This window comes from Brucella sp. TWI559, assembly GCF_039674265.1.
GTDB classification, from domain to species: Bacteria; Pseudomonadota; Alphaproteobacteria; order Rhizobiales; family Rhizobiaceae; genus Brucella; species Brucella chromiisoli.
Window position 1 is genome coordinate 1 of record NZ_JBDJNE010000002.1, and the last position, 57442, is coordinate 57442.

Sequence of the window (57442 nt, forward strand, 5' to 3'; positions counted from 1 at the left end):
GGGGAACGGGTTTCTGTCTCATCTTTGCGTCCTTTGATAAAGCTATGATGAGCCGAAAATCCTCTCTTCTTAATTAAACCAGTTTTGTCTCAAAGGCGCTGAGGTCGGACAGGCAAATCCCAGCCTTGGACTGACACCGACGCTGGATTATCTCCGTACCGAGTTCAGGAAAGCCAAAGGGCATCCAGCACAAGAGGCGGTTTTCCAGTGTTATCATCTTAATCGGTGGGTTGATCAGATTGCCGGTTGGTTGCCGCGTTCAAAATGGGCGCTTTGTACGGAAGATAAGGACGCTTGGCCGCAACTCTGGCGGCAACATAAGGGCCGCAAGGCATTTCTTGCTTGCGATGTTTCCGCGACGAGAGACATTACCGCGCTTGTGGCGGTGTTGCTGCCTGACGACGATCATGAGCGATGGGTAGTTATCCCGCGTTTCTGGGTGCCAGCTGCAACGCTTGATGAGCGGGCCGAACAGGACAAGCGCGTAGATTGGCATCGCTGGGTGAAAATAGGTGCGCTGGAAGCAACCCCCGGTGATGCTGTCGATCAGAACTTCGTCAAGCATGCCATTCTGGAAGCGTTTGCGAATTTCGATGTGCAGCAATTCGGCTTTGACCGATGGAATGCTGCGAAGCTTGTCACTGACTTGCAGGAAGATATTGACGCGGAAGTTATGGTTGAGATGCGTCAAGGCCATCAAACGCTGGGCTTGCCGACGAAAGAGCTGGAACGTTTAGTGTTCGCAGCCAAAATTGAGCATGGCGGACATCCTGTTCTTGCTTGGATGGCTGGCCATTGCAGTGTGCGCTTTGATGCCAATCTCAATTACGTGCCGGACAAGAAAAACTCACTCGATAAGATCGACGGGATTGCTGCAACAGTCATGGCTCTGGGGCTTGCAATCAACGGCGACGAAGATGAAGCCGCTCCGACATCGCCTTACGATGACCCGGAATACAGCGTGGGTAAATCCTGATGAAACTGATTGATAAGTTGATGGGGCGCGAAACCAGATCTCGCGCTCCAATCGAAAATCCGACTGTGGCAGTCAGTTCTGGCGATTTCATGCAGTTCTTCGGTTTGAAGGATGGAAACTTACCGCCTGTCACGATCAAAAGTGCGCTGAAACTGCCTGCTGTATCGGCTGCGGTCACTTTCCTTTCATCGTCTTTGGCAAATCTGCCGCTGCATGTTTATCGCAATCGCGGAAAGGGTGCAGAAAAGGCAGGCGGGCCGTTACAGTCGTTGCTCAATGAAAGCCCGCATGATGAATGGACGAGCTTTGGCTGGCGCAAATATATGTGGCAGCAGGTGTTCACCTCTGGGCGCGGTCTGACATGGATTGAGCGCGATCTGTCTGGAAACCCGATAGCATTTTGGCCGCTCAACAATGCGCACGTCACGATCAAAAGGCAGGCTGGCCGAAAGGTTTATGAGTTTGATGCCGGAGGTGGGCGAAAGGAATATCCAGCCTCTGACGTGATCGACATTCCTTGGATGTTGGATCCTGATCAGCTTAATTCATACAGCCCGATCATTAGCGGTTCCAAGGCTATTGCGCTTGGTCTGGCGATGGATGAGTACGGCAGCAATTTCTTTGCCGGTGGCGGTGTGCCTCCATTGGCGCTCACGGGTCCGTTGCCTGCTGGCAAGGATGGTATGAAGCGGGCTGCGGAAGACATCAAGCGTTCCATTGAACATGCGAGGGAAAGCAATACACCGATTGCGCAGATCCCCGGTGGTTACGATCTTAAGCAGATTGGTTTTGATCCGGCTAAGGGGCAGATGACGGAAGCCCGGCGCTTTCAGATTGAGGAAATCGCCCGGATTTATAACCTGCCGCCTGTATTCTTGCAGGATATGACGCAGGCAAAGTTCTCGAATGTCGAGCAACAGGATTTGCATCTCGTCAAGCATCTGATTTCGCAGTGGGCGAAGGCGTTTGAGGAGGAAGCCAGTCTGAAAATATTCAGACGGCGCGGCAATCGTCATATCGAGCATAATCTTGATGCTCTGATGCGCGGTGATTTCAAGAGCCGCATTGAGGGTATGGCGCGGGGCATCCAGTCAGCCATCCTTACGCCGAATGAGGCGCGGGCCTTGGAAAATCGGCCTGAGAAAGAAAACGGCGATCAGCTTCTTATTCAGGGTGCAACGGTGCCGCTTGGCTCCCAGCCTCTGTTGACGCCTCCAAAGGAAATTCCAGAAAACGGCGAGGATAGGCAATGACCGTAAAAAAGGAGATCCGGGGCGGCATTGCTGCCGAAATCCGGTCTGATGAAAGTGGTGTGGCAGTTTCTGGATATGCTGCTGTGTTTAATCAGCGTTCCGACATCGGCGGATATTTCGTTGAAGTCATCAAACCGGGAGCATTTCAGGCTGCGATTGGCCGGGATGATGTTTCGTTTCTGATTGAGCATGGTGGCTTGCCTCTTGCTCGTACCCGATCCGGCACGTTGAAGCTGACGGAAGATAGCCACGGCCTGAAAATCGATACCACGTTAGATCCTGCGGATCCTGATGTGGCGCGGATCATTCCTAAAATGAAGCGCGGCGATTTGGATAAGATGTCGTTTGGTTTCTATGCCACGCGACAAGAATGGGACGAGAGCCGCGATATTCCGATCCGTTACATTCACGAAGTTAGCCTTTTCGACGTGTCGATTGTTTCAGATCCTGCCTATCTAGGCACTGAAATTGCACTGCGGTCATTGCAGAGCGTTCGCAATGATCTGACCAGCTGCAATATCCGATCCGCTACAAAGCGGCTCGGTATGAAAATCTCTCTCGATCTGGCTCAGCGCCACCTTTGAACAAGTCTTAGCGCAGGCATTTGCCGCGCATTAATCAATCACAGCATTCCAATCGGAGAATATGCGATGTCTGCTCGCCTTAAAGAACTGCGTCAAAAGCAGGAAAAAATCGTTGTTGAAGCCCGTTCGCGGCTTGAAGAAATCACGGCCTGCACCGATGAAACGCGTGCCAAAGAACTTGAAGCCCAGCATGACGCGGCAATGGCTGAGCATGACAAGCTGGAAAAAGAGATCAAGCAGATCGAACAGGTCATTGCGCTTGAAACGCATGCGGAAGAACAGCGCTCGCGTCAGCGTCCGCTTGGCCCGGATCTTCGCAGTGATGACCGTGCACCCACTGCGAATACAGAATATCGTTCTGCTTTCTATAAAATGCTGGCAAATGGCGGTGATATTTCTGCCCTGTCTGGTGAAGAGCGAAACGCATTGAAAGCTGGTATTGTCACGCCAGATCAGGAACAGCGTTCGCAGTCCACGGTGGCCGCTGCCGGTGGCTATACCGTTCCGACAGAATTGGCGGGCTTTATCATCCAGTCGATGAAAGAATGGGGTCCGATGTATGACGAGAATGTCTGCACGGAGATGCGGACTGCTCGCGGCAATCCAATCACCATCCCAACTGTTGATGATACCGACAAAGAGGCCGTAGCGCATACGGAAGGTAACGACTTTGTTGATGATGGCTCTGCCGATGTAGAGTTCTCGCAGAAGTTGTTAAGCTCATATGTGTTCAATACCAAGTTTGTGAAGTTCTCGTTTGAACTTGTGCAGGATAGTGCTTTTGGCATGGAGCAATTGCTCGGCTCTTTGCTGGGCGAGCGCCTTGGACGCATCGCAAATTTGCAGCTGACACGTGGTACAGGCGTGAATGCGCCTAATGGGATTGTTACAGCTTCGTCACTCGGTCGCACGACTGCGACAGCAACCGGCGTGACGTGGGATGACATTATCGATCTTGAGCATTCGGTAGATCCTGCTTATCGTGCGTCGCCAAAAGCCCGTTACATGTTCAATGACAAAACATTGAATATTGTGCGCAAGCTCAAGGATGGTGATGGCAACTATCTCTGGCAAAAGGGTGATGTGCAGAAGGGTGTGCCGGGTAGCTTTAACGGTCGTCCATACAGCATCAATCAGGCCATGGATGATATTGCTGCTGCCAAGAAATTCATGCTCTTTGGCGATTTCAGCAAATATTTCGTCCGCAAGGTCAATGATCCGATGATCGGCATCATGCGTGAACGCTTCTGGCCGAACCTCGGCATTGCAGGTCTGATCCGCTTTGATGGCGAATTGGGCGATGCTGCTGCCGTTAAACACATGGCTGCTGCTGCTTAATCCAAACCACAATCATTAGCAGGGAGTTGGCGTCGTCCACTCCCTGCATTTGCATGGGGATTACCATGAAAATCAAAATGCTTATGAGCATTGCCGGTGCGGGTTTTGCGCTTTCACGCGGCGATGTAACCGAACGCTTTTCTGAGAGTGAAGCGATCAGTCTGATTAATAGCGGCTCTGCTGTTCCTTTTTTAGGTACAGACTATGAAACGACCGTTGCTGATCGACTTGGTACAGAAACTGCGGTTGCGGCGCTTAATCTTGGCGCTGCTGGTGGTGGGCCTGAGACTGGAATTGGTGCTGAGCCGGGTTCTGTTGTGATGGGTGCGCCAGATGGCGCGGGAACAGATACCAGTCAGCAGTCGAAAACGGCAGTCGTTACTGATGCGCAGGTTGGTGAGAATGGTGCAGCGGCTGGCAGTGCGGAGCCTGAAACGGGCGCGTCCAAGGCTGAGACTGCGCCTGCGCAGCCAGCATCTGGCAAGGCCAAAGGAAAGGCTGACTGATGTGGACCCATCCGGTATCTGCCTGCGATGAAATTATAGAGCCAGTCACATTGGAGGCGGCAAAGCTGCAATGCCGGGTGGATTTCGATGATGACGATAACCTGATTGCCGGTTTGGTTGCGGCTGGCCGTGACCATGTTGAGAATTATTGCAGTGTGAAATTTGCGCAGCGAGAGTTGTCAGCGTCTTGTGAAACCTTCCGGGCGATGCAGGATCTGCCATTCTCTCCGGTGCAGAAAGTCGTAAGCATCATTTATGTGGATCTGGCAGGTGAGAGCCGCACGCTTTCACCTGATGTTTATAAGCTTCAATCAGATCCATATGATGCGAGCATTAAGCTGCGTCCGGGTAAAAGCTGGCCTGCGATACAAGCCGGATCGACCGTCGATCTTATTGCGCAGGTAGGCTTTGAAAAAGTGCCGGATGCTGTCCGGCATGCAATCTTGCTTTTCATCAGTGATGCTTATGAAAACAGGGAGCCGTCACCGTCTGTGCCGTATTCCAGTTTTGATGCGTTGCTTTGCAATTATCGCAGTCACTGGTGATTTGATCTTCACATAGAAAGGTCATTGAATGCCTTGGGTTCGCTTCCTGTCAGATTTTGATTTTCGGGCAACGGCTGCGGTAACGATTGCCTATAAAGAGGGCATGGTGCGCAGCGTGACCACGCGTTGTGCAAGTGCCGCAATATCTCAGAAAAAGGCCGTAAAGGTTCCAACTCCGCGACGTGAGGTGACAAATGGCAAAGCGTGATGGTGCAGGTCGCCTTCGCTTGCGCGTCACTTTTCAAAAGAAAGAGACTATTGATGATGGTCTCGGTGGATCTCGCGGGGGTTGGGTTGATCAGTTTACTGTTCCGGCTGCCTTAGAGCCTAAGTTTGGCGGCAATGCTGAAACGATTATCGCGTCAAGACTGGATGCGCGCCAGCCTTATAACCTTATTATCAGGTCGCATAAAACGGCACGGCAGGTAACGGCTGCATGGCGGGTCTATGATGTGCGCGCAGGTGTGAAAATTGACGAAAAAGGCGTGAAACTGCCAAATCGGGTGTTTGGGATTAAAACCATAGTCAATCCAGATGGCCGAAACGCCTATCTGGAAATGTTGGTGATCGAAGGCGAGGACGGCTAGTTAGGCAGCTTGCCAGTGCGAAGGTGCTTAGCGCAGTCGTCCAATCGTTGCTTATATCTAAGTCGTTCGCTGCTCGACAATTTGTTGGGATCTATATCTTTCACTTCTTCCAGAAGCGCATCGCAACTTGCGCTGAAGGTTTGCTTACCTAATGCTCTTGAAGCCATGTAGTCGCCTCCAATCACATAGATGGCGAGTGCAATAACTGCGATGCAAGCCGCTCCAATCAGAATTTTCATGAAAAGCCTTTCAGCGTGAAAAGTATGTCTCACAGTTAGTCTGTCCAGCCTATGGCATTGGATTGGAAAAGAGTCAAAGCTTGCGATGCCTTTCCCTGTTTCCCTTAAATATTGTGAGTGATTGCTATGGGAGTGCGCTTTAAATCAAAAGGCCGTGCTGAGTTAATCAATAAGATCCGCCAGATCGCTCCAAAGGCGATTGATAAAATGGCCGATGCACAGATGGCAGTCGCGCAAGAGGCTGTTAGTGCCATGAAAGAGCGAGCGCCAAACCGTTCCGGCGATTATGCAGATAGCATCCATGCGGCAAAGCAAAGTGACAACCCCGGCAAGGTTCCTTTCGGATCACGAAAAACGACAGACCCAAATGCGGTTGGAATTTATGCGTCGTTTATTTGGCGCTTTCTTGAATTTGGCACCAAATCAAGCGGCGGCGGAAGTGAGCGCCCTGATCGGCGTTATAAGTCTGGCAAGGTGATGAGCAAGGCAAAGCGCCCGCATGCTGCAACGCCAGCCCAGCCGCATATCTTTCCAGTCTGGCGTGGCATGCGCAAAAAGGGGCTGCGTCGGATCCGTGCAGCTGTGAATAAGGGCGTCAGGGAGGCGATGAAGAAATGAGCGCATCCCTTGAGTTGCAGGCGTCAATTGTAGCTCGCCTTAAAGCGTGGCCGCCGCTGCGGGCTATTTCAGGCGATAAGGTTTTTGACCGTGTTCCAGCTGAAACCAGTGCGCCGTATGTCGAGATTGGTCACTTTGATGATCATCGCGATGATGTTGAGTGTGTCAGCGGGCGGCGAATTTATGTGACCATTCACACATGGTCAAACTATTCAACCAGTCGGAAAGAGGCTGCGGAAATGGCAGATAGTGTTGAGATCGCATTGAATGATGCGTCTCTGGCATTGCCAAGCTATCGGCTGATTTCGATTGATCACCTGCGCACGCAGGTTTTCCAAGATCTGGACGGCATTCATTATCATGGTGTTGTCGAGTTCATAGCTCGAACTGAGGCGGCTTAACGCCAATCACTTCGACATTCCCAGAAACATAGTGGCTCACCCTTCATCCGGTGGGCCTTTCATTTTCCAAGGACACTAAAATGGCTACTGGTCAGCAGAAAGGTCGCCTTCTTCTTATTCAGGTTGGCGATGGCGAAGTCACTCCCGGACCGGAGGAGTTCAGCAATCTGTGTGGATTGCTTGCCCGTTCGTTCAACATGTCGGCAAATTCAATCGACACCACGATTGGAGATTGTGGAAATCCCGGTGCTACGCCACAGAAAACCGCTGAGCCGGGCATTAAAAATCGAACTTTCACTGGATCTGGCAAGTATGTGGCCGGTGCAAAGTCTGCATACTTTGTCGGCAAGGTGAATGCTGCTGAGGTTTTCAATGCCATCGTTATCGTACCGGGCCTTGGTCAATACAAGGGGTCGTGGTTTGTTTCTGATTTCGAATTCTCTGGCGAGCTTGAAGGCAACATGGATTTCAGCGCAACATTCGAGGCGGCTGGCCCACTCGAATTTACTGCGGAGCCATAATCATGGTGCTTCCTGTAAACGGGGCGCGGGGCGAAGTTGGCATCACCATTGGTGGTGCCGACATTGTTATTGCCGCATCAATGGGCGGGCTTGCTGCGGTTTCAACGGAACTTGGCTGCAAATCCATGCACGATCTCTATGAGCGTTTGACCAACGGTGAAATCGCAGCGGTTGTTTCTGGAATACGTCACCTGACCATAGAGGGCGATGCTTCCTCGGTGATTTCAGCCTTAAAGTTGAAGCATTTTAGCGATGTGTCGCGGGCTTTCTCTGCGGCTCTTTCTGATCATTTTGACGGTGAGCCGGGAAACGGTCAGGCCGGGGGAATGACATAGAGGCGGATTTCCCCTGGCGTGATTGGCAGCGATCCGCCTTTGGTGTCTTACGATGGACACCAGCAACATTCTGGAATGCCACCTTAAGCGAATTTATGGCGGCGATTGACGGCTTTATCGAAGCGCGTGGCGGCAAGAAACACGGCGATGCGCCAACTGATGCGCAGATGGATGCTCTCTTAAAACAATATGGAAATTAGAGGCCGCAAGCGAGCGGCCTTTTCTTCGATGTGAGGATCTCATGACGGAAGTGTCCGACGATATCATTCTTTCAATTTCTGCTGACGCAGCATCGTTGCGCCGCACACAGAAACGTATCGAAACGGCTATGAAAGCAATGGCCGATGGCGTCGATAAAAGCATGAATAATGCTTCCAAGATGGCAGATAAGCACTTCAAGGAGATCGAAAAGCTCGCCCGCGACATGCAGTCAAAGCTTGAGGCGACATTTAGCAAGCCTATCGGTACCGGCGTCGGTAAAGGGCTTGCTGCGGTTGGGTCGGTGCTTGGTGCAAATGAACTGCGCAAGATGACAGATGAATGGACGGATTTAACGTCTCGCGTCAATCTTGCAGCTGGTTCGATCGAAGGCGGTACGCAGGTAATGGGTCGCCTTGGTGATATGGCCCGCCGTACCTATTCCGATCTGTCGCAAACAACAGAGAGTTATCTTCTAAGCTCAACAGCCTTGAGGGAGTTGGGTTACAGCACCAATCAGTCGCTTGATTATACTGAGGCGTTGAATAATGCGCTTGTGGTGTCTGGCGCTAAGGGTGAGCGGGCCGCGCGCGTCATTGACGCGCTTGGTAAGTCTATGGCGACCGGCAAGCTTTCGGGCGACAATCTCAATACGGTGATTGAGTCGGGCGGTCGTGTTGCTGAGGCGCTGGCTGCTGGACTTGGCACAACGACAAACGGTTTGCGTGCGCTAGGCGCCCAAGGCAAAATTACTGGCGATGCGATAGTTAAAGCGTTAACCAGTCAAATGCAGATCCTGCGCAAGGAAGCGGCAGATATGCCCGCAACCATTGGCGACGGTTTTTCCCTTTTGAACAATGCGCTGTTGCAGTATGTCGGCAACGCCGATCATGCCACTGGGATCTCGGCTAAGATGGCCGAGGCGCTCATACTCATTGCAGATAATTTTGATCAGGTTGCAGATGCTGGTTTGCAGGTTGCGGCGGTTTTCGCTGGCGTTCTGGTCGGGCGATCTCTTGCAAACATGACGCGGGCGCTTGGCACGACAACTGCGTCGGTCATCAAATTCACGCAGGCGCTGAAAGCTGCCAAGGGTGCAGGTGAAATGGTTTCTGCGTTTGGTGGCCTGAGCGTTGCTGCTGGTCCGCTTGGTGCCATCATCGGCGGGGCGCTTGTTTTAGCTGTTGGGAAATATGCAGCTGGCGCGATTGAAGCGAGCCGTAACAGCGATGAACTTCGTGCTGAGATGGAAAAGTTGGGGCTACTTGCGCCAAAGGTAGCTGATGCACTTGATCAGGCGGCTGAGTCTTTGGACAAGCTTACGGCCGCGGATCGCGCACGAAAACTCAAACAAATCAATGATGAAATCGGCCGCCTGCGAAACGGTGGCGGTGCCTTCTCTAATTGGGTTGGTAATGGTGATGAGTTAAACTCTATCGCCAATCGTGCAATGGTTGCTTTTGCGAGCAAGGAAGATGGCGCGGCGCGTCAGCAGATCGCGCAGATGGCTCGTGATTTTGGTGACTTTAAAATCACAGCTGATGAGGTCCGTGCGAAGCTGGTCGAGATTAACGGCACAAGGGTTAGTGGCAGTGTCATCCAGCTAGGTAAGGATCTTGACGAAGCCGTTACGCGTCTCGCCGCTGTGGAGGCTTATTCAACTCGGTTCGGCGATACGCTTGAGCAGAACGTGGCAAAAGCAGGGTCTGCAATTCAAGATCTCAAGACGAATGTTGAAAACTTTAACAGGGCTGAGCCTATCGGCCAAAAACACATTGATGAGCTTAACAGACTTATCGATGAGTTCACCAATACGGGTCGTGGCGCAGAACAATTAAAAAACAAGTTGCAAGACATTGAAAACGCGCATCCAAATTTCAAAATCATCAAGAATGGTTTTTTCAACCTGATCGATGTGATGAATGTCGTGATTAAGACTGCGCAGGATGCAGGCCGTGCAATGAGCATGGCTTATCCGAAAGGGCAGGATAGCGATAAAAAAGAGCGTGCCACCGCAGATCCTTACATCGTGCAGCGTCGGGCTGAAAACGCAGTCGCTGAGGAATACGAGCGCAATGCTCTCAAGCGCGCTCAGCTTAGCAAAGAACAGTTTGCCCTTGAAAACAAGATTGCAGAAGTGCGCAAGCGCTCTGAAACTGACAATCAAAAGCTGACCGATGCGCAGATTAAGCGCATTGCAGAGGCTGAGCTTGCTGGTGATAAGTCCAGATCGGCAGAGGGTAAAAAGCCTGCGAAAGAAAAGGCGCATCAAAAAACTGCTGATCAAAAGCTTGATAGCGATGTGCAGGCTTTAAGAGATCGGACGGAAGCGCTGCGGGCCGAAACTGCGATGGTGGGCTTGTCCTATCAGGAACAGGAAAAGCGCCGCGCTTCGCTGGATCTGGAGCAGGCAGCACTTGCTAAACTTCGGGATGAAGCCATCAGAAAGGGTCAAACTGACCTTTCCAGCATCAAGCTTTCTCCTGAACAAAAAGCAGCTATTGATGAAGTTTCTGAGGCTTATGCTCGGCAAGCTGAGGCTTTGCGCCGCGTGCAAGAAAGTCAGGAGCGGGCAGATCAAGCCGCGATGGACTTCTATCAGTCGTTCAAATCAGGAATGATTGGTGCAATTACGGGGGCTGATAGCCTTAGCGATGCGCTTTCCGGTTTGCTGCGAAAACTGGCTGAACTGGCGCTCAATTCCGCGTTTGATTCTCTGTTCAAGCCATCTTCGGGCGGTTCCGGGGGTGGAATGCTTAGCGGTGCGTTTAGCTGGCTGGGTGGTTTGCTCGGTCGTAAAGATGGTGGGCCGATCCAAGCTTTGGCGAATGGTGGCCGTGTCAGGGGTCAGGGTGGTCCGCGTGATGACAAAGTTCTCATGTGGGGTAGCAATGGCGAGTTCATGATGAACGCGGCTGCCACGCAAAAGTGGTTGCCGATCTTGGAAGCTATGAATGCGGACCGTTTGCCTAAGCGCGCAAATGGCGGGCCTATCGGCTTTTCAATGCCAACGATGCCAAAGATGAATGTGCCTTTGCCGAATGTTCCGTCAATTTCAGAAATGGGCGGAGCGGGCGGCAGCATGTCATTTGCTCCGGTGTATCATATTGATGCGCGTGGGGCTGATGCTGCTGCGGTTTCCCGTCTGGAGGCGGGACTTGCGAAGACCAATCGCGAGATGGGATCAAGGATTATTGAGGCGGTTCGCAAAATACCAAAACATAACGTTAAGGTATAGATTGATCTTTATTAAGACTCGGATAATGTCCCGTCATTGTTGGAAAGGGGATAGTCTATGTCAGGGTATGATGAAGTATTATCTAGTTTTGAACTACGTGAAGAAACCAGTTTTAAGTTAGTTTCTCTAAAGCGGTTTGAAGAAGATGGGTTGGCAGCATATCACGCCAATTTTTTGTTCCAATACTGGGATGAAACTCTAGAAGCTTATGACAATTTTGATTTGTCGATCCAAGTGAGCGGCGCTGATCTCGATACATTGTCTGTTAATGAAATTAAAAAAATTGCCTTAAAGCGGGCAGCAATAGCGGCTCAATCACTTTGTGAGCATATTACAAGCCATGCCTGATGACTTTAGTGTCTCAAGCTTTGGCCGCTGGAGACACTAATGCCGATTACATATCCATATGACATTCTTGCCAGCTTTCCGGGTTGGTCAACAGAGTTTGATTTACTCTATCGGCAGGAGCAAAGTCGCACGGCGGGCGGGAAAACCTACGTGAAGGATCTTGGCTCTCCTTTGTGGCAGGCAACTTACATGTCGCGCAGTTTGCCAGCCAACGTTCTCGACGCTTGGCGCGCTCGCCTGAAACTGCTTGAGGGCGGGCTGCAAGAGTTTCTTGGCCGTCCGATCAGCCGATGTTTTCCTATCGCTCACCCGAATGGATTGGGCGTAGGGGATGCATCCAGCTTGACGCTTGGCGCCATTGGCGAGGATCGCAAGACTTTGCGATTGAGCAACCGGCCTGCGGGCTATTCGCCAAGCATCGGTGATTATCTACAGCTTGGCCCGCGCAATCTTCATCAGATTGGCAATATCAATGGTCTGGACATTGAAGTCAGGCCGCATTTCTGGCCGGAAACAGTCGTCGGCAATTCAGTCACAATCGTGCGGCCGTCTTGCCGCATGACTATCGTTCCCGGATCCATTTCCACAACGGCTGAGTTGCAGACAGGGCGTGGCAGTGTGTCGTTTCAGGCCATTGAAAGTAGATGAGAGCAGTCTATAGGGACAATTTCACCCAATAGAACTTCTGTTCAATTGACCTGTCTTCATCGCTAGTAAGACGAGCACGCTTTAAATATTGGTGTATATGCACTGATGCTTTTCGTGCTGCATCTTTTAGGTGAAATGGTGAGGACCTGCTGTTTGCTATTTCTTGGCATAAGTCCCACTTTGACTTCAGAGTAGAGGCATTCTTTGCCCGAAAACGCCACTCCTCTAATATGGGGTCCGGTTTAGTTTCTTGATCGAAAGGTATGTCCTTGATCTCATCAAGAATTGGCCAGATTTTGGCTGTGATATTTTTGTAAAAATGTGCAGTCTCGTCCTCAGACCATCCCATATGCTGACCACGTGTATACACGTTAAGGGTCTTTAGATGCATCGGATGGTTCTTTGGAAGTAATTCAACTGCCGTTATGAAGCTGACCAGCCAATCATCAAATAATACCCCAGCTATACGCCAATCTTCAGAATTGCGCATTGTAAGTAGATGAATTTGATCGAGAGCGTTGTCTACTGTCTCGTTGCCCGTGTGGTATTTGCGAAATTCACGCATTTGACCTCTGCTAAATATAGAGAGCGCAGGAATTAAAATTTCCTACAATCTTTGTAGTGAAAACCAGATAATCGCTCAAGGAGTTTTCCTGTGAGAAACATATCCGCTGAAAACCATGCGGCCTTGCAAGGCCGTGTGCTGGTGGCGCGTGACTTCCTTTGGCTGGTTGCGCGCAATCGTCAGACAAATGCGCCTGAGACAGAGGGGCTTTGGTCTGACGTTGGCAATATTACTGCTCCAATCACGCATCCTGATAGTGGTTTGCCTGTCACACGTGAATGGTATGGCACTGGCAGTCTGGTTGCGATTGACGATATTCCGCTTGTTGCAAATCTGGCCGTGCAGGAAGTCAACATTCGCATGTCGCAGGTACTTGAGGAAGTTGAGCGCATTGTGCGCGATTACGATTGCCAGCAAGCGCGTGTCGAAATCTATCGCGGGCTGTTCGATCCTAATTCACGCCAGTTGGTAGCGCCTGCGGAATGCCGGTTTATTGGTTTCGTTGATCGTATTGAGATAAGCACCCCAAGCGAAAATGAGGAAGGCGCGGTCACGATGACCTGCGTCAGCCATACGCAGGAATTTACCCGCTCTAATCCAGATACCCGATCAGACGCCACTCAGCGGCTGCGACTTTCGACTGATGGTTTTTATCAGGATGCTGACACGGCAACCGAATGGGAAGTCTGGTGGGGATCGGAAAAGGGCAAGGTGCCGACGCAAAAGAAGAAAAAGAAGTTTCTGGGGCTGTTCTGATGGTTGTTCGCTTAGCACTGCCATCAGATCGCGCTGCATGTGTCCAGCTTCTGAGATCCAGCCATAGCGCTGCGGGCTTCGCTTTCCCGTTTCAGGCGGCTTATGCCGCAAATCTGTTTGATCAGCATCTTACATCGCCACAAGCGGTTGCGCTTGTGCTGGGTGATAAGCCGCAAGGCATTCTGTTGGCTGCATGGTTTGAGCATCCGTTTGGCGCTGGCCGGTATGCCAAGGAAACAGTCTGGTTTATCGATCCATCCGCGCGTGGTCGCTCGGCGCTTCTAATGCTTGATGCTTATGAGCACTGGGCGCGTGAACAGTCCTGCACCGCAATTGGCATGGCGTCACTCGCAAGCAATGATGTGTCACGGATCTATGAGCGGCGCGGCTACAAGCCTGCGGAAACGCATTTCCTTAAGTCTCTCTGACAGAGATTAATCTCAAGGTTACAACATGGCTATTTTTTCAGCTATTGCGGCGGTAGGCGCTGCAATCGGTTCGTTTATTGGTGGCCTTGGCGTTATCGGGTCATTTCTTCTCAAGACTGCTGTAGGCATTGGCGCAAATCTCATTGCGCAGGCAATTTCTGGCAAGCCCAAAGAGCCGGCATTCTCAATCAATGGTACCTTGCAAGGCGGCGGCGATCTTCCGCGCTCTTTCATCATTGGTAGAACTGCAACGGCTGGCTCTCTTGTCTGGGCAAATACATGGGGCAAAGATGGTGACAGCCCGAATGCCTATCTGACGCAGGTTATTGCGCTCTCCGATCTGCCGGTCAAAGGGCTGCTTAACGTCTGGGTGAATAATGAGAAAGTAACTCTTGATTTGAATACGCCCGACATGTCGTGGGGCTGGCAGGTCAAGGAATATCGCAACAACGGTGATAATCTCTGGGTCAAGTTTCATGATGGAACGCAGACGGCAGCGGATAGCTTTCTCGTCAATACCTGTTCAAACGGCAACCGCGCTTGGGGCGCAAATCGTGTCGGGCATGGTGTCGCCTATGTGATCGTGACGGCGCGCGTTTCCAAGAATATGTTTTCGGGCATTCCATCCTTCAAATTCGAAGTTGATGGCTATCCAATGTATGACCCGACACGTGATAGTAGTGTTGGCGGCATCGGCGCGCAGCGTTTGAGTGATCCCAGCACATGGGGCGGCGATGGGGATCATCTTTCAGCCGTGCAGAACTATAACCTGCTGCGCGGTATTTATCTGGATGGCAAGTGGTTCTATGGCGTACAGGGCATGTCGTCAGCACGATTGCCGACTGCTAACTGGATTGCAGTGATTAATAAATGCCGGCAGATTGCTGGTTCTGAACCGCAATATCGCTCAGGTGGAGAAATTACGATTGATGCACCGCTGTCGGCGGCAATTGAGGCAATCAATACCACTTGTCAGGGCCGTATTGCTGAGATTGGCGGCGTCTACCATATGTATCTCGGCGCTCCTGATGCGCCTGTAGTCCATTTCACAGATGACGATATCCTTTCGACTGATGAGCAGTCGTTTTCTCCATTCTTTGGGTTGGCGGATACGATCAACGGCATTTCTGTTACTTATCCGTCGCCTGCTGATGGCTGGGTGATAAAGACCGCACCGCCGCTCTATCGTACTGATCTTGAGGCACGGCACGGCAATCGCCGTCTAATGGCGTCAATCGAACTGTCATTCGTCTGTTATCCTGAGCAAGTGCAGCGTCTGCAAAAGTCGGCCTTGGAAGAGGGGCAGCGGGCGCGACGTCATACGCATGTGCTGCCGCCTAAATTCTGGGCTTATGCGGTTCCCGGTGTTATCTTTGCCTGGACTTCAAAACGCAACGGCTATGTCAATAAGCTGATGCGGGTTGATGGCGCTGCGGATCGGGCCAATCTTGATATTATGGTTGATCTGACGGAAGTCGATCCAACCGATTATGACTGGAATAGCTCAACTGATTACAAGCCCCCAATCGACGGCGCCGTCGGGCCTATGCGTCCGCTGCCCCAGCCGATTGTTGATTTCTCTGCTGAGGCTGATGTCGCGCAGGACGCGGACGGCAATAGTCGCCGCTGCGCAATCCGGCTTGGTTGGGATGGCGCGAAAGAGGACATTGATTTCGTCCGCTTTGAAGTGCGTTTCGCTGCTGATTTGGGCGTTGTCTATTCCGGTCGGGCTGATGATGTTGCGCGTGGTAGCATCAAGATTGCGCCCGGCATCCTGCTGCCGAATGCCGATTACGACATTCGGGCAGTTTACGCAACTTTTGCGGGCAATCGCCTGTTTGAGTGGTCCGACTGGATCCGTGTGCGCACGCGTGACATTCTCCTAGGGCCACTGGATATTTACCCGTTCAGTGTTGAAAACTTTAACACAGGGCTTCAAGAGTTCTGGCGCAATCAGAATGATAATCTCCGGCGCGTCGATAATGAGGTGTCGCGCTTAACTACCGCGCTATTAGATCTTGAAGCGGACAGCGAATTTGAACGTGCAGGTATTCGTGAGGAAATCGGCGTTCAAGGTGCAAACTTTCGTCGCCTTGTTTTGGTTGAGGCTAATGAACGTAAAGCTCAGGTTACGCGCCTTGAAGAGCTTGACGCGCAATTGGCAGGCAACATCGCCAATGTTCAAGAGTTCGCGCAGGCAACAGCAACAGAGCTTGGCGCTGTCGCACAAACCCTCATTCAAACGCAGACGCAGGTCGGCAATATATCGGCAAATGGTTATTTGCAGATCTATTCTGAAGCTGCACCGTCAGGCTCTCTTTCGCGTGTAGTTTTTGCTGCCATCGCGGAGGTGGGGGGCGATAGAACGCAAGGTGCTTTAGCGATTGAGGCCATTGGTGGCGGAAAATCACGTGTCATTGTTGATGCTGATGAATTTTACGTTTCAAGCCGTGGTCATAGGGGCGCGCCGCTAGCCTACGTCAATGGTGAATTGACATTGCGCGTCATCAATTTTGGTTCTGGCTTCTTTGATGAATTTCAGTCTCGAAACGGCGCTCTGCGGTTTCGTGGCCATGGTGACTATGCGGATATTAGGCTCTTTACCGCAAGCAGATGAGGTAATTTAATGAGTTATCTGGCGATTGGACACAAACCCGGCGTAGGCCCGGTTGTGAAGGTTATGCGCAATGATACCGATGATTTCCGGGAATTACCCAGCACGGATTATGGCGCCTTCCTGTTTGATTCTGAAAACCAGAATGTTTCCTACATGAAAGAGCCGGGTGTTTTATCGATCAATCCGAACGCTTTCCCTTTTGAAAGTGGTAAATATCGATTTTACACGATAGGCGGCGGTAATAGCGATGCTAAGCAGATCGTAATTACCCAGCATACTGTGGGGGGCGGGACTGTTCCTTATTTCCTATTAGATAGGATGTTCCCCGGCGATGCGCCGCCTATTTTCGAAGCAAAAGTAAAGAGGGCCGATGGCAGGTTTCTTGGCCCATCATTTAGCATAAATAGTCAGTATCAAATTGGAATGCAGTATCGCACCGTTATTGCAAGAATGACTGATCAGAATGACGGTCCTTTCGAGAGTGGCAAGTCGCAGCCACCACAAAGCCAATCGGTAACTAATCGAATACCTTCTTTTTATGGGTATTATGGATGGTGTGGAAGAATAACAGACCGATTATCGCAGCGTCCTGAGTATGACAATGCATATTGGAGCACGGGTAGCGCCGATATTTATTACACCTTTTGGGATCTTCCTGCGAATGAGACTCCTATTCCCAAACCTTCTGCCCCTGTCGTTGCTGGGCAGGAGGTTGTTCGACTGGATAGTAATGGGTTGATCATCACGCGTCCGGGTTTCACTGTTGATAATTCGTCGGGACGTCAGCGCATTATCGATAGCACTCGCAATCCTCCGTTCTGTATTATGGCAGACGAAATCAAGAATATTCCGGCTGGCGGTGCTTATTACGTGCCTGCGCCTTACGGCGTCACACTGACTGAAAGTATGTTTGTTGATATCGTTGCCGGTATTGCGGGGCGTGATTACATCCTGCCGATGTTTGATCGGGAGCTGTATGACACCAATCAAGATGTGCTGATCACCTACAGGCTGGATCCGGGTGGCGTTACGTTTTTCAATGAAAGTGCAAATATCGCCGTCAACATCAGGTATCTGGTTTATTGCAATGATCTGATGCCACCTTCGATTGGTGGTAATCAGGTGATGCGGCGTGTCTTTAATGACATCCAGATTAAAAAGCCCGGATCCAGCGATACATCGCCAGCGTTCAATGACATTCTTTTAGATACACGCTTTCCAGCGACGCAGATATTACGGGAAGAGTACATTCCGGCCAGTCAGTTCAACGAGGGGGCGTCGAATGCGATGTATGGGGAAAAAGCAAAGACTATTAACTTCAACGGTAATGGTATGCTGGTCTTTCCGAAAGTTATTGGTGTCTTTCCTAATGTCCTGCGTCAGTCTTATGCTGCGCTTTATAAAATACCTAACAGAGGCTACGGACTTTCAAACCAGTCAGTTGTTTCTGTTCTTAACGAGAATAGCCTGAAAATCCATATTTCCCCCAGCCAGTCTACTGGCATCCGCTGGACCGGAACGAATAGCTGGAATTACGACAATTCATTTCCCGGTCCTCTTGGGGTTCGTTATTACATCCTCGGCGTAGCAAAACGCTAACTCAAAGGTAAATTGGTATGTCTTCAACGACGGCTGAACAGTCGGCGCAGCTTACGCATGTGCGCATTGATCCTGTTGCGATGGCAAATGAAGCTCGCGCATTGAGTGATTTTTTGACCGCGCAAAGCCTGCGCAATGCAAATGACGCAGTGATTTTACTTCGCAGAGTCAAAGAATTGGAATTGGCAGCGGAAGAGGATGCCAAAATCCATAATGAGGAAATGACCCGTATCACGCAGGAACGTGATCAGGTGATGCAAATGTATGAAGGTTCCTGCCAGAAAATCAAAGACATTCAGGCCGATGCAATGAATGTGCAGCAGCAATTGAATGATGCGCAGGTTGAGATTGCTGCTTTTAAATCGCCCGTTGTCTCAAGACGGAAGGTGAAGGCTAATGGCTGACAACTTCGATAAGTTCCTTCCAGACTGGCAGATCGGAACATTGACGCTTGCCGCTAACTCAATTGGTTTTACTGCAGCCGATGCGCTTTTGACATTTGGCAGTATTCAGCAAGGCGACTTCATTATCTCGCCTGATGGCCGCATGCTGGTGATTGAGAGTATCGCCGACGATAATAATGGCGTCCTGTCGTCGCCATGCCCGCCTGAGGCCGCTGGAACATTCCCCACGCGTATTCGCTACCAGTCGGATAATTCGCGCTACACAGGGCAGACGGCAGCACTTCGGCGGCTTATGTCGGGCGGTAATCTGTTCGCATTGGCAAAACTTGCTGGCGACACTGAGACCGTAATTCGCTTTCTCGGAAACGGTGCGTTTGATCTGGTTGACCCCTCCGAGTTCGGCATCCAAGACCCAAACGGCAGTCTGGCGAAGCTGGCCGCTTTCATTCTTGCTGCGAACAAAGCTATCGTTACCGATGATGAAGGTAACGCCCAGCAGATTGATCTCGGTTCACTTGGTCGCGCTTTGATTGTTTTGTCATTGGGCACCAACGCTCAATATATACAGGGTGACGGGACTTTGCAGGCCAAGGCTGGCTTACCCGTTAGTACGGCGACGCAAGCTGCGCTTAATGCCAAAGCCAATTTATCGGGAGCTAGTTTTACTGGTTCTATATCTTCAACGGCAGGACTTGCTGTAGGAACGTCAATTACAGCAGGCGGTGTTGGTCAGGGAAAACTATATTTTCGCAATGATGCAAACATTAACATTATTGATATGGGCGTTGGTTCCGGTACGGGATACGGCAACAGTTTTGGTATTTACAACACATCAGACGGCGAGTTTGCTGTTTTCACTCAAGGCGCTCGGCGTTTCACGGTAGCAGGCGCCGGAAATGTGGCTGTCGCAGGTTATTTTTCAGCTTCAAGCAAGTCGTACTTAATCGACCATCCTAAAGACCCGTACAATAAAGATCTCCGCTTCATGTCCACGGAAGCTCCAAAAGCAGGCGTAGAATTTTGGGGAACTGTGAGACTGGTCAACGGTCTGGCCGAAGTTGACATTGATGTGGCGAGCAACCTTACTCCGGGCACTTTCTCAGCACTTACGCAGAACGCTTTCGTGGTCAGTGTGAATAACTTGGATGAACCAACATATGTTCATGGTGGACGTATTGTTGAAGGTAAATTCACATTGCAAGCAGACGGCCCAGTCAATTGCGAAGTTTCATGGCACGTTAAAGCCGAACGCGCCGATGCTTTCATTAAATCACACCCATATTGCGACCCCAATTCTGGAGTGTTGACTCCAGAAGCTGAGAAGGAGGATTTCGTTGTCTCAGGCTACTAAGGAAATCGTGGATAATGCTCGTATCGGAACAAAAGGCTATCCAAGGAATTATGAAGCACTTGGAATTGCGCCGCCAATGAAAACCGTGCCTGTTGAAAATGGCGAGCCCGTCACCAGTCACCCTGGCCTGACGCCGCAAGAATATTTAGCGGCTAAGCGTTGGGAGAAAGAAGTCGGAGGGATTGAGGTTAATGGATTGTTCGTAGCCACTGATGATCGCTCAAAAATGATGATTTCGGGGGCGCGGGTTGCTGCGGAGAGTAATCTAGAGTTTGCCACTCAATGGAAAACGGCGACAGGCGACTTTCTTATGGTCGATGCTGCTTCAATCATCGCAGTTAGCGATGCCGTTCTTGATCATGTAGCTAGGTGCTTTGCTGTTGAAGCAGCAATCACAGCAGATCTGCAATCTGGAGCGGATTTCTCCATCGCTGATATTGATGAAATCTTTGCCCGTAGCTTCCCCTAACCGATAGACCGCGCCGTCCTTGAGGCGGTTTTTTAATACCCCAAAGGAAAATCTAATGGATAAAACCGTGCCTCTTGGTGCGGCGATTCTGCTTGACTTCATTCGTAAGACTGAGGTTGGCCGGGTTGATCGCGCTTCTTACGATGTTATTTACGGCAATAATCAAAACAAGCTTCCAAAGCAGATCACATCAATGACGGTCGGTGAACTGGTTGATGCGCAGGCTAGTTTTACAAAGCGGTTCAGGTCCTCCGCTTCTGGCGGCTATCAGTTTATGCGGGCCACCTTGCAGGATCTTTCCCGTGAACTTGGTTTGCGCGGGACGCAGATATTTGAGCCTGACTTGCAAGATCGTCTTGGCTATCACCTGCTTATTCGTCGCGGCTACAATGAGTTTATTGCTGGAAAGATCAGCCGTACAGAATTTGGCAAACGTCTTGCGCAGGAATGGGCTTCTTTCCCGGTTCTGGCCGCTACCAAAGGCGAGCACCGCGATTTAACTCGCGGCCAAAGCTACTACACCGGTGATCCGTTGAATAAGGCTCTGGTCAAGTCTGCAAAGCTCGAAGCCATTCTCAATAAAGTGAAAACGGTTGGCAATGCACAGCCTGCCGTCGAAAAGGTTATTGAGAAAGTACCGGTAGTTGCCGATCCCGGCGAGCTTGGAACGCCTCCAGCAAAGTCAAAAACTGTCATCACGAATATTCTGACTGGCATCGGCATGGTCGTGACGGCTGTCGGCTCATTTCTTGGCGGGCTGGATTGGCGCGTTCAATTGTTCATTTGCGCCATGGTTGGAGCTTTTGCAGTCTATGCGATCAAGCGTCGCGTGGATTTGTACAAAGCCGTCAAGGATCTCCATCAGGAGCTTGGCTGATGGCGCTGATTGCACTTATCCCGCCGTGGCTGAAAACGGCCCTCATAACGGTTTTGACAGGTGGCGCAATTGCCGCCTTTTCTTTTGGCTTTGGATATTACCGGGGCGATCACAGCGGGTTTCAGAGGGCGAAAACCGCACAACTCAAAGCAGACATGAAAGCTGAACGGGAAAGGACAAAGGACGATGCCAAACTGCGCGGTCTTTCGGATTATGATTTTTGCATTGTTGCCCTTCGCCGTCGCGGCTTGCCAGCCGATGAGTGCGTCGGGTTGCGCGGGGTTTCGAGCGAATAGCTTATCACCTGTAGGATTGGTGGCTCTCACAAAAGTGGATCGGGCAGGGGCTGAACGTGTCGAGGGTAACGACGAGAACGGAAAACGGCGGGGATGCTGGAAATGAAAGATCAGTTTGCTGATCGTGTTACGACTGCTGTTGCCACTGTTGCAGCTATAAATCCTGCATGGCTTCCGCATTTGGAAAAGGTTCTGTCTATCGGCCTTTCCAGCCTCGGCATTATCTGGCTGATCGTCCAGATCTTCTATAAGATTAAGAATGGCAAATGACATAAGGCCCTGAGATGTATTTCTTAGGGCCTTTTTTTGTGCCTGGGTTTGGATAGGTTAGCCGTTGCATAGCGGAACAAAGCGAAAATCGCGAATTGGCTAACCTTAAATTTATGCAATGATTTCAATTGTTGGTGCAGTCCCTCCGGGACTGCGACTAAAAGTTGATGCAAAAACACACCGTTTGATCAGTTATTTAGGTATCTGAATTGCTTGGCACGCGCTGATAGATTAAATGCTTGAAATCTCTCCGCCTTCTTTTTTGCGGATGACCAGCTGTTCACGCATGGTCCGATTGCCTAGTTCTGTGAGTTCCAGAGTTTGTTTGTTCTTAATGTCCGACTTAACCAATATAAGTCCAAATGCTTCAAGTTGAGATTTAATGGTCGCTTTTTGTAATTCAGTTATGCTTGTTTTCATTTCCCGTTTTCGCTCGGGTAATAGTGAAACTAGCGCGTTCTTTATTACAATATCATCACTTACGCCCTTGATGTGCGAGGCGATAGAAATAAATAATGATCGCCATGTGGTGATAATTAATTGAGAATGATCTTCCTCATAGTCAGAGGCGTAATTCCAGTTCTTTATTTTCATTGAAATACTAATTTCTTCATCAAGTGAAGCAATGTCGTCGACTTTGAAATTTGGAACAGGCTTTAAATCTGATAAAAGCGACTTTAAATTATTATTTTCTTCTAATAGTTCATTATTTCTTAGAATGACGTCGGAGTTTGCGATACTATCTCCCCTAACCCAACCAATCTGAGGGTAATTATTAAATGCATGCACCAATGCCTTTATTATCTGAGCCTCTAATTTGTCATCCGAACTCCACTCTCGAACTAGCCTGCCTCGCATCACTTTTTGCCTAAAAGCTGATAGCGCTGTTCTTTTGTCCTCATCAGTATCGCTGTGGTTAAACGGCTGCGTTTCCGGTTGACTATGAGGGAAAGCTAGAACAAATTTTCCTTGCGAAACAGCGTAATCATACTCTTGTTCAGTGTAGCTTACTCCATCTGTCATGCTACCGTACATGTTCGCCATGATAAGGACGTAGTAGTCGCATTGGTCAATGATTTTTTTAATGTATTCAAGCTGGTCTGTATCGGTGGCTGGAAACATTTCCATACCGGCTGGGATGTGCTGTAAATCTAAAATGCCTTGAATAACCATTCGCCGTTGTTTCGCGAGGTCCTTAAACGTGGAGGATACAAAAACTTGGTATTTTTTGTCAGACATTATGCACCGCAATTATTTCGATTATATCAGGCTTCTATTTAATGAGTTGTTGATCATAAATTCCATTTAATTGGAATGGGCATCATCAAAATAACTATTGTTAACCGACTTCGGAACGCAGGTATGGCCATTAGTTTTGAGATCATAAGTCAGTGATTCACGAAGTAAATTTCAGAAAGAAGCCGATCAACTTCGAGATATGTAATCTCTTGTTTCTTCCTAAATGACGAATTTGTAGTTCGCCGTCATATTGGAAGGCTTAACTGATTTTGAGCGTGAAAGTGTGGGCGCAATTGGTTTTTGAGTATTAGCTTGTCTGGAAAAATTGAAGAGAAAACCGTTCCAATTTCTGATGTTTTCGCATCCCTATTAACATGTCAAAAGTTGGAACTGTGATTGCTTTTTTGATAAAGCTTCCCGACTTCTAAGCCGTAGGCAGCACGTTCGGCTTCTCCGGGACGCTTGTCTGATCCCGAAAAAGCGTTGCACCGGGGTTGTCGGACAATTAAATAACTGCTTGTTCGTTCTTGCTGGATAGCTGAGTTATAAATCAAAATTCGTAAATTCTGTGAATGGAGACAGAGCGCTACTTTAAGGATAAATGATTCTATGCCAATTATTTCTTATGAGCGTATCTGACAATTTCCGAGCTTTTCGATCCAACTACTTAATCCCTGCAGATACTATTAGTAGTATTTCCTATCGCTATAGGCGCATTACAAGGCAGTTGAACCGGGATTTTTGGTCCTCTGAATCTGATAATGCACACAGCCTTTATGTCGGTTCTTACGGAAGAGACACCGCAGCAAAAGGGGTTAGTGACTTGGATGTCGCATTTCTCCTGCCAAATTATTTAATGTCAAGGTATTCTAGTTATACATCCAACGGCCAATCGGCCTTGCTACAGCAAGTAAGAGCGTCGCTCCTGAAAACTTATGGAACCACACGAATAGGTGGCGACGGTCAAGTGGTGGTTATTGGATTCGATGATGGAATTACCTTTGAAGTACTTCCAGTTTTTAATAATATGGTCGGAACCTATACGTTCGCTGACAGTAATAATGGTGGGAGCTGGAAAACGTGTAACCCACGTGCAGAGATGGATGCATTTTTAGCGCGCAATCGCGCAACGAATGGAAACCTCAAGGCTCTTGCAAGGATGGCTAGAATTTGGAAGCGCCGTCATTCCGTTGGTATTTCTGGAATGCTTATCGATACACTAGCTTATCAGTTCATTGAAACGTGGGCACACAAGGAAAGATCATATACGTATCACGATTGGATGGTGAGAGATTTCTTCAGCTACTTAGGTAACTTGGACCGGAATCAGCAATTCTGGAGGGCGCCCGGCAGTGGAGCCAGCGTAATGAAGACAGGAAATTTTCATTATCAAGCTAATAGATCTTACAGCGACGCTGTAAGTGCTATAAGTTTGGAAATGAATGATTATAAATATACTGCGCGATTGAAGTGGAGAGAAATTTTTGGCCCCACATATCCGTGAGTCTAATCAATTTGCACTAGAAGGACAAATTCGCGAGTGCTTTGGTAGGATAGTTTACTCACATAAAACTCATGAAAAGCAAGCAGATATCTGTGCCAATACGCTTACCAGATTTAAGATAGCGCAGATATTAATTGCCGCCGTAACTACGTCTGGCACGATTGCAGTTGTTGTTATTGATGACGTATTGCTGAAAATCTTGACTGCGTTGGTATCAATGATTGGATTGTTTGTGTCTGGATATATGAAAGGGTTCGATCCGGGAGCTGCTGCACAGAAGCATCGGGATACTGCCGCTGATCTGTGGGCTATCAGAGAGTCTTATCTTTCGTTACTAACTGATCTTTCAAGCAGCGCTCTCTCAGAAGATGAAGTGCGTGAGCGCAGGGATGCGCTGCAACTGTCGTTGGCTGCAATATATAAGTCGGCGCCCGGAACAACATACAAAGCCTATTGTAAGGCTCAAGCGGCATTGCAAATTATGGAAGATTATACGTTCAATCCCGGCGAGATTGATAAATTCCTTCCTTCAAGCCTAAAGTCACAAAAGAACTCAAATGGTTGATTTTATCTATCCTTAAATCTTCACGATATTTTGCGGCCCTACAAGCAGGAGACAATGATCCGTAATAGTGAATTTCAAGTGCCTGCACAGTCATCAACATGAGACTAGTGTTCAAGAAGTCATATAATGCCTATCGTGGGGCTTCCTCTAACAAGGCTTCTTGTTACCCGACGCGTTACCCGAAGTGGCCTTAACGGTACGTATCTAAAATGTATTCTAACTATATAATTGAATTTATTATAAAAAATGGTGCCGCTTAGCAGACTCGAACTGCTGACCCCATCATTACGAATGATGTGCTCTACCAACTGAGCTAAAGCGGCAAGGAACAAGAGTTCCTAACTCCGGTGGGAGTATCGATTGTTTTCAAATCGAACGCTGCGCTGATAACCAAAACCGTAAAGGAAAGCAAGGCCCAAAACGTGCAATCTTGATGTTTGTCTCAGACCTTGCCTTATAACGTTAAAATGAGTGCTATTATCCGTTCGTGCAAATGCGAGCACGCGCTGCAATATATTCACGTTCAAGTTTGTCAACAAGCTTACCTGCAGGCGTAATCTCTTTCACAGCACCAATTCCCTGTCCGCACCCCCAGATATCTTTCCACGCTTTTGCGCCTTCCTGCTGGGCCTTTTCGAAGTCCATTTTCGATGGATCTGCTTCGGGAAGATGATCCGGATCAAGGCCGGAGCCCGCTATGGATGGTTTAAGATAATTACCTGAAATACCTGTGAAATAGTTCGAATAAACGATGTCTGAAGAGTTTGAATCGACAATCATCTGTTTATAGCCATCAGAAGCGCGGGACTCCGTAGTCGCAATAAAGGGAGAGCCGATATAGGCAAGGTCTGCGCCCATGGCCTGTGCAGCGAGAATTGCGCCACCATTGGCGATTGCGCCGGAAAGCAGCAGCGGTCCGTCAAACCATTCGCGGATTTCCTGGATGAGTGCGAAAGGCGAGAGCGCCCCTGCGTGGCCGCCAGCACCTGCTGCAACAGCTATAAGGCCATCTGCACCCTTGCGGATGGCGGAATTGGCATGACGATTGTTGATAACGTCATGGAGAACGATGCCGCCATAGGAGTGAATTGCATCATTTACTTCCGGCACAGCACCCAGTGATGAAATAACGATGGGGACTTTGTATTTCACGCAGAGGCCAATGTCGTGTTCAAGCCGTTTATTGGAGCGGTGGACAATTTGATTAACCGCAAAAGGTGCGGCAGGGCGATGCGGGGTTGCCGCATCATGAGCGGCAAGATTTTCGGTAATCTCGGCCAGCCAATCATCAAGCTGGGCTTCGGGCCGTGCATTGAGCGCGGGAAAAGAACCGACAATACCTGCCTTGCATTGCGCCAGCACCAAAGCCGGATTTGAGATGATAAACAGTGGCGCTCCGACCACGGGAATGCGCAGCCTGTTTTTCAAAATATCCGGCAATGCCATTTTATCCTCCAAAAATTGACGTTTGCGTAAACGTAATAGTTTTAACATGGCTTTCGCCAACCACAACATGAAAATTTGAATGGATATAAAGGGCTGCATAAGGCGTGAAATGGTGGTTTTTCCACCAAAGGTTGGGGGAAAATACGTCTTAAAGTTAAGAATTGGTATCTTTGACAGGTGTTGCGGGTAGCCAAAATGGGTTCAGAACAGGTAAATGCCTTGATTCAGACGTTAATTTCGCTGAGGCTTATCTAATATTACCGTATCTAAGGACTCAGGTAGAATACGCAAACTCGGAATATGAGAACCCAGGAAGAACGGCCCTTTGGAAAGTATCGAACGCGCAATCAGAAATGCATTCGCAAAGTCGGATGCACATAACCCTGCCACCCGTCAGCGTATCTACGAAGCGGCCTGGGGCGCGCATGAGCGCGCGCTGGTGTCCAATTCAGCGCTTAGCGAAGAGCAGAGGCAGCAGCGTCGTCAGAAGGTGAAAAATGCGATCTCGGAAATAGAAGCCGAGTTTAAGTCTTCTCAGGCCGCCAGTGCTATGCGCGAGCCAACGCTGGAATCGCCTTATTCCGCCGACCCTGTGTTGGATGGAGGCGATTTTGACGCTGGTCCCGCGCTCGATACTGCGGACATTCGTTCGGCATCCAAAAAGAACAAGCGTGCATCGGCCGATCTTGGTTATGAAGCGGGTGTTTCGCGCAAAGACCGCAAGAAAAAGCGGCGCTCGCCGTTTTTGAGTTTCGGTGTTCCAGTGCTGGTCATCGTTGTGCTGGGACTGATCGGCTTTTCGCTCTATAACAGCTTTGCTGATTTCACACGCGGCGGCAGTTCAAGCCCGCTTCTGACAGACAATCGTATGGCTCCGATCAAGGAAGGTGAAGATCCGGAAGGACGCATCTGGATCAATATTTTTACACCCGCCGATGCAACGCGGATGTCAGTGCAGGGCGGTGCCACGGCTGAAATCATGCGCGAAGGCACGAACAGCTTTGCGCGGCTTCAGTCGAAGGGCCCAAATGACAGCGTGACGTTTGATGTGGGCGAGGGCGTGCTCAGCCAGCTTGCAGGCAAGAAGGCAACGTTTGACATTGTTGCCCGCAGTGAAGATGGCAAGCCAACACAAATGTCGGTCAATTGTGATTTCGCGGGTCTCGGCGATTGCGGACGCCGACGCTATGACGTTCGGGATTCTGTGAGCGACTTTCTGTTCGACCAGGATTTTGCGAAGGCTGAGGCCGGTGGTCGCGCAGGCAAGATTACCATCAATTCCGATCTCAGTGGCGCAGGCAAGCCTGTTGATATTTTTGCTATCCGCGTCACAACGGCTGTTGAGTAATCAGCTTAACAGTTTTTCCAGCGTTTCAAGCCGATCCGCTTCGCGCGGCGGCTTGTCCCAGCGCAGCCGAGAAAAGCGCGGAAAGCGCATGGCGACACCAGACTTGTGACGGCTGGAGCGGTTGAGGCCTTCAAAGGCAACTTCCACCACCAATCCATGATCGGGCTCGGCCCGAACGGACCGCACCGGACCAAAGCGCTCAAGCGTGTTTTCGCGCACAAATTTGTCGAGAAGTTTTAGCTCCTCATCGGTGAAACCGAAATAGGCTTTTCCGACCGGGACGAGAGCGGGATTTTCTTCCGGTCCTGTCCACACGGCGAAGGTGAAATCTGAATAATAGCTTGAGCGCTTGCCATGCCCACGCTGTGCATAGACCACAACAGCATCGACTGTGAATGGATCGCGCTTCCATTTGAACCATGGGCCCTTTGGGCGTCCCGGCACATAGGCGCTGTCATGCCGTTTGAGCATAAGCCCTTCGATCACCGGATGCGGTGGATTAAGACGCAATTTCGCGAGTTCATCAAAGTTCGAAAATTGAAGGACCGGCGACAGATCAAAGCGTCGTTTATCAAGCTTTTCAACGAATTGAGTGAGCCGCGCGCGTCGTTCTGAGAAGGGCAGTGCGCGCAGATCTTCACCAGATTGCTGCGTGCCCTCGTGCAAAAGATCATAGGCGCGGATGAAGGCCGGATATTCGCGGAGCTGTTTGGCTGTCACCGTTTTGCGATTAAGCCGCTGCTGTAAATCGGAAAATGTCGCAGTTTCTAGACCCGTTTCGCCATGGTGGCCAACAAGCAATTCGCCATCAATAGAGCCTTCGAAATCCATGGCCTCCAGCACATCGGGAAAGGCGGAAGAAATATCGTCGCCGGTGCGCGAATAAAGCCGCCGCACACCGTTTTCTGCAACGGCCTGCACGCGAATTCCATCCCATTTCCATTCGGCGCTATAGGCAGATGGATCAAGCGAGGGAATTTCGACCTCATCCAGCGCCGTTGCCAGCATGACGGGTCGGAATGGTGCGTCGGCAGTGGCGGCAGGCTTTGGGCCATGACCCTCAAGCCATGCAAAAAGTGCCGTGAAGGGCGGCGTCTGTCCGTGCCAGAGTTCTTCGATTTCCACCACATCCACACCGCCAAAATCTGCCAGTGCCTGCTTGGCAAGACGGGCGGAAACGCCGATGCGCAAGCCCCCGGTCACAAGCTTCAAAAGCGCATAACGCTCTGATATGCCAAGCAGATCGAGCCAGCCAGCCACAAGCTGCGGCCCCTCACGGCGTGAGGCGTTTTGCAACTCATGCACGACAACGCTGAGCGGCAGGTTGGCACCCGCAGGCGTTTCTCGCGGACCGGGCCAGATCAGCGAAATCGTTTCGGCAAGATCGCCGACATAATCATAGGAATAAGCAAAAAGCGTAGGGTCCGTGCGCTCGGTAATCAGTGCGCGCAGCATAGCAGGCTTGACGCTTTGCAATTCCAGATCGCGGGTGATGGCTGAAAGTGCAAGGCCACGATCAGGATCAGGTGTGGTGCGGAAATAATCGATCAGCAGTCGCAATTTGCCATTGCGCTGGGGTGTGAGGACAAGGCGGTCGAGAAGTTCAGCGAAAGCACGCATCAATCGCCCTCATCTTCGTAGCCGATAAGATGGAGCGGGCGCGCTGGGATATTTTGCAGCTCGCACCAGCGCACCAGCGCTTCTTCGCGCCCATGTGTCACCCAGACTTCCGCAGGTTTTATCTCGCTGATGGTTGTGGTCAGCTCGTCCCAGTCACAGTGATCAGATATGATGAGTGGCAGTTCGACACCGCGTTGCTTTGCGCGCTGGCGGATACGCATCCAGCCCGATGCAAAGGCGGGTAGTGGATCGGGGAAACGTCGTGCCCAGCGATCGGCAAATGCGGAGGGTGGGCCGACGACGATCTTGCCAGCAAAATCGGGCGCAGCTTCACCACGTTCGAGCGTTGCAGGTTCCAACCGACCAAGATCGATCTCTTGTGTGCGATAATAATCGCAGAGCTTTTGCAGGCTGCCGTGAATATAGATTGGCTCGTCATAACCCGCATCGCGAATGAGTTTTATAACGCGCTGCGCTTTGCCAAGCGAATATGCCCCCACCAGATGCGCGCGTTCAGGAAATTGTGTGAGTGATTTCAGCAAAGTTGCAATTTCATGCGCCGCTTCGGGATGACGAAATACGGGCAGCGCAAAGGTCGCTTCGGTGATAAAAACATCACAGGCAACAGGCTCAAAGGGCGCGCAGGTTGGATCGGCAGCACGTTTATAATCGCCTGAAGCGACAATGCGCGTGCCATCTTTTTCGACTGCAATTTGTGCGGAGCCAAGCACATGGCCTGCCGGATGAAAGCTGACGGTGACGCCGTTTACATTTAGCACTGCGCCTAAATCGGCCGATTGTGTGCTGCCTGCAAAATCTGCACCATAGCGGATTGCCATGATGTCGAGCGTCTGTTGCGTCGCAAGCACATGAGCATGTCCGGCACGCGCATGATCGGAATGTCCGTGGGTGATCAGCGCGCGATCAACAGGCCGCACCGGATCAATGTAAAAATCGCCGGGCGGGCAATAGAGACCTTTGGGTGTGGAACGCAGCAACTGATCATAGCGCATGATTTATTAGATAGGTCAGTAACTTCCCGCTGAAAAGAGCGCGCAAAACGAACTTCTCACAAAATGAGAACAAAAGTGAACAAATCTCTTGGCGAGACGCCTCGTGAGCACTAGATTGAGTGCGTGACACTGAACCTGACACCCACTTCTAAGGCCGCTGCCTTTCACTTGCCAGACTGTTTTATAAAATGGTTTGCGCAAAAGGGCTGGTCGCCGCGCGCGCATCAGCTTGAATTACTATCGCGCGCCGAGCAGGGGCAATCGACACTGCTGATTGCGCCAACGGGGGCGGGCAAGACGCTTGCAGGTTTTCTGCCTGCGCTGGTCGATCTGGAGCGGAGTGGCAGCAAAAAGCCTGGTATGGCAAAGCGCGGTGTGCATACGTTGTATATCTCGCCTCTAAAGGCGCTTGCGGTCGATATTCATCGAAATCTGACCATACCCGTCGAGGAAATGGGACTCGACATCACGATTGAGACCCGGACGGGTGATACACCCGCACATAAGCGTCAGCGTCAGAAACTCGCACCGCCTGATATTTTGCTCACTACGCCGGAGCAATTGGCTTTGCTTATTGCCTCTAAAGGGGCTGAGCAGTTTTTCAAAGGCCTGCGTTATGTGGTGCTGGATGAACTGCACTCGCTGGTTATCTCAAAACGCGGTCATCTGCTTGCGCTGGGGCTTGCGCGTCTGCGCCTTCTGCAACCGCAAATGCAGACAATCGGTTTGTCGGCGACTGTGGCGCAACCTGACGAGTTGCGTCGCTGGCTGGTCGAGCAGGATGATACAGAGCCGAAATCCGGTCTGGTTACGGTTGATGGCGGGGCCAAACCCGAAATTACTATTCTCGATTCAGAGGAGCGGGTGCCGTGGGCGGGGCATTCGTCGCGCTATGCGATCCCGGATATTTATGAGGCTGTCCGCACGCATCGCACGACGCTGCTGTTCGTTAACACGCGCAGTCAGGCGGAGATGCTGTTTCAGGAGCTTTGGCGTGTCAACGAGGACACGCTGCCGATTGCCCTGCATCACGGCTCACTCGATGCCAGCCAGCGCCGCAAGGTGGAACAGGCGATGTCGGCGAATACTTTGCGCGCTGTCGTTGCCACCTCAACGCTCGATTTAGGCATTGACTGGGGCGATGTCGATCTTGTCATTCATGTCGGCGCACCAAAGGGCGCAAGTCGACTTGCGCAGCGGATCGGTCGCGCCAATCACCGTATGGATGAGCCGAGCCGTGCCATTCTGGTGCCTGCCAATCGCTTCGAGGTGCTGGAGTGCCGTGCGGCGCTCGACGCAAATTATCTTGGCGCGCAGGATACGCCGCCGCTGATTGATGGCGCGCTGGATGTTCTGGCGCAGCATGTGCTGGGCATGGCCTGTGCCGAGCCCTTCAACGCCGACCAGCTTTATCGGGAAGTACGAAGTGCAGCACCTTATTCCAGTCTCTCACGCGAAACCTTTGACCAAATTCTCGATTTTGTGGCGACCGGCGGCTATGCGCTCAAGACCTATGAGCGTTTTGCTAAAATCCGCAAGACTGTTGATGGCACATGGCGGGTTTCAAACCCGCGCATCGCGCAGCAATATCGCCTGAATATTGGTACGATTGTCGAAGCGCCGGAATTAAATGTCCGGCTGACGCGTGGCGGCAAGGGCGCAAATGCGAGAGGCGGTCGTGTGCTGGGCCGCATTGAAGAATATTTCCTCGAAACGCTGACACCGGGCGACACATTTCTGTTTGCGGGCAAAGTGCTGCGGTTTGAAGGCATTCGTGAGAACGAATGCATGGCTTCCAACGCTGCCGGACAGGATGCCAAAATTCCCGTCTATGCAGGTGGAAAATTTCCGCTTTCCACTTATCTCGCATCTGAGGTGCGCGCCATGTTGGCGGATCGTTCGCGCTGGCAGTTCCTGCCGGAACAGGTGCGCGAATGGCTGGAAGTGCAGGCGTTTAAATCCGTTCTGCCGCGAGAAGACGAGTTGCTGATCGAAACGTTCCCCAAAGGCGGGCGTTTCTATATGGTCGCCTATCCGTTTGAGGGCAGGCTGGCGCATCAGACGCTTGGCATGTTGCTGACCCGCCGTCTTGAACGCATGGGCGCGCATCCGCTCGGCTTTGTCGCGACCGATTATTCGCTGGGGCTTTGGGGCCTCAAAGACATGGGTGCGATGATTGGTTCTGGCAAATTAAGCCTCAAACAGCTGTTCGATGAAGACATGTTAGGGGACGATCTCGAAGCATGGCTTGATGAAAGCTATCTCCTGAAGCGCACCTTCCGCAATTGTGCCGTGATTTCGGGGCTTATCGAGCGACGACATCCGGGGCAGGAGAAAACGGGCCGTCAGGTGACGGTTTCGACTGATCTGATCTATGATGTGCTGAGAACCCACGAACCGGACCATATTTTGCTACAGGCAACGCGTGCCGATGCGGCAGCCGGGCTTCTCGACATCAAGCGTCTTGGCGACATGCTGGCGCGTGTGAAGGGCCATCTGCTGCATAAGCCGCTGGCGCGTATTTCTCCGCTGGCGCTGCCTGTGATGCTTGAAATCGGGCGCGAGCGCGTGGCCGGTGAGGGCGATGATATGCTGCTTGAAGAAGCAGCCGATGATCTGATTAGAGAAGCAACGCAATGAGTATAGCAGTCTGGGGAAATGGTGAGGCTTATAGTCTGGCGCATGCGGAATTGTGCGGCGTTGCGACGATCTACGATCCTTGCGGCGCACTCTTTCTGCCGGACCTCGATATGCTGGTGGTTTCGGATTTGCATCTTGAAAAGGGCTCGTCTTTTGCCCGGCGTGGACAGCTCATTCCGCCTTATGATACGGCTGCCACACTCGACATGCTGGCTTCGGTCATTGCGCGCTATCAGCCGCGAACCGTTATCAGTCTCGGCGACAGTTTTCACGATGCAAAGGCCATCGAGCGTCTCCCATCGTTATATGCGATCCGTCTTAAATCGTTGATGGAACGCCGCGACTGGTTCTGGATTACCGGCAATCATGACCCTGATCGCCCAGCCGATCTGCCCGGCGATTGCGTTGAGGAACTTGCAATCGGGCCACTTACTTTCCGGCATGAACCATCGCGCATAGAGGCGCAAGGTGAGGTGGCAGGCCATCTTCATCCGGCAGCGCGGATCATCCGGCGAGGGCGGTCGGTGCGGCGTCCATGTTTTGCGAGCGACGGCGAAAGGCTGATCATGCCTGCATTTGGTGCTTATACGGGCGCGCTCAATGTGCTGGATCGCGCGTTTCGCGGGCTGTTCGTTGATGCAAGCTTGCGTGCCTATATGCTGGGGCAGGGCAAAATTTACCCGATTGCGCATAGTGCGCTGGTTGGTGGTTAGTCTTTTCTGAAAAGAATTCGTCCGGCCCAACCGGTGAAGACAGCTAAAAACACGGCAAATAAACCGTAATAGAAGCTGTATTTGTGCGCTGCATCATAGATGCTTTGCTCGACACCGGCTTTCACAATTTCAAGGCTGGCATTGGCTTCGCGCAGGAAAACACCGTTGCGAAATAACAGCGCTCGCGCCTTATGACGCCCCACCGGAACATTGGCAGAGAGGTTCAGCGTTGCACGAAACAGGGTGCGGGAGAGAAATTCAACACCGCCGATGCGCTGACTGTAAAGGCCTTGGCGGATTTTCATTTCGCGCAGTTCATTACCAAAGGTCAGGATATTTCCTGAAAGGCTCGCCGGATCTTCGGGCCTGAGATAAAAATTACGAACGCCGACCGAAAGCTGGCGGTATAGCTTGTCATCTGCGATGTCCTGAAGATTACGCGTCGAAGCGAGCGAATAGGACAGTGGCACGCCAAGAAATGTTTCAGAATCTGCATTGACCCAGACACCGAGATAACGCTCCTTCTTGCGCACGACGAGATCGCGGGATGGGCCTTGTAGCACGACGATAATGTCATAGCGCCCCTGACGCTGGATCACTGGGTCGGCATTGTCGAGTGCGCCGAAAATGGTAAGGTCTGTACCGCCAAAATTAGAAGTGATGGCAATTGTTTCGGTCGAAAGACCGATCTCAATTGTCTCTTCGGCCGGGTTTTGCAATTGCGGCACAGTATTTCCATCGCCGCTTGAATTGATCTGCGCAGATGCCGGAAATGCTGCAAAGCTGAATAACACAACTGATATGAGCGCGAGTTTCCTCATGTCACATATCCGCAATCGAGATCGAGAACAGATTGTCGGGCCGTACGAACAGGCCGAAAGCAAGGCGTAAGCCCACGGCAAGCACCAGCAAAGCCAGCAGCAAGCGTAACTGTTCGCCACGCAGCTTCTGTCCTGCGCGTGCGCCATATTGCGCACCGATCACGCCGCCAAGCATCAGCAGGAATGCCAGCACGATGTCGATTGACTGGTTGGTCGTCGCCTGCATCACCGTGGTGAAAGCCGTGACAAAGGTAATCTGAAACAGCGATGTACCAACGACAACATTGGTCGGCACATGCAGCAGATAAATGAGCGCAGGCACCATGATGAAGCCGCCACCGACACCCATCACGGATGACAGAAGGCCGATGAAGAAACCAATTCCAAGCACCGGAATGATGCTGACATAGATTGTTGAAGCGCGGAACCGCATCTTGAAGGGAAGCTTGTGTATCCAAGTGTGCTGGCCGGGGCGGCGAATGGCACCCGCCTGTCCCTTTTTCACGCGGCGCAGCGCGCGCACGCTTTCAACCAGCATCAATCCGCCGACCGTGCCTAAGAAGAAGACGTAGAGGATCGAGACGATCAGGTCGAGCTGTCCGAGATCACGCAACCACGAGAAAACGAAAATACCGAGGAGCGATCCCAGTATACCGCCGGCGACCAGAAACAGCCCGAGTTTTATATCAAGCGTTCGCCGTTTGAAATGCGCGAGAGCACCTGAAACCGACGAAGCGATAACCTGATTTGCGCCGGTTGCAACGGCAATAGCGGGCGGGATGTTATAAAAGATCAGCAGTGGCGTGATGAGAAACCCGCCGCCCACGCCGAACAATCCCGATAGAAAGCCCACGGCTGCGCCCATGCCGAGCAGAACCAGCATGTTGACCGACAATTCCGCAATGGGAAGGTAAATACCCAATTCCGAACCCGGTTTTTTACAACGCACACCATTCAGCACTTTGCGGTCGCGCTATGCCGCAAGAGCTGTATTAGAGCGTGTCCGGTCTGATAAAATCAGATCGGCGCTCTAATCTTTTGTTTTAACGCGCATCTTTTCCTAAAAACCGTCTAACACTTTTCAGGATGCGCTCTAACCTGTTCAATTGTCTTGCTCTTTCACCAAGGGGAAGTCAAACTCCGATTGAGAATAGAGTTACTTTGCTGAATGATGGGTGAAGAAAATGGCACATTGTTGTTTATGAACAACAATGTGGAATGCCAATCCTATGCATTGGGCCCAAAACTGAGGCCTATTTGTTCTTTTCGAGCAGGAGCTGCACGAGTTGCTGGTTGACTTCGCCGGTCGGCTCCTGCCCATTGGCTTTCTGAATTTCCGCGATCGCGTTGCGGGTTCTGTTCCCCATCACGCCATCGGCTGTGCCAACATCATAGCCGTTTTTTTGCAGGATGAGCTGGATATTGCGAACAGCTTTTTTCATATCCACAGAAGCCGTTGTGACAGGCTTTTCGTCTGACCAACCTTCAGGTATGTCGAGCGAATTGGCGTCCGGATTAAGCGGCTTCGCCTTCCAGAGTTCCACTGTGCCTTTGGCACGCTCAAGCTTCTCAGGCGTCAGTGCGGCGCCAATCTGATCACGCTTGTCGGCTGCGTCCTTGTCTCCAGCCTTTGCCGCAAGTGCAAACCACTTGTAGCTTTCTTCGAGGTTAACCGGCATTCCAAGACCTTTGGCAGCCAGAATTCCCAGATTATACTGGCTGTCCTTGACGCCCCGTTCTGCCGCTTCGGTAAACCAGTGTACAGCCGATGCATTGTCCGGCGAGCCGCTGGCACCCGAAGCATAAAGCACAGCCAGATTGTGCATGGCGCTGGCATTGCCCGCTTGTGCTGACTGCTGATAAAAATCGATGGCTTTGGCGAGATTACGGGAGATGCCAAGCCCCTTTTCATTCATGTTCCCAAGGCGATAAAGCGCAGGGGCAAAGCCTTTTGAAGCCGATTTTTCAAACCAGTTTGCCGCTTGCGTCAGGTCTTTTGTCACGCCCTGACCTTCCGCATAGCGATTGCCGATTTCAAACAAGGCGCGAGGATCGCCCGCAGCTGCTGCTTCACGCAACGCGGCAGGGCCAGCATCCACAGGCACATCTTGTGTTGTTGCTTCAGGTTCCTGAGCTACAGCCGTATCGGGAATAGCCTGTTCCTGTGGTTCGGTCGGCGCCTGCGGCGTTAAAAGATTGCTTTCCTGCTGTGGCTTGGCAATTGTTGTCTCAGGCGCAACCATTTCCGGCATGGGCTGCATGGTTGCTGGCGCAGGCTCAGAAGCAGGGGCGAGGGAAGCTGTGGTCGCTTTATCGATTTCCGGCGCTGCTGTTTTTGCAACAAGCTCGGCCTGCTCTTTGTTTTCAAGAAAAGCAGCACCCACCTGCAAACCAGCGATTGCCATCATCACCGCACCCATTGCCATCAGGATCGGCTTGCGCTGACGGGTGAAGAGACTGCTGATCGATCCCTTCTTTTCTGCTGCTGCTTTTTCGGAGCTTTGTTCAAGCTTGCTCGATTCGTCGGCAGCTTGCTGTGCCGCACGGCGCGCAACGCTGATCAGGTCGGCTTTGCCGCTTGGTTTGGCTTTGGCGTCGTCCTGTTGGTTGCGCTCTTCGCGCACGCGCTTCATGATCGTGTTCAGATCAAGCAGGCTGTCATTATCGGGCTGAACAGAATCAAGTGATGCGCTTAGTTCCGGTTCCTGCCGTGTCTTTGGTGAAAGCGTGTGCGGCGCCAGTGTTTTGGGTGTCAGTTTTGCAAGCTTTTCCTCACCATGCGCTGTATCGGTTGCAGCTTTTTCAGCCGGCTTGGTTTTAAGCGTTGGGAATGCATTTGCTGCCGTAGAATACGGATTTGCAACGGGCTTGGACTTGGGCGACGTGTCGGCGTTGATGACGATCTGCTGCTCAAGGGTAGTCAATCGATCAACAACTTTGACCAGCGTCTCATGTACGATGTCGAATGTCCTGGCATTGCGCTCGTCTGCATTGCGCGCGAGCGCTTCAAGCGACTTCATATCGTTGGCAAGCTGGAGGGCAATCGCGGTGTCGTGCTGCGAACCGTGCTTTAAAACACTGGCAACGGCGGCTTCGGCGGCTTCTCTTGCCGCATCCAGCACCGTTTCGCGGTTGTTCACAATAGCATGTTCGATTGTATCAAGACGCGGCTTTAATTCTTCAAATTCTGCCGATGGTCTGGCAAGCTGGAGGGCAAGATTTGCGATCTGGTTTTCGAGACCGCGAATGGCTTCGCTTTCAGCAAACGAAGATTCGTCGACATGTGGTGTCTGCAGAAGGCTGAGTGAAATCTGCTGCGATATATCGTCGAGCCGTCCTTCAAGCGTATGCAAAACACCGCCATCGGCGTAGTGGCTTGCATATTGCGCATCCAGTCGCTTGGTCAATTCCTTAAAGCGGTTATCGATCTTTTCCAGAAGGCCAGGGTTTGGATCGCGCGTCCATTTCTCAACCACTGCAAGCTTTTCACCGATGGCCTCAAGTCGCGCATCGACGCTGTCATAATCGGACTGATTCAGATTTTCCATAACCTTGCCGACCTGATGGGCAAGGAGATTGATCTGTTGTGCCAATTGCTCAATTGTATTTTCGGGCAGATGCGCCTCTTGGCTTAAAGCATCAATACGCTGCGAAAGTTCGCCGAGACGACGAAACAGCATATCGGCATTCTGTGCGGCGTCTGAACTGTCAAGCTGCTGGGCCAGCTCCGTAAGGCGGCGTTCAATGCGCTCCAGACGCATTGCTTCTTCGTGATTGGAGTGCTGGTGCTGATTGGCTGCAATGACGCAGCGACTGATATCATCCAAACGCTGGTCAATCTGGCGCAGTGTGTTGCGTTCCAACGATGATGTGCGTGGTTCGTCGCGCAGTTCTGCAAAGCGCGGTGCTGGCTGGCTTGCAAAATGTCCTGCTTCGCTCTTTTCCCTTTCGAGACGCCGCAGATGGTCTGCAATTTCTGCAAGACCTTCAATGCGATTATCAGGGCGTTTATCGGGCACAACGGCGCGTGGGCGAGGGGCCGCTTCTCCAAGGTTGGCCAGGCGTTTTTCAAGTTCAGCCAATGTGTTGCTTAGCTCGTCCAAGGCACTTTGTTTTGGGGCAACGGGTGCTGCATGACGCTCACGCAGGGCGTTGAGTTCATCGATGATGGAACGAGAACCGGATGCCTGATGTGTGTTTGCCATGTGAAATTCACTTTTCAAAAACAGTCGAAATTACGGGCCGAATTCACGAATAGGTCGACATAATGATTTGCTAAGTTCATTTTCTTACAAACGTAGTAAATAAGTCGTTAAGAAATGGTTTGATTTTGATGATTGCGACCCCTTCGTTGGGGCGCGTGCGCGCTTTTAAGCACTGGAAAATATTGATTATTCCGTGATGGCGATCTCATGCTGGCGCAATGAGTGGAGCGCTGAGACCGTATCCCCGACGCAGTATCATGGCAGTGCCGGTGACTGCGGCGCACGAAAAATGACGGTGGAAGGCAGCTCTTGTGTTGTTACAATGATGTTCCAAACGAGCTTTCACAAGAAATGCACTTCGATATTATGCTTTGCTGAAAGGCAATTGTTTAGGTTTCTGTTAACCCCAGCAATGGGCTGCAAGCCCATACACCCAAGGGGTGTCACTCTTTCTGTTCAGAAATTGCTTGCCTTTCGACATTGTGGTGACTGTGCTGAAAACACCAAGCCGACATTGTGCAAGATAATCTGCAAACGGACCGGTTTTCTCGCGCGTATCGACACGGGCAAAGGCTCCTCTGAGATTATGCAGATGGATTGCAGTGAGCTGGATTGCATCCTCATCGTTAGGCGCCACGATTGGGCCGATAACTTTGCCCCGACCGAATTCGCGGCAGAAGGAATAGCCGACCAGTTGGCCATTGCGTTTCAAGCCAAAGATTTCTGCTTTGTCAGACAGGTGCTTTAACAAACCGGCGCGATTGACGCCGAAAGCCTGAGCGTCCAAATGCGCCAGCGTTTCAAATTCGCCATCCGAAAGACGAACAATGTCGCCGTCAGCAAAGGGAATTTCGGGAAGCGTGAGCGCTGTTTCACCCTGACACTGATAGACGGTTGCTTCATTCTTAAACCCTAGCGAAATGTAAAGACTATAGGCGGCATGGGTTGCGTTGAGACTGAGATTTCGACCGCTGCAACGTTCAAGCACCTGATCCATAAGCCAGCGTCCGTTTCCCTGGGCCTGCGCGCGCGGCGATGTGATCACCATCCCAATGGTTGCAAAATCGTCCCCGTAGGGAAACCACATCGCACTTCCGAACACGCGTCCGATCCCGTCAACGGCCACGATACCCTGACCCGTTTGCAGAAGTTGCTCCCAGTCATTGGGACGATGCGGCCAGCGGACGCCCATGGAAAGCGCATGCAGCATGCTGACATCGACATTTGCGATGTCTTGCGCCATCAGTTCAAACGATTTCAGCCGCACTGAATTCTGCATATCAGCGTCCTAACCCAATTCCCTAGCCTGCAATAAGTAGTGTTTTTGATCCTGCCAATGAATGCAATCCGTCTGGCAGACGTATTTTGCCGCATCATCACATGGCGCTCGCGGCAGGATTTGCTTCTTGGCAGGGGTAATTCGCAATCTTTGTTTAAAGCTACGCCTTATTCGGCACGGAACACTGGGCGGCGCTCTTATGCTGGTAAAAATCCGAAGAGTAACCTTGCATGTGGTATTCATGAACGTCGAAGAAATTCTTGCCGCATTGATCGGGTTTCCCTCCGTCGTGGGCACCGCCAATGACCCGATTGTCGGTTGGATCAGTGCCTATGCAAAAGCGCATGGAGCGCAGGTTGATATGCTTCCGGGACCGGAAGGTGACAGGGCGAACCTGTTCATGACTGTCGGTCCACGCGATGTGCCGGGCTATATTCTTTCCGGTCATATGGATGTGGTGCCTGCCGGAGAGGCTGAATGGTCAACCGACCCATTCAAGCTCCATAAGGATGGCGAAAAGCTTTATGGTCGTGGCACGACTGACATGAAAGGCTTTCTGGCATGTGCTTTGGCGGCTTTGCCCAAATTGTCGTCCAGTTCCTTGCAGCGGCCGGTTCACCTGGCATTTTCCTATGATGAAGAGGCAGGCTGTCGGGGTGTGCCGCATATGCTCGCGGAGCTTCCTAAGCTCTGCGCGAAGCCGCTTGGTGCGATCATCGGAGAGCCAAGCCGGATGCAGGCTGTGCGTGCGCATAAAGGCAAGGCTGCTGCGCGACTTGAAGTCATCGGGCGTTCAGGGCACTCGTCGCGTCCCGATCTGGGGTTGAATGCTGTTCATGCTATGGCCACTGTCATTGCGCAGGCTGCGGTCTATGGTCAATCACTGCAAAACGGACCGTTCGATCATAATTTCGAGCCGTCTTATTCCTCTTTGCAGTTTGGTGTGGTTTCCGGCGGGCAGGCTGTCAATATCATTCCGGATCGCTGCACCGCAGATATCGAGGTGCGCGCAATTTCCGGTGTATCGCCTTTGTCTTTGCTTGAGCCGGTGAGAAAGCAATTGCTCGCTTTGCGCGACGATGGATTTGAAGTGCATTGGCATGAGCTGAGTTCTTATCCTGCCTTGTCGCTGTCTGACGAAAGCGCACTTTCACAATTGATGGTGGAACTAACGGGGCGGGAAGCAATGGCTGCGGTAAGCTATGGCACAGAAGCCGGGCTTTTTCAGCAAGCGGGTATTGATGCGATTATCTGCGGTCCTGGTGATATTGGCCGCGCGCATCGTCCCAACGAATATATCGAAATCAATGAACTTCATGCGTGTCAGAAAATGATCGACGATCTTGGCGCGCGCTTGATCATATAACCCAAGTTGGCGGCAGAATCGTATGGCGTTTCTCTTTAATTCGGATGCCGCGCGCGGCGCTGTTTTTCGCGACGCTTTTGTTCAGGCGCTGCCGGATATCGCGTTTTATCAGGCGGGAGAAGATGTCGATCCTGACAAAATCCGCTATCTTATCAGTTGGGTAGCGCCAGATGACATAGCGCGCTACCGCAATCTGGAAATTCTTTTTTCAATTGGTGCTGGTGTCGATCAGTTCAAGCCGGGAACTGTTCCCGCGCATGTCAAGCTTGTGCGCATGGTTGAGGACGGCATTGTTCGCATGATGCAGGAATATGTGACGCTTGGCGTGCTGACCTTGCATCGTGAAGCCATCGCCTATCGTCAACAGCAGAAAAATGAAGACTGGCGCGCACTTTCGATCGTGCAGGCCAGTGAGCGCCGCATAGGCTTTCTGGGGCTTGGCATGCTTGCACAGGCAGCTATTGAACGGCTGCTACCGTTTCAGTTTCCGATTTCAGGCTGGAGCCGGAGCAAAAAAGACATTGAAGGTGTTGCGTGTTTTTATGGTGAAGAACAGTTTGCACCCTTTCTGGGGCAAACCGATATTCTCATATGCCTGCTGCCGCTGACCGATGAAACACGCGGTATCCTGAATGCTGATCTGTTTGCGTTTCTGCCAAAGGGGGCGCGCTTGCTGCATACAGGACGAGGGCCGCAGCTCGATCAAAATGCACTGATCCAAGCCTTGGATAGCGGACATCTTGCAGCGGCAATGTGTGACGTAACCGATCCTGAGCCGCTGCCTGTGGGGCATCCGCTTTGGTCCCATCCGAAAGTGCTCATTACGCCACATATCGCTTCCGTCACGCAGCCGCACACGGCTGCAAAATCCGTCATTGAGAACATCCAGCGTTATCTCGCCGGGGAAAAACTGATCGGCCTGATCGATCGCACACTTGGTTATTAATCTAAAAGGGGAATTCCATGTCGCTTCTGATTACCATTGATCCAAATCCCGACTTTGTACCGAAAGAAGCGTTGCCAACGCCGGATCGTCTTATTTCCGGTTCTCCTGAATTCAAGACATGGGCACAGGATGCTTCCAAAAATGATAAGGTTCTGACGGGAGTCTGGGAAGCAACGCCGGGCGAAACGCATTCCATCAAGGGGACGACACTGGAGTTCTGCCACATCCTTTCCGGTCTCGTCGAGATTGAGGAAAAGGGTGGTGAAACCAAGACATATCGCGCAGGCGACAGCTTTGTCATGAAGCCGGGTTTTGTCGGTGTCTGGCGCACGATTGAAACGGTGCGCAAAATTTACCTCTGCGTTTACGAGTAAGCCAGAATAATCCGCCGCATAAAACCCGCTTGACGCGCATAAAAGCCGTCGGGCGGGCATTTCTTGATCGAAAATGCGGCGTCGGCGGCACTAAGGTCTTAAGCAAAGAAAGTGCGAGGTGCGCGATGACTTTAAGCTTTAATCCCGAAGCGCTTGAGCTCCCGTTTTACCATTATATCGGCGGAGAGCGTATCGATGCTTCCGGCGGGATGGAAATGCGCCGGCCTTCTGACGGTAGAGCTTACGGGGATTGTCCCATCGCCGATGAAGGGGTGGTTGATCGGGCAGTTCAGGCCGCCAAGGCTGCATTGAAAACGAGTGGTTGGGCCGATGCTCGCCCACGCGAGCGCCTTAATGCGATGCATCGCTGGGCTGAGCTTATTGAACAGGAAGCACTGACGCTTGCACGTCTGGAAGCCGTTTCTTCAACACGCCCGATTGCACAGCTTATTGAAGGCGATATTGCTGTCACGGCTGAGCAAATCCGTTTCTTTGCTGAATTTGCCGACAAGGAGGGCAGCGCTGTTGTGCCGACAAGCGCGAGCACATTCGGCATGACGCTGAGCGAGCCTTATGGTGTGATCGGCGCAATCACGCCATGGAATTTTCCGATCTCTATGGCGGGCTGGAAGCTTGGACCGGCACTTGCCGCAGGCAATGCCGTTGTTCTGAAACCGTCTGAAATGACGCCGTTTTCCACCCTTTACATGGCTGAACTCGCGGTCAAAGCGGGAATTCCGGCAGGGCTTATCAATATCGTGCTGGGTGATGGACCAACCACTGGCAATGCCATGACCGGCCATTCTGATATTTCAAAGGTCAGCTTCACCGGATCGACGGCTGCGGGTGCTGCGATTATGGAGAATATTGCGCGCACCGGCATCAAGCCGATGACGCTGGAGCTTGGCGGAAAAAGTCCGCAGGTGGTGTTTGCCGATGCAGATCTGGAACTGGCTGCAACTGTCATCACGCGTGGAATTCTCAGTAATGCCGGACAAGCCTGTGTGGCCGGTTCGCGCCTGATTGTTGCAGAGGAAATTGCCGATGCATTGAGTGAAGCGATTGCGCGGCATATGGCCAATATCAAGCCGGGCGTGACCTGGGATGAGAACACGCAATATTCGCCCATTATTTCCGAACGCCAGATTTGTCGTATTGACGAGATTGTGCAGAAGGCTGTCAGGCTTGGCGCACAAAGTGTTGTCGGTGGAAAACGGATGGACCGCGAAGGCTATTTTTATGAGCCGACGCTTTTGCGTGGTGTCACTGAAAGCTCACCAGCCGTTACCGAAGAAATTTTTGGTCCTGTTCTGACGATCCAGACATTTGGCGAAGAAGACGAAGCTTTAGCACTTGCGGATCATCCGACTTATGGGCTGGCAGCAGGTCTTTTCACGCGTGATTTGTCACGCGCAATCCGCGTAACAAAAGCATTGCAGGCAGGCACCATCTGGGTCAACCGCTATGGGCGATCGCGCGATCATATCCTGCCAACCGGCGGCTATAAAAGCTCCGGTATTGGCAAGGATCTCGGGCGTGAAGCCTATCTCGCAAATCGTAAATCCAAAAGCGTGCTTATCGATTTATAAGGGAGCGAACAATGACAACCTATTCGATTGCACTTATTCCGGGTGACGGTATCGGTAAGAATGTGACGGATGCGGCGTGGCAGGTTTTGCAAGCGGCTGCAAAACGCACTGGCTTCACGCTGGAAGGCAAAAGCTTCCCGTGGTCTTGCGCCTATTATCATGAAACTGGCGCGATGATGCCTGCTGATGGCATTGAGACATTACGCAAGTTCGACGCGATTTATCTTGGTGCTGTTGGCTGGCCAGCGGAAGTGCCGGATTCTGTTTCTTTGCATGGCTTGCTGCTGCCGATCCGTAAGGCGTTTGTGCAATATGCCAATATTCGCCCGCATCGTCTCCTTGCAGGCGTAACAGGGCCGCTGCGCTCTGAAGGCTTTGATATTCTGTGTATCCGCGAAAACACGGAAGGCGAATATTCGGGTGCTGGCGGACGCGTGCATTCGGGTACGAAAGATGAAGTAGCAGTCGAAACTGCGATTTTCACACGCGCGGGGGTTGAGCGGATCATCCGCTTTGGCTTTGAACAAGCACGTTTGCGCCGCAAGAAGCTGGCATCGGTGACCAAATCCAATGCGCAGAAATACTCGATGGTTTTCTGGGATGAAATGACAAAAGAAGTCGCCAAAGAATATCCTGATGTCGAGGTCTCGCATTATCACATTGATGCTATGGCAGCACGTATGGTGATGGCACCGGAAAGCCTTGATGTGATCGTGGCCTCCAATCTCTTTGGCGATATTCTGACCGATCTGGGCGCTGCCATTCAGGGCGGTCTTGGTTATGCGGCTTCGGCCAATATCAATCCGGACCGCACGGCACCCTCCATGTTTGAGCCGGTTCATGGTTCAGCGCCCGATATTGCGCATCTTGGCATTGCCAATCCAATTGCAGCGATCTGGTCAGGAGCGATGATGCTTGAGCATCTTGGCGAGCATCAGGCCGCCAAAGACGTCATGACGGCGATTGAATTGGCGACGGCGCAAGGTATCGGCACAGTTGCAGGCAAAGATAAGACGGAGGCGATCACGCAGGCCGTGCTTGCAGCTCTCGGATAAAAGGGAACAGAAGAATGTTAAAAGATCAGAGCCTTTTCAGACAACAAGGCCTCATTGGTGGTGTCTGGCAGGATGCGGCGTCAGGTGCCACTGTCGATGTAACCAATCCCGCAAGTCTTGGCACATTGGGTACGATCCCCGATATGGGGGCATCCGAAACACGCGCGGCAATTGATGCCGCGCACGCCGCATTCAAGCCATGGAAAAAGAAAACGCATGCCGAACGTGCAGCTTTGCTGGAACGTTGGTTTGATTTGATGATTGAGCATGAGCAGGATCTTGCGCTGCTTTTGACGCTTGAACAGGGCAAGCCGCTCAATGAGGCTGTTGGCGAAATTCGCTATGGCGCCTCTTTTGTGAAGTGGTTTGCAGAAGAAGCCCGTCGTATTGATGGTGGTAGTATTCCTTCGCCGACGGCAGATCGCCGTATTCTGGTGCTCAAAGAGGCTGTCGGCGTTTGCGCGATCATTACACCTTGGAATTTTCCCAATGCGATGATCACGCGCAAAGTGGCTCCAGCGCTGGCTGCCGGTTGTACAGTCGTCATCAAGCCATCCGAGTTTACGCCGTTTTCAGCGCTCGCGCTCGGTGTGCTGGCGGAACGGGCAGGGATACCGGCAGGTGTCATCAATATTGTCACCGGCATGCCGACTGAGATCGGCAATGAACTGATGGCCAATGAAACCGTGCGCAAGATATCCTTCACTGGTTCGACACGTGTTGGCTCGCTTCTGATGAAGGGGGCTGCTGACAGCATCAAGCGTCTGAGCCTTGAACTGGGCGGCAATGCGCCATTCATTGTGTTTGATGATGCTGATCTTGATCAGGCGGTTGAAGGCGCTATCGCTTCCAAGTTCCGCAATGGTGGCCAAACCTGCGTTTGCTCAAACCGCATTCTGGTACAGGCCAGTGTTTATGATGCTTTTGCGGCCAAACTTTCAAGCCGTGTCGCGCGGATGAAAGTGGGCGTTGGTACACAAAAGGGCGTGGTGATTGGCCCGATGATCAATCAAGCAGCGATTGAAAAAATCGAGCGTCATGTTGCCGATGCACTGGAACGTGGGGCAAAAATTCTTGCGCAAAGCGAGACTATGCCGGAAGGCCGCCAATATGCACGACCGATCGTTTTGGGCGACGCCACGACCGATATGCTGCTTGCTTCTGAAGAGACTTTCGGGCCCGTCGCGCCGCTTTTCCGTTTCGAGACAGAAGAGCAGGCGATTGAAATTGCCAATGGGACGCCTTTCGGCCTAGCAGCGTATTTCTATACCGAAAATCTCAAGCGGTCATGGCGTGTCGCGGAAGCGCTGGAGTTTGGCATGGTTGGCCTCAATACAGGCCTTATTTCGACCGAAGTTGCACCGTTTGGCGGTGTTAAACAGTCTGGGCTTGGTCGCGAGGGATCAAAGCTTGGTATAGAAGAATATTTGGAAATCAAAACGCTGCATGTTGGCGGTTTGTGAAATAAAAAGGGCGGTTTATCCGCCCTTTTCCTATCCTGAACTTATTGGAATTTATCAAGCATCTTATAATAGAAACCAACCATCGGCAGAAACCATGGCTTGCCCGAATATCCCGGAATGGTTGGCCAATCGAGACCGGAAATTGGATTGTTATCGCCCCGGCCAAGGATTGCATCAGCAAGGTAAATACCCATCTGGGTAGACATCTGCGCGCCGTGCCCGGAATAGCCCATTGCATACCACACGCCATCGGCAAAACCTGCACGAGGATAGCGATCCTGTGTCATATCAACCAGCCCGCCCCAGCAATAATCTATTTCTACATTGGCGAGATGCGGGAAAATTTTGACGAGGCTTGCACGCAAAATGGCACCGCTTTTGCCATCGGAGCGCTGGTCGGAAGTGGCTGAAAAGCGCGCGCGGCCACCAAAAATCATGCGATTATCAGGTGCAAGACGGAAATAATTTCCGATATTCATCGACGTCACATAGGTGCGATTGCCGGGCATCGTGGCCGCAATTTCACTTGGCGTGAGTGGCCGGGTCGCAATGATGAAGCTACCAACAGGTATGATGCGCTTGCGGAAATAGGCGAAGCTATCTGTTGTATAGGCACCGGTTGCCACAATGACGTTGTCAGCCGTCACCGTGCCGCGCGATGTTGTAATCTGGTGTTTGCCTTCGATTTTCCGGCGTTCAAGAACAGTGGCATTTTCGAAAATGATCGCGCCGTGACGCGCTGCCGCGCCCGCCAGACCTGTCACATAGCGCCCCATATGCATCATGGCGCTTTTCTTTGAAAGCATAGCGCCATGAAAGTCATTCGAGCCGACTTCACCGATAAGCTGATCGCGGCGCAACAGCGCTGTATCGGGGTCAACTTCCGCGTGAATGGCTTCGAAATTACGCGCAAGGCTATCAAAATGGGCTGGCTTTGAAGCAAGTTTCAATTTTCCTGCGCGCCGGAACGAACAATCGATATTTTCCTCCCGCATGATACGTTCAATCGTGTCGACGGAATCGTCAAAAGCCTTATAGAGTGCCTTGGCGCGCTCTGCGCCAAGGTGTTGTTTTGCAGCAATAAAACTGTGCGCAAGACCATTGTTGAGATGCCCCCCATTGCGCCCTGAAGCACCTGAGCCGACAAGGCCTGTTTCAAAGACGGCAACGCGGCTGCCTGCTTTGGCAAGATGCAATGCAGCCGAAATTCCTGTGAAGCCGCCACCAATAATGGCTACATCATAATGCCCTTCCGGTGGGGTGTTTTCCGCAAGAGTGAAAGGCGGAGTCGTGTCGTGCCAATAGGGCTTGAATTGCATCTTGCTAAGCCTTGTTTATAATCCGATTACGTCGGCCAAGCTGGAAATACCCTTGATTTCGGTATAGCCGTAATAAGGATTTGCTGGCTCATGACCGCGATTGACCCAGACCTTGTTTTTGATACCAAGATCATGTGCCGACATCAGATCGTAACGGAATGACGACGAGACGTGCAAAATGTCTTCCGGATTGGCATTGAGCTGGTCGAGCATATATTCGAATGCCTTGAAGCGGGGCTTATAGGCCTGTGCCTGCTGCGCCGTATAAACCGCGTGGAACGGGGCGCCCAGCTTTTCGACATTGTGGTGGATCTGCTCATTCATAGCGTTTGAAAGGATGACGAGCGGGATTTCCTTGGCGACCTTGGAAAGACCGGCTGGCACGTCGGGATGTGGACCCCAGGTTGGAACGCGTTCATAGACTGTGCGCGCATCTTCCTCCTTGAACGTCACATTGTTCTTCTTGCAGGTCCGCTCGATCGCATTGTGCACAACTTCATTATAAGGCTTCCAGTCGCCCAGGATTTCATCAAGGCGATAGGCTGCAAAGTTCTTGATGAACTCTTGCATGTGCTCTTCATCAAGTTGTTTGCCGTAAAGATCACGCGCCGCTTCTGCCATCTGGAAGTTGGTTAGTGTGCCGTAGCAATCGAAGGTGATGTATTTAGGTCTAAACTGGGCCATGATTTGATCCTTCCAAGCCTTGCAGGCACCGCGGTGCCGTTCTCATACATCATAATGAGCGGCGCATGGACTAATCACTGCATTCACACTGTTGCAAAGCAGATTGTTTCGTATGTGGCGTGCGCTTTGGCAGAGAGTTTTGTCTGTACGATCTTCAGGTGGCGCAGAAGGCGGCTTGTTGCTGTGGTTCTGTGTATGTCGCGGCATAAGATGCGGCGCGGGCATCCAAGGAAAGTCGAAATACATGGCATTTCGACGCTGGTCGGGATGAACTGCTGCAAGCGCTATTCTAATTTGGACCTAAGAAGAACGCTACTCGGAAATAACCATGACTGCATCGCAAATCACTCTTGAAACGATGACGCCGGATCACCTTGATGGGGCCGTTGGCTTGTCGCAGCAGGCAGGCTGGCCGCATCGTCGTGAAGATTGGGCATTTGTGCTGGCACTGAGCAATGGCGTGGTTGCGCTTGAAGACGGACGTGTTGTCGGTACGGCAATGTCCACGCCTCTGGGGGAGGCTGTTGCAACGGTTAATATGGTTATAGTTGATGAAGCCATGCGCGGACGCGGGCTTGGCCGCAAGCTGATGCAGGCAGCACTCGATGCCGCCACAGGGCGCACGTGTCTGCTTGTTGCCACACACGAGGGCCTCCCGCTTTATGAAAAGCTTGGCTTTGTGGCAAATGGCGAGATCGTTCAGCATCAGGGTCTGGCTCTAAAGGTTGCTGCACCGAGTAACATTTCATGGGCTGCAAGCGATGATTTTGCGCGTTTGGCTGCGCTTGATCATTTGGCAACCGGCCACAATCGCACAAATATCATGCAGCTTTTGAAAGAAAACGCGAAATTCGCGGTTCTTCGTAAAGAAGATGATGTCGATGCATTTGCCGGAATTCGCCCTTTTGGGCGTGGGCTTGTTATTGGTCCGGTTGTTGCAAAGACCGGCGATGAGGCACGTTCGCTGATTGATTTTCTGCTCGCGCAGCATGCAGGTGAATTTGTTCGCATTGATACAAACATTGCAACACATCTCGGTCCTTGGCTCACCGGGCGCGGACTTGCGCATGTCGGCGGCGGGATACCGATGTGCCGTGCAGTTGAGCAGAGCGAAGACAATAGCGGCAGTGAATACCGCACATATGCGCTTGTAAATCAGGCATTAGGTTGATTTGGAGAATATTATGCTGAGCAATTCGTTGATCGAACTTGATCGCGCCCACTTGGTGCATCCGGTCTCATCATTCCGCAGTCATGAAGCCGCTGGCGTGCGTGTTCTGAAGTCCGGCAAGGGGGCAACAGTCACGGATGCATCCGGGCACACGCTGCTCGACGGCTTTGCGGGTCTTTGGTGTGTGAATGTTGGCTATGGGCAGGATAGTATTGTTGAAGCTGCGACTAAGCAGTTACAAGAGCTTCCCTATGCAACCGGCTATTTTGGCCTGGGGTCAGAGCCTGCCATTCGCCTTGCGGCTGAACTGGCTGATCGTGCGCCGGGTGATCTCAATCATGTCTATTTCACGCTGGGCGGTTCTGATGCGATCGACAGTACGATCCGCTACATTCGTTATTATTATCACGCCAAAGGGACGCCGCAGAAAGACCAGTTCATCTCGGTGGAATATGGTTATCACGGCTCGTCCACTGCCGGGGCTGGTTTGACAGCACTGCCGGCATTCCATGCGGGGTTTGGCGTGCCATATGACTGGCAGCATAAAATTCCATCGCATTATGCTTATCGCAACCCGGTCGGCACCGATCCGCAGCCAATCATTGATGCCTCTGTTGCAGCATTGCGTGCCAAGATCGAAGAACTGGGTGCGGAGCGTGTCGCAGCATTTTATGTTGAACCTATTCAGGGTTCGGGCGGTGTGCTGGTGCCACCGGCAGGCTGGCTCAAAGCTATGCATGCTGTTTGTAAGCAATATGATGTTCTGTTTATTGCCGATGAAGTGATCACCGGCTTTGGCCGCACGGGCCCGCTTTTTGCGTGTTCCGAAGACGATGTGGTGCCCGATTTCATCACCACGGCGAAGGGACTGACATCGGGTTACGTGCCGATGGGCGCGCTCTTTATGTCTGAGCATGTCTATAACACCATTGCCGATGGCGCCGGTAAGGCCGCTGTCGGTCACGGTTATACCTATTCCGCACATCCGGTCAGTGCAGCGGTCGGGCTTGAATGCCTGCGCCTTTATGAAAATGGCTTGCTTGAAAATGGCCGCAAGGCGGGCCAGCGCCTTATGGCAGGTTTGCAGTCGCTTTCCGATCATCCGCTGGTCGGCGATGTGCGTGGTCGCGGGATGCTGGCAGCCATTGAACTTGTGACTGACAAGGAAAACAAGACGCCGCTTCCGGCAGCAGCCGATCCGGCTCGCCGAATTTTTGACCGCGCATGGGACAATGGTCTTGTCATCCGCGCTTTCGCCAATGGTGTTCTTGGTTATGCGCCGCCGCTTTGCTGCACCGATGACGACATTGATGCGATTATCGAACGCACGCGCAAAACGCTGGACCAGACGCTTGCTGACGAAGATGTTCGTGCCGCGATGAAGGGATAGGTTTGCGGACAGCAGCAAGAGGTTGCGAACCGGAATTTCGTCAGCGCACGAGATTCGCAATATTATGCTGCGGTCCTTCATCAATTCAGCGCAATTAATGCGCTTGTTCATAACAAACTAATAAGGCTGCAAAAGGTGAAGACGAAAGGCAATCTGCTGGATTGAGTTTGGATGACCGAATAATGCGCATCAGATGCATGGTCGCTCTCTCACTCAAATGCTTTTCCGATCAACGTGAGCATGAGGTGCTTGAAACAACGGATCTTTAAAAAATGCGGTGAAACCGGTGCCAATAAACCGGAGCACCAGATGCAATTGTTAAACAAGGGGAACTGCTATGAGCGAGAAGATTACCAACTGGACTTCTTCCGACGACCGTATGATTGAAAATGCAATTCGACGCGGGGCAACCCGGCGTGAATTGTTGCAGATGATGTTAATGGGTGGGGTTGCGGCTGCAGCGGGCACAACAATCCTGGGCCGCGCGACCTCCGCATATGCTGCGACGCCGGTCAAAGGCGGTTTTATCAAAGCTGCGGGCTTTAGCTCTTCCACTGCCGATACGCTTGATCCTGCCAAAGCTTCAAATGCTACTGACTATGTGCGCTGCTGTGCGGTTTATAACCGCCTGACCTTCCTTGACGGGCATGGCGAAACGCAGATGGAGCTGGCCGAAAGCGTCGAAAGTGCGGATGCAAAGGTCTGGACTGTCAAACTGCGCAAGGGGGTGACATTCCATGATGGCAAGTCGCTGAGCGCAGATGATGTGGTGTTTTCTCTTCAGCGTCACCTTGATCCGGCTGTTGGCTCCAAGGTCAATGCGATTGCCAAGCAGATCACGGGCGTCAAAAAGATTGACGACACCACAGTCGAGATCACGCTTGAAAGCGCAAATGCCGATCTTCCAACCATTCTCGCGCTGCATCATTTCATGATTGTTGCCGATGGCACGACGGATTTTTCTAAGGGCAACGGGACGGGTCCATTTGTCTTAAAAGAGTTCCAGCCGGGAGTTCGTTCGATTGCTGCGCGCAACGAGAATTACTGGAGGAATAACGGACCGCACCTTGATTCCTTCGAATTCTTTGCGATCTCTGATGAGAGTGCCCGTATGAATGCGGTTCTTTCCGGCGATATTCAGCTTGGTGCGAACCTCAATCCGCGTTCGTTGCGCGTGCTTGAAAACAACCCTGCTGCGACCCTTTTTATCTCGAAGCTTGGCACTTATACCAATCTTAATGCCCGCCTTGATATGGCACCGGGCGACAAGGCTGGCGTGGCCGAAGCGCTGAAATATCTCACCAATCGTGAAGTCATTCAGAAGTCTGTGTTGCGCGGTCTTGCAGAAATCGCAAACGATCATCCGGTGCCTGCAACCAGCAAATACTTTAATGCCGAACTCAAACAGCGCGAGTTTGATCCAGAGCGTGCAAAGTCCCTGCTTGGAAAAGCCGGTGTGCTTGGTCAGGAAATCCGTATCACTGCCGCAGAAGCTGCATCGTCATCGCTGGACTATGCAATGGTTCTTCAACAGGCCGCATCAACCATCGGTCAGAAGATCGCCATTGATCGCGTACCATCGGACGGCTACTGGTCAAATCATTGGCTGAAGGATGCTGTTCATTACGGCAATATCAACGCTCGTCCAACGCCGGATATTCTGTTCTCGCTGCTCTATAAGTCCGATGCGCCGTGGAACGAAAGCCGGTATAAGTCCGAGAAATTCGACTCGATGCTGCTTGAAGCACGCGGTCTGCTCGATGAAAACAAACGTAAAGAAATCTACGGCGAAATGCAGGGCATGATTTCCAATGAAGCGGGAACGGTCATTCCGGCCTTCATGTCAAATGTGGATGCAACTTCGCCGAAGCTTAAAGGTCTCGAGCCAAATCCGCTGGGTGGCATGATGGGCTATACATTTGCCGAACACGCCTGGCTGGAAGCCTGATTGTTCATCCGGTAAATTCGTTCTTCGAGTTCGGGCAAAGCATGGATTTTGCCCGAACTGATCGTTTCCCCAAAATATTGGGCCGCGCATGACCATGAAATCGCCTTTGCTGATTCTCGTCGCCAAACGCCTTGTTGTTGCATTCGTTACGCTGCTGATTGTTGCATTTACGATTTTCTTTGCAACAGCGATGCTGCCCGGTGACGTCGCCGAAATTCTTCTCGGACAGGCCGCAACGCCGGAGGCTGTTGCCGGACTTCGTCACGCGATGAATCTCGACCAGCCTGCCTTCCTGCGCTTCATATTCTGGCTGGGCCATCTGCTTACCGGCGATCTTGGCGTGTCCTATGCCAACAATCTGCCCATTGCCGATCTCATCGGCAGCAGGCTTGTGAACTCGCTCAAACTTGCCGGCGTGACGGCCGTAATATCGGTGCCGATCGCTCTGTTTCTCGGCATCACTGCGGCCATCATGCGCGGTACGATTTATGATCGGGTTGTTTCCATCATCACGATCTCGGTGATTTCCGTCCCTGAGTTCATGGTCGCGACCATCGCCGTGATTGTGTTTGCAGTTTATCTTGGCTGGTTGCCAGCCCTCTCAATGGCCAATGAAGTCACGTCTTTCATAGGGCTTCTCAAAGTCTTTGCCATGCCGGTGATCACGCTGAGCTTTGTGATTTCAGCGCAAATGATCCGCATGACGCGCGCCGCCGTTCTTGAAACGCTTAACACACCCTATGTTGAAATGGCGCTTCTTAAAGGTGCTTCGCGCCGCCGTATGGTCATGGTTCATGCGTTGCCAAATGCGCTCGGGCCGATCGTTAATGCGGTTGCGTTGTCGCTGTCTTATCTGCTGGGCGGCGTCATTATTGTCGAAACCATCTTCAATTATCCCGGCATAGCCAAGTTGATGCTCGATGCTGTCGCAACGCGTGATCTGCCGTTGATCCAGACCTGCGCGATGATCTTCTGCTTTGGCTATCTTCTGCTCATTACGATGGCGGATATCATTGCTATCGTTTCCAACCCGAGGCTGCGATAATCATGACCGCTTCCGTTTCAAGTCAGCGAAAGACTAAGTCTCAACGCTTTGGTTATCGGGTTAATCTGGTCGGCACAGTTTCGTTCCTGATTATTCTCTGCTGGGCACTGGTTGCCATTTTTGCGCCGTGGATCGCGCCCCATCCGGTGGGTGAAATCGTCGATTTCGACTTTTTCGGACCGATGAGTGCACAGTTTCCGCTTGGCACCGATTATCTTGGCCGCGATATGCTTTCCCGCATTATCTATGGCGCGCGCTTTACGGTTGGCATTTCGCTGGCAGCGGTTTTTCTGGCGTGTTTTTTTGGCGTGACACTTGGCATGATGGCCGCAGTTATCGGCGGCTGGTTTGATTCAGCATTGAGCCGCTTTCTTGATGCGCTCACATCCATCCCAAGCAAGATACTGGCGCTGGTGATTGTTGCGGGTATCGGCTCGTCCATTCCGGTCCTCATTGTCATCATGGCGGTGATCTATACGCCGGGCAGCTATCGCTTTGCGCGCGCATTGGCGATCAATATCAACACCAGGGACTATGTGACCGTCGCCCGCGCACGCGGCGAAAAGATCGGCTATCTTATCCGTTCAGAGATTTTGCCGGGTATCATCGGACCAGTCCTTGCCGATTTTGGCCTACGCTTTGTCTTTATCGTCCTGCTTTTGTCGAGCATGTCCTTTCTGGGGCTTGGTGTGCAGCCGCCATTTGCCGATTGGGGGGCTTTGGTAAAGGAAAATATTGGTGGTCTTTCCTTTGCGGCCCCTGCCGTTGTGTTTCCGTCCGTCGCGATTGCGAGCCTCACCATCAGCGTCAATCTGCTGATCGACAATCTCCCGCAAAAAATCCGCGACAGGAGCGAATGAATGAGCAATCTGGTTGAGATCAAAAACCTGCGCGTGGATGCAAAAACCGATTCAGGTCGCACCGTCGAAATTATCCGTGACGTGAGCTTTGAAATTGCCAAAGGTGAAATTGTGGCTCTCATTGGCGAGAGCGGCTCTGGCAAGACAACCATTGCGCTTACACTTATGGGCTATACGCGTCCGGGGTGCCGGATCGTGAGCGGCAGTATCGACGTTTCAAAGCAGAATCTTGTCTCGCTCTCAGAGCGTAAACGCGCGAAGAAACGGGGCACAGAAGTGTCCTATGTGCCGCAAAGTGCGGCTGCCTCTTTCAATCCTGCCCATCGCATTATGGATCAGGTCATTGAAGTGACCAAAATTCACAAACTGATGTCGAAGGAAGAGGCACGCAAAAAGGCAATAGATCTGTTCAAGGCGCTTGCCTTGCCAAATCCCGAAACAATTGGTGACCGCTATCCGCATCAGGTATCGGGTGGGCAATTGCAGCGCCTTTCGGCAGCTATGGCGCTCATCGGTGACCCCAAGCTTGTGATTTTCGATGAGCCGACGACGGCGCTTGATGTGACGACGCAAATTGAAGTTCTGCGCGCTTTCAAGTCGGTGATGAAAAAGAACCATATTGCTGGGGTTTATGTTTCGCATGATCTCGCTGTCGTAGCCCAGATTGCAGACCGCATCGTGGTACTCAAAAGCGGTGAAGTTCAGGAGGTGGGCTCCACACAGGATATTCTGCATCATCCGCAGCACCCTTATACGCAGGAATTGCTTGCAGCTTTTGAGCCGGTTTTGCATGCGCGGCCAGAAATTGCCGAAGTTGAAAAGCCATCGCCGCTTCTCGTCGTTGAGAATGTTCTTGCCGGTTATGGTATTGTCGGAAAATCCGGCGATCCGGCGATGATTGCGGTCAACAATGTCAGTCTTGAGCTATCGCGCGGGCAGAATCTGGGCATCGTCGGAGAATCGGGTTGCGGCAAGTCTACGCTTGCACGCGTAATTGCCGGTATCCTGCCAGCCGCGCGCGGAAAGATTATCTTTGAAGGTAAGGAAATGCAGAGCGCTCTGCGTCATCGCACGCGCGAGCAATTGCGCGAATTGCAGATTGTCTTTCAGTTTGCGGATACCGCGCTCAATCCTGCCAAGTCGATTGCCGATATTCTTGCGCGCCCTTTGTCATTCTATCACGGCATGCATGGCAAAAGCCGCGATGCCCGCATTGATCAGCTGCTTGATATGGTGCGGATCCCGCGCAATTTGCGGTACCGCAGGCCGGGTGAGCTTTCCGGCGGGCAGAAGCAGCGCATCAATCTTGCGCGTGCACTTGCTGCTGATCCCAAGATGATCATCTGCGATGAAATCACCTCCGCACTGGATACGGTTGTGGCTGCGGCCATTATTGATCTCTTGAAGGAGTTGCAGCGCGAACTGTCGCTGTCATATCTCTTTATCAGTCATGACCTCTCTACAGTGCGTGCGATCTGCGACGAAGTTGTGGTCATGTATGCCGGTAAAAAGGTTGAGCAGCTAAGTCCGGCCCTGATGGGCAATGCCGCCAGCCATCCTTATTCGCGGCTTTTGTTCTCATCCGTGCCCAAGCTCGACACCGGCTGGCTCGACGGACTGCAGCAGGACCCGGAACTGGTGCGTGAGTTTACCAGAAGCTGAGATTGGCGTGCTATTCTGTGAACATCACGTCTAGCGGCAAATGTGCTTTCACAATGGGTGACTTGAGCACGACGAAGCTGAAATATTTGTCGATGCCGACATCCATATCGATCAGGCGCTCCATGATCGTCTGATATTCGACAATTCCGGCGGTCACGAATTTCATAAGATAATCGTAACCGCCCGAAACCAGATGGCACTCAATAACAG

54 protein-coding genes, 1 tRNA gene and 1 pseudogene (1 of these 56 cut by a window edge) are annotated in these 57442 nt (G+C 51.7%); 42 read left to right on the forward strand and 14 right to left on the reverse strand.

Annotated features, from left to right (window positions below; all coding sequences use genetic code 11):
* Positions 1–121: 121 nt before the first annotated feature.
* The 7 genes and pseudogenes from ABE530_RS04065 to ABE530_RS04095 all read left to right on the forward strand — a co-directional run.
* Positions 122–976 (forward strand): annotated as a pseudogene (locus ABE530_RS04065) (terminase TerL endonuclease subunit); the annotation flags it as partial.
* Positions 976–2229 (forward strand): phage portal protein, encoded by a 1254-nt coding sequence (locus ABE530_RS04070; protein ID WP_499693670.1) that lies wholly within the window; start codon positions 976–978, stop codon positions 2227–2229. The pseudogene ABE530_RS04065 and the gene ABE530_RS04070, both read left to right, overlap by 1 nt.
* Positions 2226–2813 carry an HK97 family phage prohead protease gene (locus ABE530_RS04075; protein ID WP_499693671.1) on the forward strand — a complete coding sequence of 196 codons (588 nt, stop codon included), beginning with the start codon at positions 2226–2228 and terminating at the stop codon, positions 2811–2813. Before ABE530_RS04070 ends, ABE530_RS04075 begins: the two co-directional genes overlap by 4 nt.
* 66 nt (positions 2814–2879) lie before the next feature.
* Positions 2880–4151, forward strand: a complete 1272-nt coding sequence (locus ABE530_RS04080) for a phage major capsid protein (protein ID WP_499693672.1) — start codon at positions 2880–2882, stop codon at positions 4149–4151.
* A gap of 65 nt (positions 4152–4216) precedes the next feature.
* Positions 4217–4657: a hypothetical protein gene (locus ABE530_RS04085; protein WP_499693673.1), complete on the forward strand. Its 441-nt coding sequence runs from the start codon at positions 4217–4219 to the stop codon at positions 4655–4657.
* Entirely contained in the window at positions 4657–5202 is a 546-nt protein-coding gene (locus tag ABE530_RS04090) for a head-tail connector protein (protein ID WP_499693674.1), read from the forward strand. Before ABE530_RS04085 ends, ABE530_RS04090 begins: the two co-directional genes overlap by 1 nt.
* 194 nt (positions 5203–5396) lie before the next feature.
* Positions 5397–5789 carry a head-tail adaptor protein gene (locus tag ABE530_RS04095; protein ID WP_499693675.1) on the forward strand — a complete coding sequence of 131 codons (393 nt, stop codon included), beginning with the start codon at positions 5397–5399 and terminating at the stop codon, positions 5787–5789.
* Here the strand turns inward: ABE530_RS04095 and ABE530_RS04100 are convergent.
* Positions 5786–6028: a hypothetical protein gene (locus ABE530_RS04100; RefSeq protein ID WP_499693676.1), complete on the reverse strand. Its 243-nt coding sequence runs from the start codon at positions 6026–6028 to the stop codon at positions 5786–5788. The genes ABE530_RS04095 and ABE530_RS04100 overlap by 4 nt on opposite strands.
* A gap of 126 nt (positions 6029–6154) precedes the next feature.
* On the opposite strand from ABE530_RS04100, the gene ABE530_RS04105 reads away from it, so the two are divergent.
* From ABE530_RS04105 to ABE530_RS04140, 8 genes are all read left to right on the forward strand, one after another.
* Positions 6155–6646, forward strand: coding sequence for an HK97 gp10 family phage protein (locus tag ABE530_RS04105; RefSeq protein WP_499693677.1), 492 nt, complete (start codon positions 6155–6157; stop codon positions 6644–6646).
* Positions 6643–7047, forward strand: coding sequence for a DUF3168 domain-containing protein (locus tag ABE530_RS04110; protein ID WP_499693678.1), 405 nt, complete (start codon positions 6643–6645; stop codon positions 7045–7047). Before ABE530_RS04105 ends, ABE530_RS04110 begins: the two co-directional genes overlap by 4 nt.
* Before the next feature lie 80 nt (positions 7048–7127).
* Positions 7128–7568 (forward strand): phage tail tube protein, encoded by a 441-nt coding sequence (locus ABE530_RS04115; protein WP_499693679.1) that lies wholly within the window; start codon positions 7128–7130, stop codon positions 7566–7568.
* Positions 7569–7570: 2 nt separating this feature from the next.
* Positions 7571–7903 carry a hypothetical protein gene (locus ABE530_RS04120; protein WP_499693680.1) on the forward strand — a complete coding sequence of 111 codons (333 nt, stop codon included), beginning with the start codon at positions 7571–7573 and terminating at the stop codon, positions 7901–7903.
* Positions 7900–8103: a phage tail assembly chaperone gene (locus tag ABE530_RS04125; RefSeq protein ID WP_499693905.1), complete on the forward strand. Its 204-nt coding sequence runs from the start codon at positions 7900–7902 to the stop codon at positions 8101–8103. The genes ABE530_RS04120 and ABE530_RS04125 overlap by 4 nt, the downstream gene beginning before the upstream one ends.
* Before the next feature lie 41 nt (positions 8104–8144).
* Complete coding sequence (locus ABE530_RS04130) at positions 8145–11339, forward strand: tape measure protein (protein WP_499693681.1); 3195 nt, start codon at positions 8145–8147, stop codon at positions 11337–11339.
* Between the two features lie 57 nt (positions 11340–11396).
* The gene (locus tag ABE530_RS04135) at positions 11397–11687 is read left to right on the forward strand and encodes a hypothetical protein (protein WP_499693682.1); all 291 of its coding nucleotides are present in this window, start codon (positions 11397–11399) and stop codon (positions 11685–11687) included.
* A gap of 39 nt (positions 11688–11726) precedes the next feature.
* Positions 11727–12335: a hypothetical protein gene (locus tag ABE530_RS04140; protein ID WP_499693683.1), complete on the forward strand. Its 609-nt coding sequence runs from the start codon at positions 11727–11729 to the stop codon at positions 12333–12335.
* A gap of 7 nt (positions 12336–12342) precedes the next feature.
* On the opposite strand, the gene ABE530_RS04145 is transcribed toward ABE530_RS04140, so the two are convergent.
* The gene (locus ABE530_RS04145) at positions 12343–12900 is read right to left on the reverse strand and encodes a hypothetical protein (RefSeq protein ID WP_499693684.1); all 558 of its coding nucleotides are present in this window, start codon (positions 12898–12900) and stop codon (positions 12343–12345) included.
* Between the two features lie 90 nt (positions 12901–12990).
* Here ABE530_RS04145 and ABE530_RS04150 point away from each other — a divergent pair, with 90 nt between their 5' ends.
* The 10 genes from ABE530_RS04150 (at position 12991) to ABE530_RS04195 (ending at position 21967) form a co-directional block, all read left to right on the forward strand.
* Entirely contained in the window at positions 12991–13656 is a 666-nt protein-coding gene (locus ABE530_RS04150; protein WP_499693685.1) for a hypothetical protein, read from the forward strand.
* Complete coding sequence (locus tag ABE530_RS04155) at positions 13656–14084, forward strand: GNAT family N-acetyltransferase (protein ID WP_499693686.1); 429 nt, start codon at positions 13656–13658, stop codon at positions 14082–14084. The genes ABE530_RS04150 and ABE530_RS04155 overlap by 1 nt, the downstream gene beginning before the upstream one ends.
* A 25-nt stretch (positions 14085–14109) precedes the next feature.
* Positions 14110–16701 carry a phage tail protein gene (locus ABE530_RS04160; RefSeq protein WP_499693687.1) on the forward strand — a complete coding sequence of 864 codons (2592 nt, stop codon included), beginning with the start codon at positions 14110–14112 and terminating at the stop codon, positions 16699–16701.
* 9 nt (positions 16702–16710) lie between these two features.
* A complete protein-coding gene (locus tag ABE530_RS04165; protein ID WP_499693688.1) occupies positions 16711–18300 on the forward strand; it encodes a hypothetical protein in 1590 nt (529 codons plus the stop codon).
* Positions 18301–18317: 17 nt separating this feature from the next.
* Positions 18318–18704, forward strand: coding sequence for a hypothetical protein (locus ABE530_RS04170; RefSeq protein ID WP_499693689.1), 387 nt, complete (start codon positions 18318–18320; stop codon positions 18702–18704).
* Complete coding sequence (locus ABE530_RS04175; RefSeq protein WP_499693690.1) at positions 18697–20055, forward strand: hypothetical protein; 1359 nt, start codon at positions 18697–18699, stop codon at positions 20053–20055. Before ABE530_RS04170 ends, ABE530_RS04175 begins: the two co-directional genes overlap by 8 nt.
* Positions 20039–20524 (forward strand): DUF4376 domain-containing protein, encoded by a 486-nt coding sequence (locus ABE530_RS04180; protein WP_499693691.1) that lies wholly within the window; start codon positions 20039–20041, stop codon positions 20522–20524. The genes ABE530_RS04175 and ABE530_RS04180 overlap by 17 nt, the downstream gene beginning before the upstream one ends.
* Before the next feature lie 55 nt (positions 20525–20579).
* Complete coding sequence (locus ABE530_RS04185) at positions 20580–21401, forward strand: lysozyme family protein (protein WP_499693692.1); 822 nt, start codon at positions 20580–20582, stop codon at positions 21399–21401.
* Positions 21401–21697, forward strand: a complete 297-nt coding sequence (locus ABE530_RS04190) for a hypothetical protein (RefSeq protein ID WP_499693693.1) — start codon at positions 21401–21403, stop codon at positions 21695–21697. The genes ABE530_RS04185 and ABE530_RS04190 overlap by 1 nt, the downstream gene beginning before the upstream one ends.
* Positions 21698–21799: 102 nt before the next feature.
* Entirely contained in the window at positions 21800–21967 is a 168-nt protein-coding gene (locus tag ABE530_RS04195) for a hypothetical protein (RefSeq protein ID WP_499693694.1), read from the forward strand.
* Positions 21968–22198: 231 nt separating this feature from the next.
* Here the strand turns inward: ABE530_RS04195 and ABE530_RS04200 are convergent, their stop codons facing one another.
* The gene (locus ABE530_RS04200; protein ID WP_499693695.1) at positions 22199–23206 is read right to left on the reverse strand and encodes a DUF4062 domain-containing protein; all 1008 of its coding nucleotides are present in this window, start codon (positions 23204–23206) and stop codon (positions 22199–22201) included.
* A 625-nt stretch (positions 23207–23831) separates the two neighbouring features.
* On the opposite strand from ABE530_RS04200, the gene ABE530_RS04205 reads away from it, so the two are divergent.
* Both ABE530_RS04205 and ABE530_RS04210 read left to right on the forward strand, forming a co-directional pair.
* On the forward strand, positions 23832–24710 hold the full coding sequence (locus tag ABE530_RS04205) for an SMODS domain-containing nucleotidyltransferase (protein ID WP_499693696.1): 879 nt from the start codon (positions 23832–23834) through the stop codon (positions 24708–24710).
* The gene (locus ABE530_RS04210; RefSeq protein ID WP_499693697.1) at positions 24691–25275 is read left to right on the forward strand and encodes an SLATT domain-containing protein; all 585 of its coding nucleotides are present in this window, start codon (positions 24691–24693) and stop codon (positions 25273–25275) included. Before ABE530_RS04205 ends, ABE530_RS04210 begins: the two co-directional genes overlap by 20 nt.
* Before the next feature lie 247 nt (positions 25276–25522).
* Here ABE530_RS04210 and ABE530_RS04215 read toward each other — a convergent pair.
* Together ABE530_RS04215 and ABE530_RS04220 are read right to left on the reverse strand one after the other, a co-directional pair.
* A tRNA-Thr gene (locus ABE530_RS04215) sits at positions 25523–25598 on the reverse strand.
* A gap of 154 nt (positions 25599–25752) precedes the next feature.
* Positions 25753–26721 carry an NAD(P)H-dependent flavin oxidoreductase gene (locus ABE530_RS04220; protein ID WP_499693698.1) on the reverse strand — a complete coding sequence of 323 codons (969 nt, stop codon included), beginning with the start codon at positions 26719–26721 and terminating at the stop codon, positions 25753–25755.
* Positions 26722–27046: 325 nt separating this feature from the next.
* On the opposite strand from ABE530_RS04220, the gene ABE530_RS04225 reads away from it, so the two are divergent.
* Positions 27047–28069 carry a hypothetical protein gene (locus tag ABE530_RS04225; RefSeq protein WP_499693699.1) on the forward strand — a complete coding sequence of 341 codons (1023 nt, stop codon included), beginning with the start codon at positions 27047–27049 and terminating at the stop codon, positions 28067–28069.
* Here the strand turns inward: ABE530_RS04225 and ABE530_RS04230 are convergent, their stop codons facing one another.
* Positions 28070–29689: a cisplatin damage response ATP-dependent DNA ligase gene (locus ABE530_RS04230; RefSeq protein WP_265985778.1), complete on the reverse strand. Its 1620-nt coding sequence runs from the start codon at positions 29687–29689 to the stop codon at positions 28070–28072. It abuts the gene before it with no gap.
* Positions 29689–30702: a ligase-associated DNA damage response exonuclease gene (locus tag ABE530_RS04235; RefSeq protein WP_499693700.1), complete on the reverse strand. Its 1014-nt coding sequence runs from the start codon at positions 30700–30702 to the stop codon at positions 29689–29691. Before ABE530_RS04235 ends, ABE530_RS04230 begins: the two co-directional genes overlap by 1 nt.
* Positions 30703–30825: 123 nt before the next feature.
* Between ABE530_RS04235 and ABE530_RS04240 the strand changes: the two genes are divergently transcribed.
* The gene (locus ABE530_RS04240) at positions 30826–33342 is read left to right on the forward strand and encodes a ligase-associated DNA damage response DEXH box helicase (protein ID WP_499693701.1); all 2517 of its coding nucleotides are present in this window, start codon (positions 30826–30828) and stop codon (positions 33340–33342) included.
* The gene (pdeM, locus tag ABE530_RS04245; RefSeq protein WP_499693702.1) at positions 33339–34055 is read left to right on the forward strand and encodes a ligase-associated DNA damage response endonuclease PdeM; all 717 of its coding nucleotides are present in this window, start codon (positions 33339–33341) and stop codon (positions 34053–34055) included. Before ABE530_RS04240 ends, pdeM begins: the two co-directional genes overlap by 4 nt.
* On the opposite strand, the gene ABE530_RS04250 is transcribed toward pdeM, so the two are convergent.
* The 4 genes from ABE530_RS04250 to ABE530_RS04265 form a co-directional block, all read right to left on the reverse strand.
* A complete protein-coding gene (locus tag ABE530_RS04250; protein WP_499693703.1) occupies positions 34052–34876 on the reverse strand; it encodes a TIGR02186 family protein in 825 nt (274 codons plus the stop codon). The two genes, pdeM and ABE530_RS04250, sit on opposite strands and share 4 nt — an antisense overlap.
* A gap of 1 nt (position 34877) precedes the next feature.
* Positions 34878–35759: a sulfite exporter TauE/SafE family protein gene (locus ABE530_RS04255; RefSeq protein WP_396998447.1), complete on the reverse strand. Its 882-nt coding sequence runs from the start codon at positions 35757–35759 to the stop codon at positions 34878–34880.
* A gap of 370 nt (positions 35760–36129) precedes the next feature.
* Complete coding sequence (locus ABE530_RS04260) at positions 36130–39081, reverse strand: peptidoglycan-binding protein (protein WP_499693704.1); 2952 nt, start codon at positions 39079–39081, stop codon at positions 36130–36132.
* Between the two features lie 400 nt (positions 39082–39481).
* The gene (locus ABE530_RS04265) at positions 39482–40360 is read right to left on the reverse strand and encodes a GNAT family N-acetyltransferase (protein WP_499693705.1); all 879 of its coding nucleotides are present in this window, start codon (positions 40358–40360) and stop codon (positions 39482–39484) included.
* A gap of 241 nt (positions 40361–40601) precedes the next feature.
* On the opposite strand from ABE530_RS04265, the gene argE reads away from it, so the two are divergent.
* The 6 genes from argE (at position 40602) to ABE530_RS04295 (ending at position 47153) form a co-directional block, all read left to right on the forward strand.
* On the forward strand, positions 40602–41726 hold the full coding sequence (gene argE / locus ABE530_RS04270) for an acetylornithine deacetylase (protein WP_265985769.1): 1125 nt from the start codon (positions 40602–40604) through the stop codon (positions 41724–41726).
* A 22-nt stretch (positions 41727–41748) separates the two neighbouring features.
* Positions 41749–42672 carry a 2-hydroxyacid dehydrogenase gene (locus ABE530_RS04275; protein WP_499693706.1) on the forward strand — a complete coding sequence of 308 codons (924 nt, stop codon included), beginning with the start codon at positions 41749–41751 and terminating at the stop codon, positions 42670–42672.
* 17 nt (positions 42673–42689) lie between these two features.
* On the forward strand, positions 42690–43046 hold the full coding sequence (locus ABE530_RS04280; RefSeq protein ID WP_265985767.1) for a cupin domain-containing protein: 357 nt from the start codon (positions 42690–42692) through the stop codon (positions 43044–43046).
* Between the two features lie 125 nt (positions 43047–43171).
* Complete coding sequence (locus ABE530_RS04285; protein WP_499693707.1) at positions 43172–44635, forward strand: aldehyde dehydrogenase family protein; 1464 nt, start codon at positions 43172–43174, stop codon at positions 44633–44635.
* A gap of 11 nt (positions 44636–44646) precedes the next feature.
* A complete protein-coding gene (locus tag ABE530_RS04290; protein ID WP_499693708.1) occupies positions 44647–45690 on the forward strand; it encodes a tartrate dehydrogenase in 1044 nt (347 codons plus the stop codon).
* 14 nt (positions 45691–45704) lie between these two features.
* The gene (locus tag ABE530_RS04295; protein WP_265985764.1) at positions 45705–47153 is read left to right on the forward strand and encodes an NAD-dependent succinate-semialdehyde dehydrogenase; all 1449 of its coding nucleotides are present in this window, start codon (positions 45705–45707) and stop codon (positions 47151–47153) included.
* A 41-nt stretch (positions 47154–47194) separates the two neighbouring features.
* Here the strand turns inward: ABE530_RS04295 and ABE530_RS04300 are convergent, their stop codons facing one another.
* Entirely contained in the window at positions 47195–48472 is a 1278-nt protein-coding gene (locus ABE530_RS04300) for an NAD(P)/FAD-dependent oxidoreductase (RefSeq protein WP_499693709.1), read from the reverse strand.
* Between the two features lie 15 nt (positions 48473–48487).
* On the reverse strand, positions 48488–49156 hold the full coding sequence (locus ABE530_RS04305) for a haloacid dehalogenase type II (RefSeq protein ID WP_265985762.1): 669 nt from the start codon (positions 49154–49156) through the stop codon (positions 48488–48490).
* 328 nt (positions 49157–49484) lie between these two features.
* On the opposite strand from ABE530_RS04305, the gene ABE530_RS04310 reads away from it, so the two are divergent.
* The 6 genes from ABE530_RS04310 to ABE530_RS04335 all read left to right on the forward strand — a co-directional run bounded on the left by ABE530_RS04310 (position 49485) and on the right by ABE530_RS04335 (position 57232).
* Complete coding sequence (locus ABE530_RS04310; protein ID WP_499693710.1) at positions 49485–50327, forward strand: GNAT family N-acetyltransferase; 843 nt, start codon at positions 49485–49487, stop codon at positions 50325–50327.
* Between the two features lie 13 nt (positions 50328–50340).
* Positions 50341–51717 carry an aspartate aminotransferase family protein gene (locus ABE530_RS04315; RefSeq protein ID WP_499693711.1) on the forward strand — a complete coding sequence of 459 codons (1377 nt, stop codon included), beginning with the start codon at positions 50341–50343 and terminating at the stop codon, positions 51715–51717.
* A 337-nt stretch (positions 51718–52054) separates the two neighbouring features.
* The gene (locus ABE530_RS04320) at positions 52055–53665 is read left to right on the forward strand and encodes an ABC transporter substrate-binding protein (RefSeq protein WP_499693712.1); all 1611 of its coding nucleotides are present in this window, start codon (positions 52055–52057) and stop codon (positions 53663–53665) included.
* Between the two features lie 94 nt (positions 53666–53759).
* Complete coding sequence (locus ABE530_RS04325) at positions 53760–54710, forward strand: ABC transporter permease (RefSeq protein ID WP_499693906.1); 951 nt, start codon at positions 53760–53762, stop codon at positions 54708–54710.
* A gap of 2 nt (positions 54711–54712) precedes the next feature.
* Positions 54713–55570 (forward strand): ABC transporter permease, encoded by an 858-nt coding sequence (locus ABE530_RS04330; protein ID WP_265985758.1) that lies wholly within the window; start codon positions 54713–54715, stop codon positions 55568–55570.
* On the forward strand, positions 55571–57232 hold the full coding sequence (locus ABE530_RS04335) for an ABC transporter ATP-binding protein (RefSeq protein ID WP_499693713.1): 1662 nt from the start codon (positions 55571–55573) through the stop codon (positions 57230–57232).
* Between the two features lie 10 nt (positions 57233–57242).
* Here the strand turns inward: ABE530_RS04335 and ABE530_RS04340 are convergent, their stop codons facing one another.
* Positions 57243–57442: the 3' end of an Lrp/AsnC family transcriptional regulator gene (locus ABE530_RS04340; protein WP_094508510.1), read on the reverse strand. The gene runs 277 nt beyond the window's last position; 200 of the gene's 477 nt are visible here — the last part of the coding sequence; its start codon lies beyond the right edge, outside the window; it ends in the stop codon at positions 57243–57245.

What these genes read in the sequence shown, in the direction of transcription:
- ABE530_RS04075 (WP_499693671.1), top strand. Translation starts at nt 2,226, where the DNA reads ATGACCGTAAAAAAGGAGATCCGGGGCGGCATTGCTGCCGAAATCCGG.
- ABE530_RS04295 (WP_265985764.1), top strand. Translation starts at nt 45,705, where the DNA reads ATGTTAAAAGATCAGAGCCTTTTCAGACAACAAGGCCTCATTGGTGGT.
- ABE530_RS04175 (WP_499693690.1), top strand. Translation starts at nt 18,697, where the DNA reads ATGGCTGACAACTTCGATAAGTTCCTTCCAGACTGGCAGATCGGAACA.
- ABE530_RS04070 (WP_499693670.1), top strand. Translation starts at nt 976, where the DNA reads ATGAAACTGATTGATAAGTTGATGGGGCGCGAAACCAGATCTCGCGCT.
- ABE530_RS04080 (WP_499693672.1), top strand. Translation starts at nt 2,880, where the DNA reads ATGTCTGCTCGCCTTAAAGAACTGCGTCAAAAGCAGGAAAAAATCGTT.
- ABE530_RS04255 (WP_396998447.1), bottom strand. Translation starts at nt 35,759, where the DNA reads ATGCTGGTTCTGCTCGGCATGGGCGCAGCCGTGGGCTTTCTATCGGGA.
- ABE530_RS04135 (WP_499693682.1), top strand. Translation starts at nt 11,397, where the DNA reads ATGTCAGGGTATGATGAAGTATTATCTAGTTTTGAACTACGTGAAGAA.
- ABE530_RS04260 (WP_499693704.1), bottom strand. Translation starts at nt 39,081, where the DNA reads ATGGCAAACACACATCAGGCATCCGGTTCTCGTTCCATCATCGATGAA.
- pdeM (WP_499693702.1), top strand. Translation starts at nt 33,339, where the DNA reads ATGAGTATAGCAGTCTGGGGAAATGGTGAGGCTTATAGTCTGGCGCAT.
- ABE530_RS04090 (WP_499693674.1), top strand. Translation starts at nt 4,657, where the DNA reads ATGTGGACCCATCCGGTATCTGCCTGCGATGAAATTATAGAGCCAGTC.
- ABE530_RS04185 (WP_499693692.1), top strand. Translation starts at nt 20,580, where the DNA reads ATGGATAAAACCGTGCCTCTTGGTGCGGCGATTCTGCTTGACTTCATT.
- ABE530_RS04205 (WP_499693696.1), top strand. Translation starts at nt 23,832, where the DNA reads ATGAGCGTATCTGACAATTTCCGAGCTTTTCGATCCAACTACTTAATC.
- ABE530_RS04195 (WP_499693694.1), top strand. Translation starts at nt 21,800, where the DNA reads ATGAAAGATCAGTTTGCTGATCGTGTTACGACTGCTGTTGCCACTGTT.
- ABE530_RS04280 (WP_265985767.1), top strand. Translation starts at nt 42,690, where the DNA reads ATGTCGCTTCTGATTACCATTGATCCAAATCCCGACTTTGTACCGAAA.
- ABE530_RS04335 (WP_499693713.1), top strand. Translation starts at nt 55,571, where the DNA reads ATGAGCAATCTGGTTGAGATCAAAAACCTGCGCGTGGATGCAAAAACC.
- ABE530_RS04100 (WP_499693676.1), bottom strand. Translation starts at nt 6,028, where the DNA reads ATGAAAATTCTGATTGGAGCGGCTTGCATCGCAGTTATTGCACTCGCC.
- ABE530_RS04230 (WP_265985778.1), bottom strand. Translation starts at nt 29,689, where the DNA reads ATGCGTGCTTTCGCTGAACTTCTCGACCGCCTTGTCCTCACACCCCAG.
- ABE530_RS04235 (WP_499693700.1), bottom strand. Translation starts at nt 30,702, where the DNA reads ATGCGCTATGATCAGTTGCTGCGTTCCACACCCAAAGGTCTCTATTGC.
- ABE530_RS04085 (WP_499693673.1), top strand. Translation starts at nt 4,217, where the DNA reads ATGAAAATCAAAATGCTTATGAGCATTGCCGGTGCGGGTTTTGCGCTT.
- ABE530_RS04220 (WP_499693698.1), bottom strand. Translation starts at nt 26,721, where the DNA reads ATGGCATTGCCGGATATTTTGAAAAACAGGCTGCGCATTCCCGTGGTC.
- ABE530_RS04330 (WP_265985758.1), top strand. Translation starts at nt 54,713, where the DNA reads ATGACCGCTTCCGTTTCAAGTCAGCGAAAGACTAAGTCTCAACGCTTT.
- ABE530_RS04200 (WP_499693695.1), bottom strand. Translation starts at nt 23,206, where the DNA reads ATGTCTGACAAAAAATACCAAGTTTTTGTATCCTCCACGTTTAAGGAC.
- ABE530_RS04190 (WP_499693693.1), top strand. Translation starts at nt 21,401, where the DNA reads ATGGCGCTGATTGCACTTATCCCGCCGTGGCTGAAAACGGCCCTCATA.
- ABE530_RS04130 (WP_499693681.1), top strand. Translation starts at nt 8,145, where the DNA reads ATGACGGAAGTGTCCGACGATATCATTCTTTCAATTTCTGCTGACGCA.
- ABE530_RS04140 (WP_499693683.1), top strand. Translation starts at nt 11,727, where the DNA reads ATGCCGATTACATATCCATATGACATTCTTGCCAGCTTTCCGGGTTGG.
- ABE530_RS04275 (WP_499693706.1), top strand. Translation starts at nt 41,749, where the DNA reads ATGGCGTTTCTCTTTAATTCGGATGCCGCGCGCGGCGCTGTTTTTCGC.
- ABE530_RS04145 (WP_499693684.1), bottom strand. Translation starts at nt 12,900, where the DNA reads ATGCGTGAATTTCGCAAATACCACACGGGCAACGAGACAGTAGACAAC.
- ABE530_RS04160 (WP_499693687.1), top strand. Translation starts at nt 14,110, where the DNA reads ATGGCTATTTTTTCAGCTATTGCGGCGGTAGGCGCTGCAATCGGTTCG.
- ABE530_RS04290 (WP_499693708.1), top strand. Translation starts at nt 44,647, where the DNA reads ATGACAACCTATTCGATTGCACTTATTCCGGGTGACGGTATCGGTAAG.
- ABE530_RS04265 (WP_499693705.1), bottom strand. Translation starts at nt 40,360, where the DNA reads ATGCAGAATTCAGTGCGGCTGAAATCGTTTGAACTGATGGCGCAAGAC.
- ABE530_RS04310 (WP_499693710.1), top strand. Translation starts at nt 49,485, where the DNA reads ATGACTGCATCGCAAATCACTCTTGAAACGATGACGCCGGATCACCTT.
- ABE530_RS04110 (WP_499693678.1), top strand. Translation starts at nt 6,643, where the DNA reads ATGAGCGCATCCCTTGAGTTGCAGGCGTCAATTGTAGCTCGCCTTAAA.
- ABE530_RS04120 (WP_499693680.1), top strand. Translation starts at nt 7,571, where the DNA reads ATGGTGCTTCCTGTAAACGGGGCGCGGGGCGAAGTTGGCATCACCATT.
- ABE530_RS04155 (WP_499693686.1), top strand. Translation starts at nt 13,656, where the DNA reads ATGGTTGTTCGCTTAGCACTGCCATCAGATCGCGCTGCATGTGTCCAG.
- ABE530_RS04115 (WP_499693679.1), top strand. Translation starts at nt 7,128, where the DNA reads ATGGCTACTGGTCAGCAGAAAGGTCGCCTTCTTCTTATTCAGGTTGGC.
- ABE530_RS04315 (WP_499693711.1), top strand. Translation starts at nt 50,341, where the DNA reads ATGCTGAGCAATTCGTTGATCGAACTTGATCGCGCCCACTTGGTGCAT.
- ABE530_RS04305 (WP_265985762.1), bottom strand. Translation starts at nt 49,156, where the DNA reads ATGGCCCAGTTTAGACCTAAATACATCACCTTCGATTGCTACGGCACA.
- ABE530_RS04165 (WP_499693688.1), top strand. Translation starts at nt 16,711, where the DNA reads ATGAGTTATCTGGCGATTGGACACAAACCCGGCGTAGGCCCGGTTGTG.
- ABE530_RS04325 (WP_499693906.1), top strand. Translation starts at nt 53,760, where the DNA reads ATGAAATCGCCTTTGCTGATTCTCGTCGCCAAACGCCTTGTTGTTGCA.
- ABE530_RS04300 (WP_499693709.1), bottom strand. Translation starts at nt 48,472, where the DNA reads ATGCAATTCAAGCCCTATTGGCACGACACGACTCCGCCTTTCACTCTT.
- ABE530_RS04095 (WP_499693675.1), top strand. Translation starts at nt 5,397, where the DNA reads ATGGCAAAGCGTGATGGTGCAGGTCGCCTTCGCTTGCGCGTCACTTTT.
- ABE530_RS04285 (WP_499693707.1), top strand. Translation starts at nt 43,172, where the DNA reads ATGACTTTAAGCTTTAATCCCGAAGCGCTTGAGCTCCCGTTTTACCAT.
- ABE530_RS04250 (WP_499693703.1), bottom strand. Translation starts at nt 34,876, where the DNA reads ATGAGGAAACTCGCGCTCATATCAGTTGTGTTATTCAGCTTTGCAGCA.
- ABE530_RS04170 (WP_499693689.1), top strand. Translation starts at nt 18,318, where the DNA reads ATGTCTTCAACGACGGCTGAACAGTCGGCGCAGCTTACGCATGTGCGC.
- argE (WP_265985769.1), top strand. Translation starts at nt 40,602, where the DNA reads ATGAACGTCGAAGAAATTCTTGCCGCATTGATCGGGTTTCCCTCCGTC.
- ABE530_RS04105 (WP_499693677.1), top strand. Translation starts at nt 6,155, where the DNA reads ATGGGAGTGCGCTTTAAATCAAAAGGCCGTGCTGAGTTAATCAATAAG.
- ABE530_RS04320 (WP_499693712.1), top strand. Translation starts at nt 52,055, where the DNA reads ATGAGCGAGAAGATTACCAACTGGACTTCTTCCGACGACCGTATGATT.